Source organism: Micromonospora sp. NBRC 110038 (assembly GCF_020884815.1).
In the GTDB taxonomy this organism is placed as follows: Bacteria; Actinomycetota; Actinomycetes; order Mycobacteriales; family Micromonosporaceae; genus Micromonospora; species Micromonospora haikouensis.
Genome location: NZ_BBOL01000007.1, coordinates 57672 through 114340 on the forward strand (window position 1 = coordinate 57672; position 56669 = coordinate 114340).

Annotated in this window: 53 protein-coding genes (2 of these 53 cut by a window edge); 22 read left to right on the plus strand and 31 right to left on the minus strand. The window is 73.2% G+C overall.

What is annotated here, in order from left to right; translation table 11 throughout:
* The 5 genes in view from LPU61_RS23145 to LPU61_RS23165 are tightly spaced (at most 50 nt apart) and all read left to right on the plus strand, a layout consistent with a single transcriptional unit that may run on beyond the window.
* Window positions 1–196, plus strand: the end of a protein-coding gene (locus tag LPU61_RS23145; protein WP_043963242.1) for a sugar ABC transporter substrate-binding protein. The gene continues 1076 nt to the left of window position 1, outside the view; only the last 196 of its 1272 coding nucleotides appear in the window; the start codon falls outside the window, past its left edge; its stop codon occupies window positions 194–196.
* A gap of 1 nt (window position 197) precedes the next feature.
* Window positions 198–1190 carry a carbohydrate ABC transporter permease gene (locus LPU61_RS23150; protein ID WP_082106320.1) on the plus strand — a complete coding sequence of 331 codons (993 nt, stop codon included), beginning with the start codon at window positions 198–200 and terminating at the stop codon, window positions 1188–1190.
* 10 nt (window positions 1191–1200) lie between these two features.
* The gene (locus tag LPU61_RS23155; RefSeq protein ID WP_043963241.1) at window positions 1201–2037 is read left to right on the plus strand and encodes a carbohydrate ABC transporter permease; all 837 of its coding nucleotides are present in this window, start codon (window positions 1201–1203) and stop codon (window positions 2035–2037) included.
* Between the two features lie 50 nt (window positions 2038–2087).
* Window positions 2088–3641: a glucoamylase family protein gene (locus LPU61_RS23160; protein WP_229406106.1), complete on the plus strand. Its 1554-nt coding sequence runs from the start codon at window positions 2088–2090 to the stop codon at window positions 3639–3641.
* Window positions 3638–5602, plus strand: a complete 1965-nt coding sequence (locus LPU61_RS23165) for a xylan 1,4-beta-xylosidase (RefSeq protein WP_229406107.1) — start codon at window positions 3638–3640, stop codon at window positions 5600–5602. Before LPU61_RS23160 ends, LPU61_RS23165 begins: the two co-directional genes overlap by 4 nt.
* Before the next feature lie 35 nt (window positions 5603–5637).
* Here the strand turns inward: LPU61_RS23165 and urtE are convergent, their stop codons facing one another.
* The 6 genes from urtE to LPU61_RS23195 form a co-directional block, all read right to left on the minus strand.
* On the minus strand, window positions 5638–6330 hold the full coding sequence (gene urtE / locus LPU61_RS23170) for an urea ABC transporter ATP-binding subunit UrtE (RefSeq protein ID WP_043963239.1): 693 nt from the start codon (window positions 6328–6330) through the stop codon (window positions 5638–5640).
* On the minus strand, window positions 6330–7091 hold the full coding sequence (gene urtD / locus LPU61_RS23175; protein ID WP_229406109.1) for an urea ABC transporter ATP-binding protein UrtD: 762 nt from the start codon (window positions 7089–7091) through the stop codon (window positions 6330–6332). The genes urtE and urtD overlap by 1 nt, the downstream gene beginning before the upstream one ends.
* Window positions 7088–8272 (minus strand): urea ABC transporter permease subunit UrtC, encoded by a 1185-nt coding sequence (gene urtC, locus LPU61_RS23180; protein WP_229406110.1) that lies wholly within the window; start codon window positions 8270–8272, stop codon window positions 7088–7090. The genes urtD and urtC overlap by 4 nt, the downstream gene beginning before the upstream one ends.
* Window positions 8269–9156 (minus strand): urea ABC transporter permease subunit UrtB, encoded by an 888-nt coding sequence (gene urtB / locus LPU61_RS23185; RefSeq protein ID WP_091282101.1) that lies wholly within the window; start codon window positions 9154–9156, stop codon window positions 8269–8271. Before urtB ends, urtC begins: the two co-directional genes overlap by 4 nt.
* Before the next feature lie 56 nt (window positions 9157–9212).
* Window positions 9213–10457: an urea ABC transporter substrate-binding protein gene (gene urtA / locus LPU61_RS23190; RefSeq protein ID WP_229406112.1), complete on the minus strand. Its 1245-nt coding sequence runs from the start codon at window positions 10455–10457 to the stop codon at window positions 9213–9215.
* Between the two features lie 442 nt (window positions 10458–10899).
* The gene (locus tag LPU61_RS23195; RefSeq protein WP_043963235.1) at window positions 10900–12036 is read right to left on the minus strand and encodes a substrate-binding domain-containing protein; all 1137 of its coding nucleotides are present in this window, start codon (window positions 12034–12036) and stop codon (window positions 10900–10902) included.
* A 97-nt stretch (window positions 12037–12133) separates the two neighbouring features.
* Here LPU61_RS23195 and LPU61_RS23200 point away from each other — a divergent pair, with 97 nt between their 5' ends.
* Window positions 12134–12592, plus strand: a complete 459-nt coding sequence (locus LPU61_RS23200; RefSeq protein ID WP_043963234.1) for a MarR family winged helix-turn-helix transcriptional regulator — start codon at window positions 12134–12136, stop codon at window positions 12590–12592.
* A 60-nt stretch (window positions 12593–12652) separates the two neighbouring features.
* On the opposite strand, the gene LPU61_RS23205 is transcribed toward LPU61_RS23200, so the two are convergent.
* From LPU61_RS23205 to LPU61_RS23235, 7 genes are all read right to left on the minus strand, one after another.
* The gene (locus LPU61_RS23205) at window positions 12653–13429 is read right to left on the minus strand and encodes an urease accessory protein UreD (RefSeq protein ID WP_043963233.1); all 777 of its coding nucleotides are present in this window, start codon (window positions 13427–13429) and stop codon (window positions 12653–12655) included.
* The gene (ureG, locus tag LPU61_RS23210) at window positions 13429–14154 is read right to left on the minus strand and encodes an urease accessory protein UreG (protein ID WP_043963232.1); all 726 of its coding nucleotides are present in this window, start codon (window positions 14152–14154) and stop codon (window positions 13429–13431) included. The genes LPU61_RS23205 and ureG overlap by 1 nt, the downstream gene beginning before the upstream one ends.
* Window positions 14144–14821, minus strand: coding sequence for an urease accessory protein UreF (locus LPU61_RS23215; protein WP_229406113.1), 678 nt, complete (start codon window positions 14819–14821; stop codon window positions 14144–14146). The genes ureG and LPU61_RS23215 overlap by 11 nt, the downstream gene beginning before the upstream one ends.
* 5 nt (window positions 14822–14826) lie before the next feature.
* Window positions 14827–16530 (minus strand): urease subunit alpha, encoded by a 1704-nt coding sequence (locus LPU61_RS23220; RefSeq protein WP_229406114.1) that lies wholly within the window; start codon window positions 16528–16530, stop codon window positions 14827–14829.
* A complete protein-coding gene (locus LPU61_RS23225; protein ID WP_043963229.1) occupies window positions 16527–16880 on the minus strand; it encodes an urease subunit beta in 354 nt (117 codons plus the stop codon). The genes LPU61_RS23220 and LPU61_RS23225 overlap by 4 nt, the downstream gene beginning before the upstream one ends.
* Complete coding sequence (locus LPU61_RS23230; protein ID WP_043963228.1) at window positions 16877–17179, minus strand: urease subunit gamma; 303 nt, start codon at window positions 17177–17179, stop codon at window positions 16877–16879. Before LPU61_RS23230 ends, LPU61_RS23225 begins: the two co-directional genes overlap by 4 nt.
* Window positions 17180–17559: 380 nt before the next feature.
* Window positions 17560–20796, minus strand: a complete 3237-nt coding sequence (locus tag LPU61_RS23235; protein ID WP_229406115.1) for an Ig-like domain-containing protein — start codon at window positions 20794–20796, stop codon at window positions 17560–17562.
* 224 nt (window positions 20797–21020) lie between these two features.
* Between LPU61_RS23235 and LPU61_RS23240 the strand changes: the two genes are divergently transcribed.
* Window positions 21021–22094 carry a LacI family DNA-binding transcriptional regulator gene (locus LPU61_RS23240; RefSeq protein ID WP_082106316.1) on the plus strand — a complete coding sequence of 358 codons (1074 nt, stop codon included), beginning with the start codon at window positions 21021–21023 and terminating at the stop codon, window positions 22092–22094.
* Between the two features lie 37 nt (window positions 22095–22131).
* On the opposite strand, the gene LPU61_RS23245 is transcribed toward LPU61_RS23240, so the two are convergent.
* Together LPU61_RS23245 and LPU61_RS23250 are read right to left on the minus strand one after the other, a co-directional pair.
* Window positions 22132–23052 (minus strand): RNA polymerase sigma-70 factor, encoded by a 921-nt coding sequence (locus LPU61_RS23245; RefSeq protein ID WP_082106315.1) that lies wholly within the window; start codon window positions 23050–23052, stop codon window positions 22132–22134.
* On the minus strand, window positions 23049–23810 hold the full coding sequence (locus LPU61_RS23250) for an SDR family oxidoreductase (RefSeq protein WP_043963226.1): 762 nt from the start codon (window positions 23808–23810) through the stop codon (window positions 23049–23051). The genes LPU61_RS23245 and LPU61_RS23250 overlap by 4 nt, the downstream gene beginning before the upstream one ends.
* 185 nt (window positions 23811–23995) lie before the next feature.
* Between LPU61_RS23250 and LPU61_RS23255 the strand changes: the two genes are divergently transcribed.
* The 7 genes from LPU61_RS23255 to LPU61_RS23285 all read left to right on the plus strand — a co-directional run bounded on the left by LPU61_RS23255 (window position 23996) and on the right by LPU61_RS23285 (window position 27589).
* Window positions 23996–24397, plus strand: a complete 402-nt coding sequence (locus LPU61_RS23255; protein ID WP_229406116.1) for a YbaB/EbfC family nucleoid-associated protein — start codon at window positions 23996–23998, stop codon at window positions 24395–24397.
* Complete coding sequence (locus tag LPU61_RS23260; RefSeq protein WP_229406117.1) at window positions 24384–24704, plus strand: type VII secretion target; 321 nt, start codon at window positions 24384–24386, stop codon at window positions 24702–24704. The genes LPU61_RS23255 and LPU61_RS23260 overlap by 14 nt, the downstream gene beginning before the upstream one ends.
* On the plus strand, window positions 24701–26017 hold the full coding sequence (locus tag LPU61_RS23265) for a WXG100 family type VII secretion target (protein ID WP_229406118.1): 1317 nt from the start codon (window positions 24701–24703) through the stop codon (window positions 26015–26017). Before LPU61_RS23260 ends, LPU61_RS23265 begins: the two co-directional genes overlap by 4 nt.
* Window positions 26014–26430 (plus strand): hypothetical protein, encoded by a 417-nt coding sequence (locus LPU61_RS23270; RefSeq protein WP_229406119.1) that lies wholly within the window; start codon window positions 26014–26016, stop codon window positions 26428–26430. Before LPU61_RS23265 ends, LPU61_RS23270 begins: the two co-directional genes overlap by 4 nt.
* Before the next feature lie 120 nt (window positions 26431–26550).
* The gene (locus tag LPU61_RS23275) at window positions 26551–26781 is read left to right on the plus strand and encodes a hypothetical protein (RefSeq protein ID WP_229406120.1); all 231 of its coding nucleotides are present in this window, start codon (window positions 26551–26553) and stop codon (window positions 26779–26781) included.
* Window positions 26782–26795: 14 nt separating this feature from the next.
* Window positions 26796–27257 (plus strand): hypothetical protein, encoded by a 462-nt coding sequence (locus tag LPU61_RS23280; RefSeq protein WP_229406122.1) that lies wholly within the window; start codon window positions 26796–26798, stop codon window positions 27255–27257.
* A gap of 8 nt (window positions 27258–27265) precedes the next feature.
* On the plus strand, window positions 27266–27589 hold the full coding sequence (locus LPU61_RS23285) for a hypothetical protein (RefSeq protein WP_229406123.1): 324 nt from the start codon (window positions 27266–27268) through the stop codon (window positions 27587–27589).
* A 461-nt stretch (window positions 27590–28050) separates the two neighbouring features.
* Here LPU61_RS23285 and LPU61_RS23290 read toward each other — a convergent pair whose 3' ends face one another.
* Genes LPU61_RS23290 through LPU61_RS23300 form a run of 3 tightly spaced genes read right to left on the minus strand, consistent with a single transcriptional unit; the run spans window position 28051 to window position 33764 of the window.
* Entirely contained in the window at window positions 28051–29031 is a 981-nt protein-coding gene (locus LPU61_RS23290; RefSeq protein WP_229406124.1) for a phosphotransferase, read from the minus strand.
* Window positions 29028–31169 carry a UvrD-helicase domain-containing protein gene (locus tag LPU61_RS23295; RefSeq protein ID WP_229406125.1) on the minus strand — a complete coding sequence of 714 codons (2142 nt, stop codon included), beginning with the start codon at window positions 31167–31169 and terminating at the stop codon, window positions 29028–29030. The genes LPU61_RS23290 and LPU61_RS23295 overlap by 4 nt, the downstream gene beginning before the upstream one ends.
* Window positions 31170–31211: 42 nt before the next feature.
* Window positions 31212–33764, minus strand: coding sequence for a DUF262 domain-containing protein (locus tag LPU61_RS23300; protein WP_229406126.1), 2553 nt, complete (start codon window positions 33762–33764; stop codon window positions 31212–31214).
* 257 nt (window positions 33765–34021) lie between these two features.
* Here LPU61_RS23300 and LPU61_RS23305 point away from each other — a divergent pair, with 257 nt between their 5' ends.
* The 6 genes from LPU61_RS23305 to LPU61_RS23330 all read left to right on the plus strand — a co-directional run bounded on the left by LPU61_RS23305 (window position 34022) and on the right by LPU61_RS23330 (window position 40320).
* Window positions 34022–35053, plus strand: coding sequence for a hypothetical protein (locus tag LPU61_RS23305; protein ID WP_229406127.1), 1032 nt, complete (start codon window positions 34022–34024; stop codon window positions 35051–35053).
* Window positions 35054–35058: 5 nt separating this feature from the next.
* A complete protein-coding gene (locus tag LPU61_RS23310; protein ID WP_229406128.1) occupies window positions 35059–35709 on the plus strand; it encodes an NUDIX domain-containing protein in 651 nt (216 codons plus the stop codon).
* A 13-nt stretch (window positions 35710–35722) separates the two neighbouring features.
* Window positions 35723–37102, plus strand: a complete 1380-nt coding sequence (locus tag LPU61_RS23315; RefSeq protein ID WP_229406130.1) for an alpha/beta fold hydrolase — start codon at window positions 35723–35725, stop codon at window positions 37100–37102.
* Entirely contained in the window at window positions 37092–37682 is a 591-nt protein-coding gene (locus LPU61_RS23320) for a hypothetical protein (RefSeq protein ID WP_229406131.1), read from the plus strand. Before LPU61_RS23315 ends, LPU61_RS23320 begins: the two co-directional genes overlap by 11 nt.
* A gap of 271 nt (window positions 37683–37953) precedes the next feature.
* Complete coding sequence (locus tag LPU61_RS23325) at window positions 37954–39213, plus strand: acyltransferase (protein ID WP_229406132.1); 1260 nt, start codon at window positions 37954–37956, stop codon at window positions 39211–39213.
* Window positions 39214–39381: 168 nt separating this feature from the next.
* Window positions 39382–40320, plus strand: coding sequence for an alpha/beta hydrolase (locus LPU61_RS23330; protein WP_043963222.1), 939 nt, complete (start codon window positions 39382–39384; stop codon window positions 40318–40320).
* Between the two features lie 150 nt (window positions 40321–40470).
* On the opposite strand, the gene LPU61_RS23335 is transcribed toward LPU61_RS23330, so the two are convergent.
* Both LPU61_RS23335 and LPU61_RS23340 read right to left on the minus strand, forming a co-directional pair.
* On the minus strand, window positions 40471–41370 hold the full coding sequence (locus LPU61_RS23335) for a hypothetical protein (protein WP_043963221.1): 900 nt from the start codon (window positions 41368–41370) through the stop codon (window positions 40471–40473).
* Between the two features lie 446 nt (window positions 41371–41816).
* Entirely contained in the window at window positions 41817–42188 is a 372-nt protein-coding gene (locus tag LPU61_RS23340) for a nuclear transport factor 2 family protein (RefSeq protein WP_043963220.1), read from the minus strand.
* 184 nt (window positions 42189–42372) lie between these two features.
* Between LPU61_RS23340 and LPU61_RS23345 the strand changes: the two genes are divergently transcribed.
* On the plus strand, window positions 42373–43722 hold the full coding sequence (locus tag LPU61_RS23345; RefSeq protein WP_052503768.1) for a cytochrome P450: 1350 nt from the start codon (window positions 42373–42375) through the stop codon (window positions 43720–43722).
* On the opposite strand, the gene LPU61_RS23350 is transcribed toward LPU61_RS23345, so the two are convergent.
* Entirely contained in the window at window positions 43706–45154 is a 1449-nt protein-coding gene (locus LPU61_RS23350; protein ID WP_229406133.1) for an MFS transporter, read from the minus strand. The genes LPU61_RS23345 and LPU61_RS23350 overlap by 17 nt on opposite strands.
* A gap of 245 nt (window positions 45155–45399) precedes the next feature.
* Here LPU61_RS23350 and LPU61_RS23355 point away from each other — a divergent pair, with 245 nt between their 5' ends.
* A complete protein-coding gene (locus LPU61_RS23355) occupies window positions 45400–46026 on the plus strand; it encodes an ATP-dependent Clp protease proteolytic subunit (protein WP_043963218.1) in 627 nt (208 codons plus the stop codon).
* 168 nt (window positions 46027–46194) lie between these two features.
* On the opposite strand, the gene LPU61_RS23360 is transcribed toward LPU61_RS23355, so the two are convergent.
* The 10 genes in view from LPU61_RS23360 to LPU61_RS23405 are tightly spaced (at most 35 nt apart) and all read right to left on the minus strand, a layout consistent with a single transcriptional unit that may run on beyond the window.
* Complete coding sequence (locus tag LPU61_RS23360; protein WP_229406134.1) at window positions 46195–47754, minus strand: LLM class flavin-dependent oxidoreductase; 1560 nt, start codon at window positions 47752–47754, stop codon at window positions 46195–46197.
* Window positions 47754–48569, minus strand: coding sequence for an alpha/beta fold hydrolase (locus tag LPU61_RS23365; protein ID WP_229406135.1), 816 nt, complete (start codon window positions 48567–48569; stop codon window positions 47754–47756). The genes LPU61_RS23360 and LPU61_RS23365 overlap by 1 nt, the downstream gene beginning before the upstream one ends.
* A 5-nt stretch (window positions 48570–48574) precedes the next feature.
* Window positions 48575–50005, minus strand: coding sequence for a cytochrome P450 (locus tag LPU61_RS23370; protein ID WP_229406136.1), 1431 nt, complete (start codon window positions 50003–50005; stop codon window positions 48575–48577).
* 35 nt (window positions 50006–50040) lie between these two features.
* Window positions 50041–50613, minus strand: a complete 573-nt coding sequence (locus tag LPU61_RS23375; RefSeq protein ID WP_052503766.1) for a cupin domain-containing protein — start codon at window positions 50611–50613, stop codon at window positions 50041–50043.
* Window positions 50534–52126 (minus strand): FAD-dependent monooxygenase, encoded by a 1593-nt coding sequence (locus tag LPU61_RS23380; protein ID WP_229406137.1) that lies wholly within the window; start codon window positions 52124–52126, stop codon window positions 50534–50536. The genes LPU61_RS23375 and LPU61_RS23380 overlap by 80 nt, the downstream gene beginning before the upstream one ends.
* Complete coding sequence (locus tag LPU61_RS23385; RefSeq protein WP_043963214.1) at window positions 52126–52578, minus strand: DUF3237 domain-containing protein; 453 nt, start codon at window positions 52576–52578, stop codon at window positions 52126–52128. The genes LPU61_RS23380 and LPU61_RS23385 overlap by 1 nt, the downstream gene beginning before the upstream one ends.
* Before the next feature lie 2 nt (window positions 52579–52580).
* Window positions 52581–53825: a beta-ketoacyl-ACP synthase II gene (gene fabF, locus LPU61_RS23390; protein ID WP_229406138.1), complete on the minus strand. Its 1245-nt coding sequence runs from the start codon at window positions 53823–53825 to the stop codon at window positions 52581–52583.
* On the minus strand, window positions 53822–54307 hold the full coding sequence (locus LPU61_RS23395; protein ID WP_043963212.1) for an SCP2 sterol-binding domain-containing protein: 486 nt from the start codon (window positions 54305–54307) through the stop codon (window positions 53822–53824). The genes fabF and LPU61_RS23395 overlap by 4 nt, the downstream gene beginning before the upstream one ends.
* Window positions 54304–56043: an FAD-dependent oxidoreductase gene (locus LPU61_RS23400; protein ID WP_229406139.1), complete on the minus strand. Its 1740-nt coding sequence runs from the start codon at window positions 56041–56043 to the stop codon at window positions 54304–54306. The genes LPU61_RS23395 and LPU61_RS23400 overlap by 4 nt, the downstream gene beginning before the upstream one ends.
* Window positions 56040–56669: the 3' portion of a hypothetical protein gene (locus LPU61_RS23405; RefSeq protein ID WP_229406141.1), read on the minus strand. 324 nt of this gene lie beyond the right edge of the window; the window shows 630 of its 954 coding nt (coding positions 325–954); its start codon lies beyond the right edge, outside the window; the stop codon is at window positions 56040–56042. Before LPU61_RS23405 ends, LPU61_RS23400 begins: the two co-directional genes overlap by 4 nt.

Genomic DNA, 56669 nt, shown 5'->3' on the forward strand with positions numbered 1-56669 from the left:
CGCCGACGACCCGCTGCTCAAGGCGTTCGGCGCGCAGCTCGCCGACGCCAAGTCGCCGCCGGCGATGGCCACCTGGGAGCAGGTCGCCGACGTCATCGACGACGGCATCGAGCGGGTGGTGCGGGGCGTGACCGACCCGGCCACCGCCACCCGGGAGATGCAGGCCAAGGCGTCGGCCATCGGCACCGGGAGCTGAGGTGGCGTCCGCCCCCGCGCGGCGGGCCGCCCCCACCGGCGGCGCGCCGCCCGAGCGGCCCGCCCCCGGGCGGCCGGGCCCGCGCGGCAGCACCGGCAGGCGCCCCGGCCGGCGCGGCGTCACCCGCCGCCAGCGGGTCGCGGGGTGGGGCCTGGCGCTGCCGTTCCTGCTGATCTTCGCCGTGTTCATGGCGGGCCCCGTGCTGGCCTCGGCCGCCATGAGCTTCACCGACCTGCGCAGCGCCGACCTGCGGGACCCGCTCGCGGTCGACCCGGTGGGCGTGGACAACTACGTGCGGCTGCTCGGCGACGAGACGCTGCGGCGGGCCGCCGCCAACACCGCGTGGTTCGTGCTGCTCGGCGTGCCGCTGACGATGGTGCTGGGGCTGGCCGCGGCCGTCGCCCTCGACGCGGGGATCAGCCGGTTCCGCACGTTCTTCCGGGTCGGCTACTACCTGCCGGTGGTCACCAGCATCGTCGCCGTGGCCGTGGTCTGGCGGTTCCTGCTCGAACCGGACAGCGGGCTCGTCAACACGCTGCTCGCCCGCCTCGGCGTCGACGGTCCGGCGTGGCTGTCCGACACCCGCACGGCGCTGCCGTCGCTGGTGGTGATGGCGGCCTGGCGGAACATGGGCTTCCTGATGGTGGTCTTCCTCGCCGGCCTCCAGGCGATCCCCGGCGAGCTGCACGAGGCGGCGGCCATCGACGGCTGCGGGGCCTGGGCGCGGTTCCGGCACGTCACCCTGCCCCTGCTGCGCCCCACGCTGCTCTTCGGCGGGGTGGTGACCGGCATCGGCTACCTGCAGTTCTTCGAGGAGCCGTTCGTGATGACGGGCGGCGGGCCGCTGGACAGCACCCTGTCGGTGGCCTTCTACATCTACCAGCAGTTCGGCTTCGGCAACTACAGCTACGCGGCGGCGATCGCGTACGTGCTGTTCGTCGCCGTCGTCGGGCTCACCGCCGCGCAGTTCCGGCTGATGCGGTCGAAGACGTGAGGAGGGTGCCGTGACGACGACCGCGAAGAAACGGGAGCGGGGCCAACCCTGGGTGTACGTGGTGCTGGCCGGCGGCCTCGTGGTCCTGGTGGGCCCGTTCGTGTGGATGCTGCTCGGCTCGGTCAAGCCGGACGCGGAGATCCGCCGGGTGCCGCCGACCTGGCTGCCGGAGGCGCCCACGCTCGACAACTACCGCCACCTGTTCACCGAGCTGGACTTCCCGGCGTTCTTCCTCAACAGCGTGCTGGTGGCCGGCGCCGTCACCGTGGGCAACCTCGTGTTCTGCTCGATGCTCGGCTACGCCCTGGCGAAGCTGGAGTTCCCCGGCCGGCGCGTGGTGTTCGCGCTGGTGCTCGGGATGCTGATGGTGCCGGGCATGGTCACCTTCGTGCCGCTGTTCATGCTCGTGAGCCGGCTCGGGCTGGTGGACAGCTACGCCGGGCTGATCCTGCCGTGGCTGGCCAGCCCGTTCGGGGTGTTCCTGATGCGCCAGTTCATGACCGGGCTGCCCGACGACCTGATCCAGGCCGCCCGGGTCGACGGCGCGGGTGAGCTGCGGATCTTCGCCCGGGTCGTGCTGCCGCTGTGCGGGCCGGCCCTGGCCACCCTCGGCATCCTGACGTTCCTGTCGTCGTGGAACAACTTCCTCTGGCCGCTGGTCGTCGCGCAGTCGGAGGACCGGTACACCCTGCCGGTGGCGCTGGCCCTGTACGCGATCGGCGAGAACAACACCCGCTACGGCCTGCTGATGGCGGGCTCGGTGGCCGTCATCGTGCCGGTCCTGCTGGTGTTCGTCGCGCTGCAGCGGCACTTCGTCCAGGGCATCGCCACGACCGGCCTGAAGTGACCTCAGGCCACCTCGACTGACCTGACCGGCCCCAAGTGAGGAGTGTCCTCGTGCGATCCAGGTCCCATCCGTTCCGCACCGCGGCGGTGCTGCTGGCCCTCGGGCTGACCGCTACCGTCGCCCCGCCGGCCGCGGCCGCGCCGCCGACAGCCGCGCCCGCCGGGTCACCGGCCGCCGCGCTGCGGCAGTACGCCGCCGACACCTGGCGGTCGATGGCCGCCATGGTCGACCCGGGCACCGGGCTGGCGGCCGACAACGTCGGCGGCGACCTCGACCCGGCCGACCGCGCCGGCTACACGTCGCCGACCAACGTCGGCGCGTACCTGTGGAGCACCGTGGCGGCCCGGGAGAGCGGCCTGGTCAGCGCCGGCCAGGCCCGCGACCGCATCGCCCGCACCCTCGCCACGCTGGGCCGGCTGGAGGTCCACGAGCCGTCCGGCATGTACTACAACTGGTACGACCCGGCGACCGGCGCGAAGCTGACCACCTGGCCCGTCGACGGCAGCGCCGTGCACCCGTTCCTGTCCAGCGTGGACAACGGCTGGCTCGCCACGGCGCTGACGGTGGTGCGGCAGGCGGTGCCGGAGCTGGCGGGCCGCGCCGACGCGCTGCTGCGCCGGATGGACTTCGGCTACTACTACGACCCGGCGCAGCGGCAGATCCGCGGCGGCTTCTGGGTCGAGCCGCCGCCGGGCTGCTCGCTGGCCGGCAACTACCGCACCGGGCCGGACGTGTTCTACACCTGCCACCACTACGGCGCGTTCAACACCGAGCCGCGCATCGCCAGCTACCTCGGCATCGCCGCCGGGCAGATCCCGCCGGAGCACTACTTCGGCACCTACCGCACGTTCGACCCGGAGGGCTGCGACTGGGCGTGGACGGAGCAGCGGGCCGTCGGTCAGTGGCGCACGTACCTGGGCGTGCGGGTGTTCGAGGGCGCCTACCGCTACCGGGGGTTGCAGCTCGTGCCGAGCTGGGGCGGGTCGATGTTCGAGGCGCTGATGGTGCCGCTGTTCGTGCCCGAGGACCGGTGGGGCCCACGCAGCTGGGCGGTCAACCACCCGACGTACGTGCGGGCGCAGATCGAGCACGGGCTGCGGGAGGCCGGCTACGGCTACTGGGGCTTCTCCCCCGCCAACGACCCCGACGGCGGCTACCGGGAGTACGGCGTGGACCAGCTCGGCATGGACGGGCCGGGCTACACCTCCGACCAGGAGCGCACCTCGGTCGACCCCGGTTACGGCGAGTGCCGCCCCGCCCAGCCGCCGCCGTCGGGCTACGGCCGGGGCGTGGTCACCCCGCACGCGTCCTTCCTGGCGCTGCGCTACGCGCCCGACGACGCCCTGCGCAACCTGGCGAACCTGCGACGGGACTTCGACGCGTACGGGCCGGGCGGGTTCTACGACTCCGTCGACGTGACCACCGGCCGGGTGTCGAAGCGCTACCTCGCGCTGGACCAGGGCATGGCGATGGCGGCGCTGGGCAACGCCCTGGCCCACGACGTGCTGCGCCGGCCGTTCGAGCAGGGGCCGATGCAGCAGCGGGTCGCACCGCTGATGCGGATGGAGGAGTTCTCCCTCCCGCACGGCGGGGGGCAGCGATGACGGGCCGCCACGAGGCCGCGGGCCACCTCGCCGGGGGCCACGAGGCGGGCGGCGGGGGCCACGACGCGGGCACGGGCTCGGCCGCCCGCACCGACGCCCGGGGCGACTGGACGCGGCGCATCGCGCTGCGCAGCGACGAGCGCGGGGCGGCGGGCGGCACCCCGGACCTGCCGCCGCCGGCCGGGCTGGCGGCGGTCGCCGGGGTGGGCCACGTGCGGCTGTCCTGGTCGCCGGTGCCCGACGCCGTCGGCTACCTGGTGCACCGGGCCCCGCTGCGCGACGGGCGGCCCGCCGGCCCGTTCGCCCCGGTCGACCACCAGGGCGGCGATGTGCTCGCCGTGCCCGACACCTGGTACGTCGACACCACCGGCGAGCCCGGCCGGTCCTACGCGTACGCCGTGGCCGCCGTGCCCGAGGTGACCGTCACCGGTGAGCTGGGTGACCCGGTCGTCGCCGCCGCGCTGCCGGCCGCCGACGGCCCGCCGCCGACGGTGGACGTGCGCGTCGACGCCGCCGCGCCGGGCACGCCGCTGCACCGACCCTGGCAGCCGATGATCGGCAGCGAGCGGCTGTCGCAGCTGCTGTGCGCCGACACCAGCGGCGGCCGGGAGATCGGGGCGGAACTGCTGGCGGCCCTGCGCCGCGTCCGCGCGGAGGTGGGCGTCGAGGCCGTGCGGGCGCACGCGATCCTGCACGACGACCTGGGCGTCTACCGGGAGGTCGACGGCCGGCCGGTGCACGACTTCACCCGCGTGGACCGCGTCTACGACCTGCTGTGCTCGGCCGGGCTGCGGCCGGTCGTGGAGATCGGCTTCATGCCCCGCGACCTGGCCCGCGACCCGGAGCGGACGGTGTTCGCCTACCGGGGGGTCATCTCGCCGCCGAAGGACTGGGACCGCTGGGCGGAGCTGGTCCGCGCGCTCGTCGCGCACCTGCTCGACCGGTACGGCGAGGCGGTCCTCGGCTGGGACTTCGAGGTGTGGAACGAGGCCAACCTGGAGGTGTTCTGGGCCGGCACCCGCGAGGAGTGGATGCGGCTGTACGAGGTCACCGCCCGCGCGGTCAAGGACGTCGACCCCCGCATCGCCGTGGGCGGGCCGTCGTCGGCCGCCGCCGGCTGGGTCGACGCCCTGCTGGAACACGCCGCGCGTACGGGCACACCGGTCGACTTCGTCTCCACCCACACGTACGGCAGCCCGCCGCTGGACCTGCGGCCCACGCTGCGCCGGCTCGGTTTCCCGCACGCCCGGCTGTTGTGGACGGAGTGGGGCGTCACGCCCACCCACTTCCACCCGGTCAACGACGGCGCGTCGGCGGCGACGTTCCTGCTCGGCGGCATGCGGTCGGCCGCCGGGCGGGTCGACGCCCTGTCCTACTGGGTGGCCAGCGACCACTTCGAGGAGCTGGGCCGGCCGCCCCGGCTGCTGCACGGCGGGTTCGGCCTGATCACCGTCGGCGGCATCGCCAAGCCCCGCTACCACGCCCTGCGGATGCTCGCCCGCCTCGGCGACACGGAGCTGCCGGTGCGGGCGTCCGGCGACGGCGCGGACGGCCTGGTGCAGGCGTGGGCGAGCCGGCACGCCGACGGCGGTCTCGCCGTGCTGGTCTGGGTGTCGACGCTCGACCAGTCGAAGCGCGACGGCGATCCGGCGCTGGCCCGCCGGGTCCGGTTGGGCGTGGCCGGCGGGCCCGGCGGCGGCGTGACGGTGACCCGGCTCGACCGCGAGCACGGCGACGTCACCACCCTCGCGGGCCGGCTCGGCGTCGGGGACTGGCCGACCGGCGGGCAGTGGGACGCGCTGCGGGCCGCCGACGCGCTGCCGGCGGAGCCCGTCGAGCCGGACGTGGCCGGCGGGGTGGCGACGGTGGAGCTGCTGGTGCCCCAGCCGGGCGCCGTGCTCGTCGAGTTCGCGCCGCCGGAGCCGGCGGGTCGAGCCACCGGGCCGGCGACGGCGGGCTGAGGCTGGCCGAGCCGGCGGCTCGGGGCGGGGCGGGGTCACACGGCGAGCGCGGCCCGGACGGCGTGCTCGGCGGTGGCCCCGCCGTCGCCGGTCGAGGTGACCCGGCCCGACTCCAGCACGTAGTAGCGCTGGGCGACCCGCAGGGCGAAGCCGAGGTGCTGCTCCACGAGGAGCACCTGGATGCCGGCGCGGGCGGTCAGCTCGACGACGCGGTCCTGGATCTCGGCGACCACCGAGGGCTGGATGCCCTCGGTGGGCTCGTCGAGCAGCAGCAGCTTCGGCCGGGTGACCAGCGCCCGGGCGATGGCGAGCTGCTGGCGCTGGCCGCCGGAGAGCAGCCCGGCCCGGCGGCGCAGCAGCGGGCGCAGCGCCGGGAACAGGTCGAGCGCCTCGGCGGTGGCCGCCGCGCCGTCGCGCCGGCCGTCGGCGACCAGCCGCAGGTTCTCCCCCGCCGTCAGGTGCGGGAAGCACTGCTGGCCCTGCGGCACGTACGCCATGCCCCGGGCGACCCGCTGGTGCGGGGCGAGCCGGGTGACGTCCTCCCCGGCCAGCTCGACGGTGCCGGCGCGGGGCCGCAGCAGGCCCACCGCGACCCGCAGCAGGGTGCTCTTGCCGGCCCCGTTGTGGCCCAGCACGGCGGCGACGCCGTCGGCGGGGACGGCGAGGTCCACGCCGTGCAGCACCTCGCTGCGTCCGTACCCGGCGTGCACGCCGCGCAGTGTCAACATCACGCCTCCGTGGGAGCGTCGACGGGGTGGCCGAGGTAGACCTCCTGCACCCGGGGGTCGGCCTGGACCTGGGCGACGGTGCCCTCGCTGAGCACGCGCCCGGCGTGCAGCACGGTCACGGTGCGGGCGAAGCGGCGCAGGAAGTCCATGTCGTGTTCGATGACGACGACGGTGCGGTCCCGGCTGACGGTCTCCAGCAGGGCGCCGGTGGCGTCGCGCTCGTCGTGGCTCATCCCGGCGACCGGCTCGTCGAGCAGCAGCAGCCGGGCGTCGGAGACGAGCAGCATGCCGATCTCCAGCCACTGTTTCTGCCCGTGGGCGAGGGTGCCGGCGAGGTGGTCGGCCCGGTCGACGAGGCCGATGGTGTCCAGGGCGGCGACGACCTCGTCGGGCAGGAGCCGTCGGCGGCGGGCCAGCGTCCACCAGCTCCGCCCGGCGCCGGCGGCGATGTCGAGGTTCTGCGCGACGGTCAGCTCCTCGAACACGGCGGCGGTCTGGAAGGTGCGGCCGACGCCGAGGCGGGCGATGCGGTGCACGTCCCGGCCGAGCAGTTCCCGGTCGCCGAAGTGGACCGAGCCGGTGGCCCGGACCAGCCCGGTGACGGCGTCGACGAGGGTGGTCTTGCCCGCGCCGTTGGGCCCGATGAGGAAGCGCAGGTCGCCGGCGGGCACGTCCAGGTCGACGCCGTCGACGGCGGTGAAGCCGTCGAAGCTGACCCGCAGGCCCCGCACGCGCAGGCCATCGCTCTGTGCGTCGGTCATGCCGCCGGCACCTCCGTCCGGGTCCGGCCGCTGCGGGCGGGCGGGATGCGCCGCCACCAGGGCGGCCGGTCGGGCGTCGCGCGCCGGGTGCGCCGCAGCGCCCACAGCGACGCCAGGCCGCCGGGGAGGAACGCGACCACCAGCACGAACAGCAACCCCTGCAGGTACGTCCAGGTGCCCGGGAACCGCTCGGACAAGGCGGTACGCGCCCAGGCGACCGCGACCGCGCCGAGCACCGGGCCGAGCAGGGTGGCCCGCCCGCCGACGGCGACGCCGATGACGAACTCGATGGACGGCACGATGCCGATCAGGGCGGGCGAGATGATGCCGACGGCGGGGACGAACAGCGCCCCGGCGAGGCCGGCCATGCCGGCGGCGACCACGTACGCGACGACCTTGACGGTGGCCGGGTCGTAGCCGAGGAACCGGACCCGCTCCTCGCCGTCGCGCACGGCCACCAGCAGCTCGCCGTAGCGGCTGTGGATGAGCTGGCGGGCCAGGGCGAGCAGCCCCAGCAGGGCGGCGGCGATCAGGAAGTAGACGGTGCGCTGGTTGACCGGGTCGTCGAGGTCGTAGCCGAAGAAGCCCTGGATGTCGGTCAGGCCGTTGGTGCCGCCGGTGGTGCCCTGCTGGCCGACCAGCAGGATCACCATGGCGGCGGCGAGGGCCTGGCTGAGGATGGCGAAGTAGGCGCCCCGCACGCGGCGGCGGAAGACCAGCGAGCCGAGCCCGAAGGCGACGGCCATGGGCAGCAGCACGGTGGCGGGCAGGGCGAACCAGGGGCTGGCGAACGGCCGCCACCACCACGGCAGCTCGTCGAGTTGCCCGTACAGCTGCATGAAGTCGGGCAGCGCGCCGGGGCCCGCGTCGGCGAGCTTGAGGTGCATGGCCATCGCGTAGCCGCCGAGGCCGAAGAAGACGCCCTGGCCGAGGGTGAGCATGCCGCCGCGCCCCCAGGCGATGCCGATGCCGACGGCGACCATCGCGACGCAGAGGTACTTGGCCAGCAGCGCCAGCCGGAAGTCCGACAGCACCAGGGGGGCCGCGCCGAACAGCAGCGCCGCGCCGGCGGCGAAGCCGAGCGCCGCGCGGGCCCGGCCGCCGGTGCGGCGCGCGGGCGGCGGCGGTGGCGGCGCGGCGGGCTCGTCGGTGGCGGTGGCCGGGCCGGTGACGGTGGTCATGCGAGGCTCCTGGTACGCAGGGTGAACAGGCCCTGTGGCCGCCACTGGAGGAACGCGACGATCGCCACGAAGACGATCACCTTGGCGACGCTGAGGGTGGTGAGGTATTCACCGGTGGCCTGGAGCACGCCGAGGGCGAAGGCGACGATCACGCTGCCCTTGAGCTGGCCGATGCCGCCGACCACGACCACCAGGAAGGCGTCGATGATGAGGTTGGTGCCCATCGTCGGGCCGATCGGCCCGAGCAGGGTCAGCGCGACCCCGGCGACGCCGGCCAGGCCGGAGCCGACGAAGAAGGTGGTGCGGTCGACCCGGGCGGTGGCGATGCCGGAGACGGCGGCGAGGTCGCGGTTCTGCACCACGGCGCGGATGCGGCGGCCCAGCGGGGTGAGCCGCAGCGCGAGGGTCAGCGCCACCACGGCCGCCACGGCGAGGCCGAGGATGAACAGCCGGTTGTTGGCGACGGTGATGCCGCCGGGCAGCGCCACGTTGCCGGTGAGCAGCGCGGGCGCGCGGGTCTGCACGTTGGGGCTGCCGAAGATGTCCCGGGCCGCCTGCTGGAGCATCAGCGACACGCCCCAGGTGACGAGCAGGGTGTCCAGGGGCCGGGCGTAGAGGCGGCGGATGAGCAGCACCTCCAGCAGCACCCCGAGCGCGCCGGCCACCGCGAAGGCGACGGGCAGGGCGACCAGCAGCGACCAGCCGGCCGAGGTGATCGTCTGCTGGAGCACGTAGGTGGTGTAGGCGCCGGCCATGATGAACTCGCCGTGGGCCATGTTGATGACGTTCATCTGGCCGAAGGTGAGCGCGAGCCCGAGCGCGACGAGCAGCAGGACCGCGCCGATGCTGACGCCGGTGAAGAGCTGTCCGAACAGGACTGTCACGGTTGCTCCGAGGAGGGGTGGGGCCCGGGCGGCGCGGGTCCGCCCGGGCCGGGTGGTCAGCTCAGGCCGGTCGCCCAGGGGTAGCTCTTGAGGTACGGGTCGGGCTTGATCGGCTGGCCGGAGTTCCACACCTCGGTGATCAGCCCGTCCGCGCCGACCTTGCCGATCCGGGCGGTCTTGGCGATGTGCTGGGTCGGGCCGTCCACGGTGACCAGGCCCTCGGGTGCCTCGTAGGTGATGCCGTCGGCGGCGGCGCGGACCTTCTCCACGTCGAAGGAGCCGGCCTTGGTGACCATCTCCTTCCACAGGTACACGGCGACGTACGCGGCCTCCATCGGGTCGCTGGTCGGCTTGTCCGCGCCGTACTTCGCCTTGTACGCGGCGACGAACTTCGCGTTCGCCCCGCCCGGGGTGGTCTGGTAGTAGTTCCAGGCGGTCAGCTGGTCCTTGAGATATTGCGTGCCGATGCCCTTGACCTCCTCCTCGGCGATCGACACGGACACCACGGGCATGCTGGTCGCGTTGAGCCCGGCGGATGTGTATTCCTTGAAGAACGCCACGTTGCTGTCGCCGTTGAGGGTGTTGAACACGGCGTCGGCCTTGGCCGACTTCACCTTGTTGACGATGGTGCCGAACTCGGTGGAGCCGAGCGGGGCGTAGTCCTCGCCGAGGACGGTCATCCCGTTGGCCTTCGCGTACGCCTTGATGATCTTGTTGGCCGTGCGGGGGAAGACGTAGTCGCTGCCCACGAGGTAGATCGACTTCTTGCCCTGCGCCTTGAGGTAGTCCAGGCCGGGGACGATCTGCTGGTTGGTCGTCGCGCCGGTGTAGAAGATGTAGGGCGACTGTTCCAGGCCCTCGTACTGCACCGGGTAGAACAGCAGCGCCTTGTTCTTCTCGAACACCGGCTTGACGGCCTTGCGGCTGGCCGAGGTCCAGCAGCCGAAGACGGCGGCGACGCGGTCCTCGGAGATGAGCTTCTCGGCCTTCTCGGCGAAGGTCGGCCAGTCCGAGGCGCCGTCCTCGCCGACCGGCACGATCTTCTTGCCGAGGACGCCGCCGGCCGCGTTGATCTCCTCCACGGCGAGCATGATCGAGTCGCGGACGGTGACCTCGCTGATGGCCATGGTGCCGGAGAGCGAGTTGAGCAGGCCCACCTTGACGGTGTCGCCCGAGACGTCGGCGCTGACGCCCGTTCCCGACGTGCTGTCGGAGGTCTTGCTGCCGCACGCGGCCAGCGCGGACGCGACGACGAAGGCCATGGTGCCGGCCAGGATGCGGCGGCCCCGGAACAGTGACATGCAATCTCCCCTGCGGTGAGCGTGGAGCGACGACCACCGGCCCTGCCGGGCCGGGCTGCATTGCCATTGGTGATTGGTGAAGCGGTGCGGTCACGGGTGTTGCGTCGGGCGGAAAGGCCGGCCTGCGGGTGGGACGCCGGTCGACCATCCGCAGTGGACGTCGGGCTGGGCAAAGCCTCGGCTCGATTCATTGCGGCCACGTTTCCCGGCCCTTAATTGCCTGTTTCCCGAACGGCCGGTAAGGCCAGCTCAGGGGCCGGAAAGCAGCAAAGGCCGCCACCATCTCCGGGGAACTCACGGAGAACGGGGACGGCCCACATCAGACAATCGGAAGAACGGTCGCCCGCGCGCCGGAATCGCATTTCGACGGAACGGCCGGCGAGCCAGTTACTTCCTGCGTGAAGGATTTTAGCGGGGTCCCCCGGCCGGCTGTCAAGCGCCCCTACAGCTCCGCCAGCACCGCGAAGTCGAGCCCGTCGGCCTCGGCCAGGTAGATCCGCTGGCGCACGTGCCGCCCCCGCAGCCGCAGCTCCCCCCGCGGCCCCTGGTAGGACACCGCGTCGGCGGCGGCCCCGATCGCCCGCACGTCCAGCGTGCGGGCCCGGGCGATCAGCGCCGCCAGCAGCATCACGCCCTCGTAGCAGGACTCCCCCAGGCTGCCCAGCGGCGGCGCCTCCACCCCGAACCGGCGGGCGAACGCCCCGTGGAAGTCGAGGTTCTCCCGGGTGACCAGGCCGGCGAAGAACCCGGCCGTGCTGTACAACCGGCGGGTCGCGCCCGCCCCGCTGGCCAGCAGCATGTTCTCGTCCATCAGCGTGCTCAGCCGCAGGCAGCGCTGGTCCAGCCCGCCGCGGGCGAACGCCCGGTTGAACCGCACCGCGTCCGCGCCGACCAGCAGCATCAGCACCCCGTCCGCCTCGGACTGCTCGACGGCGCGCAGGACGGGGCCGAAGTCGTGGGTGCCCAGCGGCAGGAACCGCTGCCCGCACACCCGCGCCCCGCTGCGCAGCGCGTACCGCTGGGCGGCGCGGGCCGTGCGGCGCGGCCACACGTAGTCGTTGCCCACCACGTACCACCGGCGCACGCCCTGCTCACGGGCCAGCAGCCGCATCGCCGGCCAGAGCTGCGCGTCGGGCGTCTCGCTGGTCAGGAAGACCCCCTCGGTGCGCTCGCCGCCCTCGTAGAGCGCCGTGTAGACGTACGGCACCCGGTGCGCGACGCGCGGGGCCACCGCCTGCCGCACCGACGAGATGTGCCAGCCGGTCACCCCCTGCACCGCGCCGGTCGACACCAGCGCCTCCACCTCGGCGGCCACCTCGGCCGGCGGGGCGCCGCCGTCGACGGGCACCAGCCGCAGCTCGCGGCCGAGCACCCCGCCGGCGCGGTTGATCTCCTCCACCGCGAGCTGGGCGCAGAGCTCGCAGGTCGGGCCGAACATTCCGGCGGGCCCCCGCATCGGGTAGACCAGCGCGACGCTGACCACCGACCGGTCCACGGTGAGCCAGGGCGCGGGAAGGTGGAGCGTCTGCCCCGGCTGGGGATGCGGCGCACCAGCCGGACGCCCTGCCGGCACGGACATGACGCCATGATTGCCGCCGGCCGGTGCCCACACCAGACCCGGTCAGGATGCGGGACCTTTTCGGTACGATGACAGCCCCACCGAACGGGGGAGAGTCATGCCCGAGGTGCCCGCGACGCCCGTCGACCTGCTGCGTGCGCTGACCCGTGCCGAGCGGCTGCTCGCCCGGCGGGTCGGCGGTGTCCTGGCCGCCGAGGGCCTCACCGTGGAGGCCTGGCGGGTGCTGTGCCTGCTCGCCGACGGGCAGGGGCACCCGATGAGCGAGGTCGCCGCCGAGGAGTCCCTGCCGCCGGGGACGCTGACCAAGCTGGTCGACCAGCTCGTCGACCAGAACCTGGTCTACCGGCGGATCGACCCGCAGGACCGGCGGCGCATCCGCGCGTACCTGACCGCCCGGGGCCGCCGCGAGCAGGAACGCGTCGATGCCCTGGTCCGGGCGGACCTGGCCGACCTGACCACCGACGACCTCGCGCTGGCCGGGGCGCTGGCCGCGCTGGTCGACCGGCTGGGTGCCGGCCGCCCGGTCGGCGCGGCGGTCGGGGCCCGCGCCCGCTGACCCCCGCCGCTGACGCCCGCAGCCGCCGCCCCGGGCCGGCCACATCCCGCGCCGGTCCGCTCAGGCCGGGGTGAGCCGCTCGCGCAGGGTGTGCGCGTCGGCGGCGGTGGCGGTGAGCAGCGCCGCCGGGCCGCCGGCCAGCGCCAGCCAGGCCACCGCGCCGCCGTCGCCGGTCACCGGCCGCGCCCGGGGGACGGGCAGGCCGCCGGGCTCGCCCCTGGGGCGGGGCGGCCCGGGCGGGACGTCCGGCCCCACCACCAGCAGCGAGCCGGTCGCCGGGGCCCCGCCGAGCACGGCCGGGCCCGCCCAGCCGGGCGCGGACGGGCCGACCGCCGTCGACTGACGCAGCAGCGGCCGGCCGCCGTGGTCGACCGACGTGCGGACGACGGCGTCGCCCGGTGACTCGCCGTACCGACCGCAGATCAGCTCGTCGCGCCAGGTCAGCCGGGCCCCGGCGGCCAGCTCGACCCGCGACTCGGCGACGTGGTCGCAGCCGGCCGCCGCGACGAGCTGCTCCGGCACCCAGTGCAGGGTGCCCCCGTCGTGCACCACCGCGTGCACCCGCATCCGGGACGCCGCCGCCCCGGGCCGGCCGGGCAGGGCCACCGAGGCGGCCACGCTGCCGACGCGCAGCGCCGCCCCGGGGCCCACCTCCACCTCCAGCAGCAGGTCGTCGCCGCCGAGCGGGCCCGCCGCGCCGCCCACCACGTACACCGTGGCGACCCCACCCTCGGCGGCGGTGGACCGCAGCAGCAGCGGCGACTCGCCGCGCAGCTCCGTGAGGCGGGTCCCGCCGCGACCGTCGGCCCGCGCCACCACCCGGGCCCGCGCGCGCATCAGGCGACGGCCACGGCGGCCCGGTGGTGGGCCAGCTCGTGCCGGATCCACCCGGCCACCCGGGTCGCCTCCGGGTCGCCGACGATGGACAGGAAGACCGTCGGCAGGTCGCCGCGCCGGGCCCGCGCGTCGCGGTCCATCACGTCGAGGTCCGCGCCGACCATCGGCGCGAGGTCCGTCTTGTTGATCACCAGGAGGTCGGCGGCGGTGACGCCGGGCCCGCCCTTGCGCGGCACCTTGTCGCCGCCGGCCACGTCGACCACGAAGATCTGCCGGTCGATCAGGCCCCGGCTGAACGTGGCGGTCAGGTTGTCCCCGCCGCTCTCCACGAGCACCAGGTCCAGCGGGCCGACCGCCTCGCACAGCTCGTCGATCGCGTCGAGGTTCGCGCCGATGTCGTCGCGGATCGCCGTGTGCGGGCAGCAGCCCGTCTCCACCGCCCGGATCCGGGCCGGGTCGAGCACCCCGGCCCGGCGCAGGAAGTCCGCGTCCTCGGTGGTGTAGATGTCGTTGGTGACCACGCCGAGACGCAGCTCGGTGGCGAACGCCCGGCACAGCGCGGCCACCAGGGCGGTCTTGCCCGAGCCGACCGGCCCGCCGATGCCGATGCGCAGCGGCCGGGCCGCCGGCGGCAGCGGGGCGTGCGGGTCGACCCCGGGCTCGGGGTGGGTGTGGGGGACGTCCTCGTCGTGCGACGAGGTCAGGGCAACGGATTCAGGACGCAAAGAGACGCACCTCCCAGGTGGTGTGGACTTCGGCATGGATGTCGGTGAGGGGGGCCGAGCCGGCCGGCAGCCACTCCGGCGGCCCGTCGGCGGCGGCCACCGCCCGCGCCGCCGTGGCGTCGACGTCGGCCGTCAGGGCGGCGAGCAGCCCGTGCACGCGGTACGGGTCGAGGCCGAGCAGCCGCACCGCCGCGCTCGCCGGGCCGGTCACCGACCCGTACGCGGCGGCGGTCGCCAGCTCGGCCGGGTCGAGGCCGGCGGCCGCCCCGACCAGCCCGAGCACCAGCGGCTGGTGCGGCCCGGTCGGGTCGGCGGGCAGGGCGGCGAACGGCCCACCCGGCCACAGCGCCCGCCCGGCGCGCAGCAGGGCCCGGCCCTGCCGCCGGGAGACCGCGCGCAGCGCCGGGGCGGCCGTGCGGGCGTCCAGCTCGGCGTCGAGCCGGGCCAGCGCGGGGCCGGGGTCACCGGCCGCCGCCGCCCGGTGCGCCGCCACCGCGAACGCGGCGGCGACCAGCCCGCCGGTGGCCAGCCGGCCGACCAGGAAGCCGCGCAGCGACGCCAGGTCGGTGACCAGCCCCGCGGCGACGGCGGCCTCCAGCCCGCCGGAGTGGGCGTGCGCGCCGGCCGGGAACCGCCCGTCGGCGAGCAGGAGCAGCATGCTCGTCATCGTCGTCAGAACAGGTGGTAGAGCTGGGCCATCGGCAGCTCCGCCACCGGGTCCGGCTCGACCACCTCACCGTCGATGCGGACGGTGAAGGTGTCCGGGTCGACCTCGATGCGCGGCATGGCCCCGTTCTCGGGCAGGTCGGCCTTGCCCCGCGACCGCACGTCGGCGACGGGGACCAGCGGCCGGCGCACGTCGAGGCGGAGGCCCGCCTCCAGCGCCGCCGGGGCCACGAACGCGAGGCTGGTCGCCGCCGGCACCACGCCGTGCGCGCCGAACATCGGCCGGGGCAGCACCGGCTGCGGCGTCGGGATCGACGCGTTCGCGTCGCCCATCTGCGCGTACGCGATCATGCCGCCCTTGAGCACCAGGTGCGGGCGTACGCCGAAGAACGCCGGGTCCCACAGCACCAGGTCGGCGAGCTTGCCCGGCTCCACCGAGCCGACCTCGCGTTCCAGGCCGTTGGCCATCGCCGCGCAGATGGTGTACTTCGCGACGTAGCGGCGGGCCCGGCGGTTGTCGGCGCGCCCGTCGCCGGGCAGCGCGCCCACCCGCCGCTTCATCACGTGGGCGCTCTGCCAGGTGCGGGTGATCACCTCGCCGATGCGCCCCATCGCCTGCGAATCGGAGCCGATGATGGAGATCGCGCCGAGGTCGTGCAGCAGGTCCTCGGCGGCCATCGTCGACGGGCGGATCCGGCTCTCCGCGAACGCCAGGTCCTCCGGCACCGCCGGGTTGAGGTGGTGGCAGACCATCAGCATGTCGAGGTGCTCGGCGAGGGTGTTGCGGGTGTACGGGCGGGTCGGGTTCGTCGACGACGGCAGCACGTTCGGCTCGCTGGCGACGGTGATGATGTCCGGCGCGTGGCCGCCGCCCGCCCCCTCCGTGTGGTAGGAGTGGATGGCCCGGCCGGCGATCGCGCGCAGCGTGTCGGCGACGAACCCGGCCTCGTTGAGGGTGTCGGTGTGGATGGAGACCTGCACGCCGGAGGCGTCGGCCACCCGCAGGCAGGCGTCGATGGCCGCCGGGGTGGTCCCCCAGTCCTCGTGCAGCTTGAACCCGCCCGCGCCGGCCCGCAGCTGCTCCCACAGCGCCTCCTCGGAGACGGTGTTGCCCTTGCCGAGCAGCAGCACGTTCACCGGGAACGCGTCCAACGCCTCGTGCATCCGGGCCAGGTGCCAGGCGTTCGGGGTGACCGTGGTGGCGCGGGTGCCCTCGGCCGGGCCGGTGCCCCCGCCCACGAGCGTGGTGATGCCGCTGGTCAGCGCCTCGTGCACGAGCTGCGGGCAGATGAAGTGCACGTGGGTGTCGACCGCCCCGGCGGTGAGGATGCGCCCGTTGCCGGCGATCACCTCGGTCGCCGGGCCGATCACCAGGTCCGGGTGGACGCCCGGCATCGTGTCGGGGTTGCCGGCCCGGCCGAGCGCGACGATCCGGCCGTCGCGCAGCCCGACGTCGGCCTTGACCACACCCCAGTGGTCGAGCACCACCGCGCCGGTGATCACCGTGTCGAGGGCGCCCTCGGCGCGGGTGGCCCGGGACTGGCCCATCGACTCCCGGATCACCTTGCCGCCGCCGAAGACCATCTCGTCGCCGCCGACGCAGTGGTCGACCTCCACCTCGATGAGCAGGTCGGTGTCGGCGAGCCGGATCCGGTCGCCCGTGGTGGGCCCGTACAGGTCGAGGTAGCGCCGCCGGTCGAGTTCGCTCACCGGTCCGACCCCCCGTCCGGCCGGTCGACGACGGCCGGGCCCGCGTCCAGCGGGCCGGCGACCTCGCCGCGCAGGCCGGCGACGATCCGGGCCCCGCCCAGCGGCACCAGCTCCACCTGGCGGCTGACCCCCGGCTCGAACCGCACGGACGTGCCGGCGGGCACGGCGAGCCGCTGGCCGTAGGCGGCGGCGCGGTCGAAGCGCAGGCCGGGGTTGGCCTCGGCGAAGTGGTAGTGCGAGCCGACCTGGACCGGCCGGTCGGCGGTGTTGACCACTAGCAGGGTGGTCACCGGCAGGCCGGCGTTGATCTCGACCGGGCCGTCGCCGGGCAGCACCTCCCCGGGGATCACGGGATCGGGTGGTGCACCGTCACCAACTTGGTGCCGTCCGGGAACGTCGCCTCCACCTGCACCTCCTTCAGCAGCTCGGGGACACCGTCGAGCACGTCGTCGCGGCCGAGCACGCCGCGACCGGCCGACATCAGGTCCACGACCGACCGCCCGTCGCGCGCGCCCTCCAGCAGGAACGCGGTGATGATGGCGACGGCTTCGGGATAGTTGAGGCGCAGGCCGCGCTCGCGGCGGCGACGGGCGACGTCCGCCGCGACGTGCACGAGCAGGCGATCCTGCTCGTGGGGGCTAAGGAACACGGAAACCTCCGGGCGGTCCGGCGTGCACGCTCCCGCAGTCGCGGCGCGCGTCGACGGGCGCCGGACGAGAGGGGGTCACACGTGACCGCCGCCGGCCGTTGGCGGTTCGCCCCGGGACCCCACCGGCCCCGGCCCGATCCTACGGCCGCGCAGCGGTGTGGGGGCTGGGAACGGACCGCACCGCCAACCGCTGACCAGACCGTAGAGGATCGCCGGGCACGGTCGCAACGGCCGGGGCGACGACATGGCGCGGCTCACCGCCCCACCCCGCCCCACCCCACCCCACCCGCCCGCGCCGGTGATCAAGAGGTTTGCGTCATCGTGGAGATCGACTCTGACGTTTCCTCTTGATCACCGGCGCGAGGCGGAGCCACCGGGCGTCAGCGGCGCAGGCGGATCGTGTAGGTGCGCGACTGCGAGCCGTCCTCGCTGGTCACCGACACGGTCGCCGTGCGGCTGCCGGCCTTCGGCTGGCGCACGACGACGGTGGCGTACGGGTCGGCGGCCACGGCGGTGACGCACGGCAGTTCGCCCCGGCGGGCCACGGTGTAGGACAGCTTCTCCGGATCGAAGCCGGCCAGCGGCACCCCGTCGAGGGCGATGCGGGCGGCGGACGCGTCCGACGACGTCCCGGGCGCGGCGGCGAAGACCTCGATCTCGCTGGCCGTGATGTGCCGGTCCGGGTGGGCCGTGAGCACGATCCGCACCGCGTCCGTGGTGGCGGTCACCGGCACGTCGACGGCGGGGGCGCTCGCCGTGCCCGTCGGGACGTCCACCGACGCGCCGGCGTCGACCCAGCCGCCCTGCGGGTCGCGGACCTGCGCCCGCAGGCTCTGCGGATAGCTGTCGAAGCCGTCGCGGTAGAAGTGGACGACGACCCGGGTGAGGGCCCGGCGCTCCGGCAGGGTGACCGTGAGCGTGTCGGAGGCGTTCTTCGCCCCCGACCGCCAGTTCGACCACGCCTTGTCCGTCAGCACGCCGTTGGCCAGGCCGTCCGGCGAGTAGCCGGGCTCGGTGAAGGTGGCGGCGACGCCGGCCGGGGTGGCCCGCTCCTGCACCGGCGGGGTCACCTGCACCCGCACGCTCGCCGCGAGGGTGCGCCCGTCGCCCGCGTCGGCCTGCCCGGTGAGGGTGACGACGCCGGGGGCCTCGAACGCGCCGGCCGGCGGCGGCTGCCAGCGCACCGGGCGCTGCACCGTCGCACCCCGCCGGGCCACCGCGGTGACCGTGGCCGGCAGCGTCGGTTCGCCGCCGACGGCGGCCTTCGCCCGGGTGGGCCGCGTCGCCACGAGGGTGTCGACCACGACCGTCGCCCGGGCGACGTGGGCGCGCCCGATGGCGTCGGTGGCGCGGCCGGTGATCCGCACGGTGCCGGGCCGCTTCCACTTCGACGCGGCGGGCAGCCGCCAGGTGACCGGCAGCGCCCCCCGGGCGCCGTCGCGGCGGACCGGGACGACGGTGTCCGGCAGCGCCGGGGCGACCCCGGGGACCGTGAACGCGTCGGTGGGCGCGATCCGCAGGACCGTCTCGTCGGTCACCCGCCAGCGCTGGTTGGCCCCCGAGTTGGCCAGCCAGGAGGTGACCGCCGCGCCGTCGCCGGTGGCCTGGCCGCCGACCTCCAGCAGGCGGCGGGAGCCGACGTTGACGAGGGTGTACGTGCCGTCGCCGGTGGTGGACAGGATCCACTGCGCCTGCGGGCCGGGTGCGGCGACGGCGGGGACGAGGGTGACGGCCTGGTCGACGACGGCGACCTGGCGGGTGCCGTCGGCGGTGGCGACGGCGTACCGGGCCCGGTTGCCCGTGCCCCCGGCGAGCCGGGTCAGCCGCCACAGCTGGTCCGCGCTCGCCGGGTCGGTGGTGCGGATGACCGCGCCGGAGCCGGTGCCGCCGGCCGGGGCGAGGGAGCGGCCGCTCTGCACGCCGGTGAGGCGGTAGACGTGGCCGTCGCGCACCAGCGCCGCGCCGGGGGCGACCCCGGAGACGCCGGTGACGAGGAACGTCGTCACCGACTGGGCGGGCACGTCCACCCGGGCGGCGCGGTCGCGCACGGCGACGGGGGCGCCGCGCCGCAGCGCCCCGTCCGCGCTGGTGACGACGGGGGTCACCGTCGCGTTCGCGGCGACGGCGCCGAACGCCGACAGGTCGAGCGCGACGGTACGGGCGGCGGTGCCGTCGTTGACGTGCACGACGGTGGCCCGCCCGCCGGTGGCCACGGCGGCGACGCTGGAGGTGTCGTTCACGGCGACGAGCCGGTCGCCGGGGCGGATGTGGTGGGTGAAGTTGCGGACGGTGTCGAACTTGGTGTTCGTGTAGATCGGGCAGGTCCGCAGGGTGTCGGCGGCGGTGCAGTCGAACGGGAGCTGGATGCTGCCCCAGTTGGAGCCCTGCGGGAACTCGCCGCCGGGTTTCATGTTGTCGTAGTCCTCGACCGGCTGCCAGAACACCCACGCCGACGGTTCCAGCTCGCGCAGGTCGTCGACCATGTGCCGGGCCATCCCGAGGCCGGGGGCCATGCTGGTGAGGCTGTGCCCGTCACCCCAGGAGCCCTCGACCTCGCTCATCCACAGCGGCTTGTCCTCGCCCTTGGCGATGTCGCGGGCGGTGGTGCGCTGGCCCGTGCCGTAGGTGTGCACGTTGAGCTGGTCGACCAGGCCGCGTACGTCGTCGGGGTAGGCGTTCCAGTTCGTGGCGAACGTGCCGGGGTTGGTCTCGTCCATGGCGGACACGCGGGTCCCGCTGCCGGCGGCGCGCAGCTCGGCGGCGACCGCCCGGACGACCTGCTGCTGGAGGCCGGGGCCGGCGTGGGCGCCCTCCTGCCGGCCGCCGACCGGGTTGCCGTCGGCGCCCAGCCGGGTGCTCCAGTAGGTGGTGTTCGGCTCGTTGAGCGGGTCGATCGTGTCGACGGTGATGCCGTGCGCGGCCTCCAGGCGCTGGGTGACCCGCACGAGATAGGTCGCGAAGTCGTCGACCCGGTCGGCGCGGATCTGGTCGGCGGCGGGGTCGAAGCCGCCGGAGACGTACCCGCTGACGGTCTGGAACCACGGCGGCGAGTTGCTGAAGGTCTCCCACCGGGTGACGTCGTTCTTGATCCGGTCGACCCACCAGCGCTGCGCGCGGTCGGCGTCCGGGTTCCAGTGCTGCGGGTTCTCCGGGTCCCACCAGTCGGTGTCGGCGCGGGTGGTGCCGTCGGGGGCCCGCCACCAGCCGGGCACCGCGCCGCCGGGGCGCAGGTAGTCGGGGACGTCGGGGGCGTTGCCGCCGCCGATGTTGTAGCGGGCGATGTTGAGGTTGAGGCCCTGCTCGCCGAAGACGAGGTCGGCCAGGCGCTGCCGGATCTCCTCGGGGTAGCCGCCGGTGGCGTTGGCGAACCAGACGAGGCTGGTGCCCCATCCCTGGAACTCCTGCCCCTGGTAGGACGGGTCGGGGCGGACGGTGACCACCGGTGGCGCGGCCCCGGTGGCCGGCGCGGGGGCGGACGCGTTCGCGGTGCGGCCGGGGGATCCGGCCCCCGGCGCGGCGGAGGCGGGACCGGCGCCGGGCGCGACGGCGACGCCGAGGGTGACGACGGCCGCCGTGATCGCGGCGGCCGGCCCCCGGCGGGACGGGTTTCTGCTCATGTGGACGGTCTCCTCCGACGGGTGGTGGTGAGCCGGTGGATCGCGCCGCGTTCCTGCGGCGGGCGCGCTACCTCGATGTTTACGCAAACATCGAGTGTTGCGATGCTCCCAGTCGACCGGTGACCCGTCAAGCACGGCCGGCATACTGGGCTGCGCCGCGTGAGCACCGCGGCGGAGGTGGCGCGAGGCGCCGGCCGCAGGCGGGGCGAGAGGAGCGAGGCGGGATGAGTCGGTCCGGGCCCGACGGGGCGACCCAGGAGCCCGCCGCCGCGGGCCGCCCCCGCGCCGGCCGGCGGCGGGGCGTCTCGATGGCCGACGTGGCGCGGCTGGCCGGCGTCTCCGCGCAGACCGTCTCCCGCGTCTCCACCGGTCACCCCGGCGTCGTCGACAGCACGCGCGAGCAGGTCCTCGCCGCCATGCGGCAGCTCGGCTACCGCCCCAACAGCGCCGCCCGCGCGCTCAAGTACGGCGAGTTCCGCACCATCGGCGTCATCCTGTTCACCCTGTCCAGCACGGGCAACAGCCGCACCCTGGAGGCGATCGCCACCCACGCCGCCGACGCCGGCTACGTGATCACCCTCATCCCCGTCGGGGCACCCACCCAGGACCGCCTGCTCGGGGCCTTCACCCGGCTCGGCGAACTCGCCGTCGACGCGGTCATCGTCATCATGGAGGTGCACCTGCTGGACGCGGCGACCGTCGCCGTCCCACCCGGCGTGCACGTCGTCGTGGTCGACTCCGACGCCGGCGACCGCTACCGCGTCGTCGACACCGACCAGGCCGACGGGGCCCGCCAGGCCGTGCACCACCTGCTCGACCTCGGGCACCGCACGGTGTGGCACGTCGCGGGGCCCCGGGAGTCGTTCGCCGCGCAGCGGCGCGCGCTGGCCTGGCGTACGACGCTGCAGGAGCACGGCCGCCCGACGCCTCAGGTGCACCGCGGCGACTGGTCGGCGGAGTCCGGCTACCGCGCCGGCCTCGACCTGGCCGGCGACCCCGACTGCACGGCGGTCTTCGTCGCCAACGACCAGATGGCCCTCGGGGTGCTGCGCGCGCTGCACGACCGGGGCCGGTCGGTGCCCCGCGACGTCAGCGTCGTGGGCTTCGACGACATCGCCGACGCGGGAGCGTTCATCCCACCCCTGACCACCGTCCACCAGGACTTCGCGGAGGTCGGCCGCCGCTGCGTCGAGGCGGTGCTGCGCCAGGTCCGCACCGGCGTGCCGGAGACCGGCACGACCCTGGTCTCCACCCGCCTCGTGGTACGCGACAGCACCGCGCCCCCGCCGGGCGACTGAGGACGGCGGGCGGCCCGGCGGGGCTGCTCAGCCGTCCTCAGCGGTCGCCGGCGAACCCCCGCAGCTTGTCCGGGTTCACCACGATGAGCACCCGCTCGATCCCCCGGTCCGAGCAGTCCAGGGCGACGAGGGACTGCGGGCTGCCGTCGGCGTTCGTCACCAGCAGCGCCCCGCCGCCGTTGACCTCGACGAACCGGAACCCCGCCGTGTGCCAGTACTTGCGCAGGACGTTGTCCAGGAACGTCGTCACCCGCTCGACGCCGGCCAGCTCCCGGCGTGCGGCGTTGACCCGGCCGCCGCCGTCGGACCACGCCCGGACGTCCTCGGCCAGCAGCCGCTCCAGGGCGGCCACGTCGCCCTCCCGGGCCGCGCCGAGGAACGCCTCGACCAGCTCGCGCCGCCGCGCCGCCGACACGGGCGACGAGCGCTGCGACGCCAGGTGCCGGCGCGCCCTGCTGACCAGCTGCCGGGCGTTGACCTCGGAGGTGTCGAGCACCTCGCCGACCTGCTGGTGGGAGTAGTCGAACGCCTCGCGCAGCACGTACGCGGCCCGCTCGGTCGGCGTGAGCCGCTCCAGCAGCAGCAGGACCGCCAGGTCCAGCGCCTCGGCCCGCTCGGCGCCCAGCGCCGGATCCGCGCTGGTGTCCACCGGCTCGGGCAGCCACGGGCCCACGTACCGCTCGCGGACGGCGCGCGCCGACGTGGCGGCGTTGATGGCCAGCCGGGTCGTCGTCGTGGTGAGGAACGCCGCCGGGTTGCGCACCGCCCCGCGTTCGGCCGACTGCCAGCGCAACCACGCGTCCTGCACCACGTCCTCGGCCTCGGCGACGCTGCCCAGCATCCGGTAGGCGATGCCGAACAGGCGCGGGCGCACCGCCACGAACTCGGCCAACCCGTCCCCGGCCCCCGCCCCGGAGGGGGCGGCCGTCGCCGCGCCGCGCGCATCGTCGACCGTCACGAGGCCAATCTAGCCGCCTGCGACGCGCGCCAGTCCCCGAGGGACACCGCACCCGTCCTGGCGTCCCCGAGCGGCACCAGCGAGCGCTCCGCCAGCGCCGCGCCGAAGTACGTCGCACCCGGATCGGTCACCACCTCGCGGTCCTCGCCGCTCGCGGCGAGGACCGAACGGCCCAGCTCGTCGAGGCGGAACCGTTCGGGGCCGGCGACCTCCACGACGCCGTTCACCGGCGCGCCGAGGGTCACCTCCAGGAGGGTCGCGACCACGTCGTCGGCGGCCAGGGGCTGGATGGACACCGGCGCGAGGCGCACGACGTCGCCGTCTCCACCGGCGTCGACGATGGCGCGGACGAACTCGAAGAACTGCGTCGCGCGCAGAATCGAGTACGGGAGGCCGGAGGCGACGATCAGTTCCTCCTGGGCGACCTTCGCCCGCATGTAGCCGCTGTCGGGGATCCGGTCGACGCCGACGATGGACAGCGCCACGTGGTGCCGCACGCCGGCCCCGGCCTCGGCGGCGAGGAGGTTGCCGGTCGAGGTCCGGAAGAACTCCAGCACGGGCCCGTCCTCGAACGAGGGCGAGTTCGACACGTCGACCACGACGTCCGCGCCGTCGAGCGCCGCGGCCAGCCCCTCTCCGGTCAGGGTGTTCACCCCCGTCCCCGGGGACGCGGCGACGGCCTCGTGGCCCCGCCGGTCGAGCGCGGCCACGAGCCGGGAGCCGATGAGCCCGGTACCGCCGACGACGACGATCTTCATGATCGGTCACTTCCCTTCGCGTACGCGGCGCGGCGCGCCGCCCTGTCCCCCGTACGACCGGACAGGTCCCCGAACCGTGACACCCGCCCCGGGCCGCCGGGGCGCGTGACCGGCCGGCGGCGGTGCGTGACGGGTTGCTACGGTGTGCGGGACGGTCACCGGTGTGTCCCCTGGGGAGGGTCGGCATGTGGGCGGACGAGGCCGCGCTGGACGCGGCGACCCGCCGGCTCGACGAGTGGGAGTCGTCGATCGCCGACCGGGCCGCCCGCGCGCGGGCGCTGTCGGCGCGGGCGCGGGCCCTGACCGGAACCGCCCAGAGTCCCGACCGCACGGTCGAGGTCACCGTCGACGCCACGGGCCTGCTGGTCGACCTGCGGCTCGACGAGCAGACCCGGCAGCACCCCGCGGCACACACCGCCCGGCAGATCGTCGCCACCACCCGGGCCGCGCACGCCGACCTGCTGCGGCAGCTCACCGAGGCGACCACGCAGACCCTCGGCGACGACGACCCGGCCGGGCGGGCGATCATCGACGGCCACCGGCGGCGGCTCGACCCCGGCCAGGGCCCGCCCGATGGCCGCCGGTGACGGCATCCGGGTCGACCCCGGCGACCTGACCACCCACGCCGCCCACCTGGAACGCTGCGCCGACAGCCTCGACACCGCCCGGCAGGCCGGGCAGCACGTCCGGTTGGGCACCGACGCGTACGGCCAGCTGTGCGCGATCATGCCGGTGCTGCTCGACGGCCTCCAGCAGACCCTGGTCGGCGGCGTCGACGCCGCAGCCCGGTCGGTGCGCGACACCGCCGCTCGGGTGCGCTCCGGCGCCGAGGGCTACCGGGCCGCCGACGCCCGGGCCGAGCAACGGCTCCAGCGCGTACGCGACGCGCGGTGACCGGCAACCCGCTCGTCGCCGCCCCGGCGGGCGACGCGCCCAGCGCGTGGGCCGGCATCTGGATCTGCGAGGACATCGAGCTCATCGCGCAGGGCGTCCGCGACGGCAGCTGGATCGACGGCAGCCTCGGCGTGGTCAGCGCCGGCCTCGACGCCCTCGCCTTCGTCTCCGACCCGGTCGGCGCCCTGCTGCAGTACGGCATCGCCTGGCTCATCGAGCACGTCAAGCCGCTCAGCGAGGCGCTGGACTGGCTGGCCGGCGACCCGGCGCAGATCACCGCGCACGCCCAGACCTGGCGCAACGTCGCCGCGTCGCTGCGCGACGACGCCGCCGAGCTGACCCACGCCGCACGCACCGAGGTCGCCGGCTGGGGCGGCGACGCCGGCCCCGCCTACCGCGCCTGGGCCGCCGGGCAACACCAGGCGATCGGCGGCCTCGCCCAGGCCGCCGACACCCTGGCCGCCATCACCGAAGGCGCGGCCGGCCTCGTCGCCGCCGTCCGGCTCCTGGTCCGCGACGCCATCGCCACCTGCGTCTCCCGCCTCATCGTGTACGCGGGAGAACTCGTCGCCACCGCCGGCCTCGCCACACCGGTGGTCGTGGAGCAGGTCACCACCACGGTGGCGTCGTGGGCGGCGCGGATCGCACGGCTGCTACGCGGGCTGCTGGCCAGCCTGCGGCGGCTGATGCCGCAGATCCGCCGCCTCGGCGAGCTGATCGAGAAGCTGAAGCAGGCCCTCAATCGCCTCGCTCGGATCGGCCCGACCGACCGCATGGGCAGACGTCGGGACTGGGCTGATCCACGAGCGCGGCCGATGTCACCCAAGGAACGGCCGGACTCCCACCTCCCTGCCGGTGATCCGGTCTACTACACCGACCACTCCACGGTCGTCGGATACGACGCCCGCACGATGCGGAACATGGAAAAATCTATGCCTCTCGACGGGTACCACGATGTCGTCGTCCATGGCACCGACAAGGGCTACTTCATTCCCGGTAAAGTCTCGGCCGAGGGGGCGGACATGGACGGCAGCCCGACCAGCGCAGCACAGATCGCGGCGGCACTCAGGGAGAACCCAGCCTATGACGGGGGACCCGTCCGACTCGTCTCCTGCTACTCGGGGACGATAGATCCACACGTGATCAACGGTGTGCCGCTCGGGCAACAAGTTGCTGACGAACTTGGCGTCACCGTAATCGCCCCGACCAAGAGAGTAGGCACGGAACGATGGGCAACGGAGCCCGAGCCACCCGCCGTCGACGCCGGGGGCACATGGAAGATCTTCAGTCCGCGACCAGAAGGACACCGATGAAGACGGTGGGTTTCTTCCAAGAACTCGGACCGGACCCGGTCGAGGTCTACGCCGAGAGCATCCATTCTCACCGGGCCCCGGACCCACTTCCCGATGCCGATCGCGTGACCGACTACCTGCGCGACGGGCACGGTCTGATCGACGTGATGGGTGCGGAACTGGACGTCCTCGGCAGCGGCCGACACCTCGTCGGCGGCGCCTCGGTCATGACCGACGGCGAATGGCTCTGGCGCGACGACCTACGGTTCTACGTGACCACCTACCACGTGCGCCTTCCGGAGGACTTCCTAACCTCCATCCGCGCAAACGACTATCGCGTCCCTGACCTTCGGATCGAGGAGCTTCGCGCGGCAGGCAAGGAAGCGATGCGCCTTCTTGGCTACCACCGGCCTCCGGCCCCATCGCTCCACTGACCGACTCCGGCCCATGTCGGCTGGCGGTCACCAGGCGACGAAGCGCGTCGCCCAGGCCGCCGAACTGCCAACCGGGACGGCAGCTGGCGTCCGACCACTCAGGGTTCGGAGAATTGCGTCATGGGCATGATGATCGTCGCGCGTCGGGTCGAGGCACCCGGCGAGAAGGTGCGTTACGAATTCGGGTTCGAGGACAGGTATGACTGGGTGCTCACGATCGATCCACGCACCTTGGAGGTACACATCGAGGACGGCGACTTCAACCCGGCCGCCAGCGACGTAGCTGCAAAGATCGTCAATGCATGGCGTTCCGTCGGCCACTTCCCGGAGCGAATGATGTTCGCGAGTTAGGAGTCGGGCGAACAATGTCTAGCTTTGAGCATGCGCTCATCCGCACCCAACTGGGAGCGGCCGAGCTCTGCCCACTCCTCGGCCTCGAACTCACTTGGGACGATGTGGGCAGCGTCTACCTCAGCAGGCCGGCCTCCGACGGACGGCCCGGCATCGTCGGCGGAAAGCTGTACCGCAAGCGCTACGGATATCCGCTCAACGATCCAGAGGAAGAGTCACTCATCGACGGATACGACCTCGTCTGGGACATCGGTTACAGCCCCCGCGACAAGGAGATGCAGCTCGACGAGGCGCAGCGATTGTTCAGGGAGATCACCTCGACGGGCCGGTGGCCGGCTATCCTACTGCGGGGGATGGATCTCCCCCTCGCCTGCTGGGACATTCGCTGCGGCTACCGGGAGTTCCCGCCGGGGACGCCCTCCGACGTCGACCATCGGGCTCTGTGGGCACCTTATCGCCAGCCTCCGCGGATCTGACGTCACAGATGGCTGGCCTCATCGTGCTGAAGCCTGGCGTCAACTGGATGGCAACCGGCGGCCTGTTCAACTGGGCGCTGGAGTTTCTCATCTCAAGGCTATCCGACAGGCAGACTGCCGACCGCCTACAGGAGATCGTAGACAACGAACTCGGCTCGGTCTGGATCCACGAGCTACCACCCGAGGCTCAGGTGGAGATCGTCAGGCACTGGCGGCAGCGCCTGGTTGCCGCCGGAGAGCAGGAACTACCTGAGAGTGAGCACAAGGCCGACGCGATCCGCCACCTTCAGGAACTGGTGGACGCCACCTACTCCGCCGCCTATGACGGGTGAGATGACTGGACGCGTATGACGTTGTCCACCGCACCCTGCCAGCGATATCGGGCCTGCACTGCCCAGACACTGCTCACCGGACGCTTCGCCTCGTCTTCACCGCGCCCCCGGAACTGGATAAGCTCCCACCTCCCCACCAACACCGCACCGCCTGGCGGGGTGACGCCCTCCCATGAATAGGGAGCTGAGTCAAATACGACATCACCGTGCTCGCCACGCTCTCGGCGAGGCGAGCACGCAGGCCAAGAACGACGTATCCGCCTGATCGGCCCGACAAACCGGCCCGGCCTGGACCCGACCGGCCCGGCCCAGACCGGCCCGGTGATCAAGAGAAAAGCGTCAGAGTTGATCTCGACGATGACGCAAACTTCTTGATCACCGAGGCAAGCCTGGATCGGGGGGCGGCAGGGTGGCCGGTGATGACGTATATGACTCAGCTCCATAGGTGCCGTTCCATCGCATCAACCGTCACGGCTCACGGAGCCGAGTCCTCCGGCGAACGGCCCCGACCGCCACTGGTCGAGCATGCCGCCGAGGGCGTCCGCCAGCATCGGCAACTGGGGGGCCAGTGCGAGGCAGGCGACGCCCCGCAGCATCCCCACTGCCGTCACGAAGCGCAGCACGTCCTCGTCGAGCTGCCGCATGTTCCGGCGCTGCGCCTCACGTCCGTAGGCGGCCTCGCCGTCCGGGCCGACGCCGACGATGTCCCACTCGACGGGCCCCAGCGTCACCATCTCGAAGTCGGCGTAGCGATGCCCGTCCACCCCGGCAACGATGTTCACGACCGGAGAATCGCCGTGGACGGGCTGAAGGTCGACCCCCGGGAACGTCTCCTCGAACAGCTCCCGGGAGCGCACGAGTGGTTCCAGCACCTGCCATTCGCGGCGGGCGCGGTGCAGGTCCGCCCGATCGATGAGCTCGGGCCGGCCGTCGAGCACGGTGAGGCCGTCCTCGATGAACTGCGGTTCGGCCGCGGACAGGAAGGACAGCTCGCCCGGATAGTCGCGCAGGGCCGCGTGCAGTTCGGGGATGAGACCGCAGTTCGCCACATAGTCGGGTTCCTCGGCCGGGGCCAGCTCGATCAACTGCCAGAACGTCATCGAGAAGCTGTCCTGCCGAACGGGTTTCCGGGGCGTGAGAGGGCTGGGCGGGATGACGGGCACCCGGTCCGCGAGCCACGCCGTCACGTCCAGCTCCGCCCGCTGCCGGGCGGCGAGGCTGTCAAGGTCCGCATGACGCGGCAGCACCGTGGGCACCCGGGCCACGACCGGCGACGGCGCAAGGTGTACGACGACGGAGAAGGACTCGTAGAGCACGTGAGCGTCGGTCACAGCGAGCCCGTGCGCGCGCCCGGCGTGGACGGCCGCGTCGACGGCCCGCCGGGTCCGGTGGGCGATTTGCTCCGGAGTCATGAAGCCGCTCATATCCTCATCAATCCTCACTGGGCCAACGGCAGGAACGGGCTGGGTGACCCGCTCCACGACACGTGCAGGGCTTCCCTGGCGCGGGTGGCCGCGACGAAGAGCAGGCAGCGTTCCCGCAGCAGGTCGCTGTCGTGCTGCGCCTGGTCGACCTCGCTGGGCGTGACCTCCTTGGTGAAGGGGACCGCCTTCGCCGTTACCCCCACCACCGCGACGCAGCGGAACTCGAGGCCCTTCATCGCGTGCAGCGTGGCGAGGCGCACGCCGTCGGCGTCCGCGCCGGGCTGGTCGCGTACCCGGACGGCGGGGATGCCGGCGGCCGTCAGCTCGTCGTACACGGTGTTGAGCAGCAGGTTGAACCGCGCGCAGACGGCGACCTCGCCGGGCTGCACGCCCTGGTCGAGCCACTTGCCCACCCGCTTCACCAGCGCCGCGACCTCGGCCTGCTGCGTGTCGTGGCCCTGCGCGTGCGGCCGGGTGCCGTGCAGCAGCGACCGGTAGCCGGCGAGGCTGTCCTCGCCCTCGCCTCCGAGGTCGTCGACCCGCGACCCGACCAGCACGCCGGTGGCCCAGGTCAGGATCTCCTCGGTGTTGCGGTAGTTGATGCGCAGCCGGCTGCTGCGCCCGGCGACGGAGATGCCGAGGGCGCTGAGCGACACCCGGGAGTCGTAGATCCGCTGGTGCGGGTCGCCGGTGATGAACAGGTCGTCCGGCCCGGGCGCGACGGCGGCGCGCAGCACCCGCCACTGCGCGGGGTGCAGGTCCTGGGCCTCGTCGACCACCACGTGGTCGAACCCGTGGACGCTCAGGTCGGCACCGTCGAGCAGTTGCGCCGCCCGCGCGCACACCTGCAGGTGCGTCAGGTTGCCGGCGGCCGACAGCTCGGCCAGGAACATCTCGACGGCGTCCCACATCTGGTCGCGTTGCCGGGCACCCAGCACCGTCCCGCGGCCCCGCCGGCTGGCCGCGCGGTAGTCGTCGCGGCTGCGCACGTCCTGAGCGAGGACGACGTGCCGGAACTCCTGGGTGAGGAACTGCTCGGGCCAGGGCAGGTCGAGCCGCCGGCAGACCCGCCGCCACACCTGCCGTTCGTCGGCGTCCCCGATCGGTGCCGCGACCCGGCCGGCGAGCGCGCGCACGCTGCGGCTGGCGAAGGCGTTCACGGTGGTCACCTCGACGCGCGCCAACTGTCCGTCGTCGCCGAGGAGCAGCGCCAGGTGCTCCCGCAGGGTCGCGGCCAGGGCATTGGTGTACGTGGTGAGCAGCACGCGGCTGTCGGACGTACGGGAGAGGAGGTGTTTGACCCGGTGCAGCGCGACCACCGTCTTGCCGGTGCCCGGCCCGCCCGTCACCTGCGCCGGCCCCTTGTACGACACCCGGTAGGCGACGCGCCGCTGCGACGGGTGCAGGAACACCCGCCAGGCGGCGAACGGCTTGTCGAGGATCTCGGCCAGCTCGTCGGGCCGGGTCACCAGCGTGATCCGGCTGGCGGTGTTGGCGATCGCCATCGCCAGGCTCTCGGTGGGCTCGGTCGGGGCGTCGGCGGGCCGGCGTTCGACGACCAGGTCCCGGTAGACCTCGTCGGGCGAGAAGCCCTCGGCGAGATATTGCAGCACCTCGAACTGGTCCTCGGGCAGCAGCGTGCCGAACGCCTCCAACTGCGGCTTGTCGACGATGGTCCGGACGGTCCGCAGCACCTGGTCGTCGATGCCGAGGTCCCGCAGCACGGTGTCGGAGTGCCGGGCGAACAGCAGGGACGGGGCTGCGGCCGCCGCCTTTTCCAGCGCCGGGGTCAGCTGCTCGATGGCGGTGACGTTGCGGACCTCCAGTGCCCGCGTCGCCGTGTTGACGGTGTAGAGGCGCTTCGCCGCCCAGGTGTACGCGTCGTCGTGCGGCACGACGTTGAGCAGCAGGAACGTGTCGCTGCCGTCGTCGGGGGCGAGCACGACCCCGCGCCAGAAGTCGTTGATCCGGATCGTACGCATGCGCGGGTCCCGGACGTTGTGCACCGACTCCAGGTGCAGGCCCTTGTCGGCGTGCAGCTCGGCGATGGTGAGCTGCTGGAACTTCTCCATCGCCTTGCGTACGCCGGCCTTGACCGGCTTCTCCAGGACGTCGAAGCTGTGCCAGAAGCTGTTGGCGAAGGCGAGCTGCGGCACGGACGGGACCTCCGGGGCGGCGGATCGGGGCAGGCGGATCGGCTAGGCGAGGGCGGCTTCGTCGGGGGTGTCGAGCTGCGCCTGGTCGTAGAACCAGCGCAGGTGGTCGAGCAGCGCCTCCCGGGCGTCGGCGTCGGCGAGGACCGTCAGCGGGAAGCCCGGCCGCAGGGCGAGCTTGGCGGTGGGGATGTTCACCCCCGGCAGTTGGTTGAGCCGCTGCCGCAGCTCCTCCCGCAGCGCGATGTCGTTGTACGGCGTGCGGACGCTGAGGTGCTGGAAAACCACCTCAAACTTTCCGCCCGGGTAGATCACGGCCGGCCAGATGCTGCCCAGCTCGTGTTCCCTGCGCCGGGCCATCAGGAAGCAGGAGGTCTCCCCGCCGGTGCCGTAGGACAGGGTCCCGCCCAGCGTGGTCCATTCCTCGAGCAGCACGAGTACGGCGGTGGTCACCGCCGAGCTCTGCCGGGCGGTGAGCTGCTCGACGAACCGGTCGGCGTAGGTGCCGCCCTGGCCCGGCCGGGGTCGGGGGACCCGCTCGGGCAGTTCCTCCGGGGTGATGCCGGCGAGCTGCGCCAGTTCCTCGGTGCCGATGCGCTGCGCCTGGTCGGCGCGGTTGCCGTCGAACGTCACGCCCTCGGACCGGAGCACCTCGTACGGGTCGTCGGTGCGGCCCGGTTCGAGCCAGCGGAAGCCGGGCGACACTGTCCCCTCGACCTGCAACACCCGGTGCGCGTTCGGGACGGGGTGGTTGGCCAGCCGGACGCCGACCGGCTGGGGCGCGGTGCCGATGAGGGCGGCCAGGTCGCCGTACGTCGTCCAAGAGCCGGTAGGCAGCTCGGACAGCGCCCTGGCCATGAGGTCCCAGGGCACCTCGGACTGGTTTCCGGCCTGCTCGGTCGGGCCGGGCCAGATGGTGACGACCCGCTCGGCGAGGGCGTCGGCGCGGGCGTGGATCTCCGGACGCCCCCACCGTTGCCCCGCCGTGATATCCCGGCTCAGCCTGATTCCGCTCTTCTCCAGTTCGGCGCGCTTCGCCGCGAAGGGCTTGTTGCCCATCTCGGAGTTGTAGCCGGTGAGGGTCAGGTTGCCCAGGGTGTGCAGCAGCGCCTCGTGCATCTCGTCGAGATTCTCGTCCGGCCCGAGGTCGGCGGCGAGCATCTGCCGCCACTCGTCGGTGAGCGTCTGCGGCAGCACGTGCTCAATGGTCGCCTTCTCCAGCGACACCGGTTCCTTGCTGCCGTACGACTCCTCCAGCCAGCGCAGCACCAGGCTGCGTTGGGGCGCGCGGCCGTGCAGGTAGAACGGGATGGACCGCACGGCGTTGCGCACGGCGGCGTCGGTGGCGTAGTGCTTGCGCCCGGTCGACAGGTACGCCCGGACCGCCTCGTCCACCGGCAGGTCCTTGTTCATCTCGGTGACGACGGAGAGCAGGATCCGGTTGATGTTCATCGTGCTCCGCCCGATGATCAGGCGGCGGACGAAGAAGCTCTCCACGTGGAGCAGCGCCGAGGCGACCTGTTCGGAGGTGGCGGTGCCGTCTTCCCGCCGGTCGAGCAGGTGCAGCGCCAGCGGATAGACGGTGGTGGTGCCCCACGCGCTCAGCCGCTCCAGCCGCAGGCGTACCCCGGGGTCCTTCTCCTCGTCGGGTTCGAGGATGGCCCGCAGCAGCGCGCCCAGGCGGGTGAACCGCCGCACTTCGGCCTCGATCTCGGCTTCGGTGCGGACGCGTTCGAGCCGGGCCTGCTGGGCCGAGTAGATATCGGTCTGCTTGACCCGCGGATCCCGGTGCACCAGATCGAGCCAGAAGAGCAGCTCCAACCTGTTGGCGCGGTCCAGCGGATCCGACTTGAGTTGGCGCTGCAACGGCAGCCAGAGGGACTTGTAGACGACGTCGCCCCGGGTGGGCAACCGCATGAAGAGATAGTTGCGCAGCAGGTCGGCCTGGGTGAGCCGCAGCCCGGTGTTGTTCAGCGACTCGAAGATCCGGTAGACGTTGTCGCCGGGTTGGGCAGTGACCGCCACCAGCCTCAGCCCGGTGATGACGGCGTTCTGGACCCCTTCGATGTCCAGCGGGCGCTCCGGGTCATCGACGGTCAGCGCGTCGGCGAAAAAACGGTAGGCCACGCTCACCGGGTCGTTGCCGGCGGCGTACGGGGTCGACTTGACGCAGGCCACGTAGGCGTCGCGGTCCTCCTGAGTGGGGACGAGCTTGAGCCAGCGCTCTTCCTCAAAGGGATTGGTCAGGTACTTCTGGTCGAGCATGAGGCGGTGCTTCGGTCCCTCGTGCGTCGCGCGGTGGTCGCGGATCGCGCAGAGCAGGATCGTCAGGGTGGTGAGCCGCTGTTGCCCGTCCACCACCAGATATTCGGCGACGCCGACGGGGCTGATCGTCGGGCTGGGCGCGAGCACGAGCGAGCCGATGAAGTGCGTGGCGCTCGGGTTGTCCACCTGGTCCTCGGCGAGCTTGCGCACGTCCTCCCAGAGCCGTGCGAGCTGCACCTTGTTCCACGAATAGGTCCGCTGGTAGAGCGGCACAAGGTATTGCTTCGTGCCCTCCAGCAGACCCTGCAACGTGGTTTCCTGCGCCGCGACCATCTCGCCACCGTCTCTTTCGGACCCACCCCTGAGCCGGCAAGACAATCAGATCAATCCACTCGGGGGCAACCCGCACGAAAGGTCGTCGCGTCGGATAGTCGACAGCCAGCCGGGCGGTCAGGTGCGCAGCTCAATAGGCTTCGATCTTTTCTCACGGCACGCTGGACGGCATCCGGCAGGCGGCGGGTCTGCCGGAAGCTGGCATCAGCCGGTAACGTCGGCGGCCCGTTCACGAGGACCTGCCGGGAGATGGTGTCGTGGGTCTGCGACGTGCGTTCACCGGCACCGGCGCCGTCAGCGGGTTCGTGGTCGGCACGGCGCTGGCCCTTGCCACCTTCGCCTTTCAGACGACACAGGAGTGGGTGGACGAGGGCGAACATGGTGCGGCCTACCGCTGGCTGCTGCCGTCGGCCGTGGCGCTCGTGGTGATCTCTCTGGCCGCCGTCGGCGAATGCGTCTACCTGCTGGCCCGGCCGCAGGCCGAGCTGCCTCCGGTCGACGCCTACCACCAGTACGCCGCCGGTGTCATCGCCTACGGCAACGTGCTGCACGAACAGAAGCGGGACCCGGCCCTGCTGCGGCACCGCGAGAACGTCACACTCACCCTGCACGTGCTCGGGTTTCACGAGCAGCGGGCGCAGCTCGGCGAATGGGCTCTGGAGTCCGCGCAGTTCGTCGACGACAAGCTCGCGATCATCGCCATTCTCATCGACGACATCGGTTGGGCCAACTATCTTCTCGGGCGTGACGTGGCCGTCGTCAACATCGAACGGGGGATCCGCTACGGGGAACAGCTTCCCACCGGTTTCGGAGAACCCCGCCGAAGTCTGCTCCTGGCGAAGGCCCACCGGCACCTCGGAGTGATCCGGACGGCGCGTGAAGGCCGGCTGGCCGAGTTCGACTTCGACCGGGCCGGGGAGTTGTTGGCCGGTGTGGCCGCGTCGGCTCCGGCGGAGGTACGCGTGGACGTGGCGCACGTCGATCATGCGCGCGCTCTGGCGATCACCACGATGCTGGGAGTGAACAACGCCGGCACCATCCGATCGAGCGATGCCGAGGGCACGGCCGCGTTGCGGCGGGCACTCGACCTGGTCCGCCGGGCCCGGGACGCGTTCCAGGTCGAATCGGATCAGGGACGTTACGCCAAGTCGTTGGTCCTGGAGATACGGATCCTCGAGGCCCTGCACGAAGATGTGGAGGCACGTCAGTTGGCTCCGTTGCGTGATCGGGCGGTGGCGGCGTCCGTCTGGTCCCGCCCGGCCGGCGCCGCGTTCATCACGGGAAGGTGATTCAGTTGGCGGAACGGATCGACATCTACAACGCGAACCTCGAGCCGATCGGTGTCATGGACCGGATCGAGGCGCACATCCGGGGCGAGTGGCACCGGACCTTCCACTGCTGGATCGTCTCGGGCGATGACGGTGGTCAGCTCCTGCTCCAGAAGCGGGCAGACAGCATGCGCAACTTTCCCGGCCTGCTCGACGTGAGCGCCGCCGGCCACCTGGAGGCCGGCGAGCAGGTCCTGGACGGGCTACGCGAGGTGAGTGAGGAGCTCGGTCTGACCGTCGACCCCGACGGCCTGCACCACCTCGGGGAACGGGTCGAGGTCGCCGATCAGTCGAACGGCCAACGGAACCGCGAATACCAGTCCGTCTACCTCTATCGGTGCGACGAGCCGCTGGCGAGTTACCGCGTCGCACCCGACGAGGTGGCCGCCCTGGTCTGGCTGCCGATCGCGGCGGGCATGGACCTCTTCGTCGGCCGGACCGACAGCCTCAGCCTGCGGGGGCGCACCTTCGAGGAATCGGACGGAGCCCGCTGGGAGGAGTTCTCCCTCGAAGTCACCCGGGAGTCGTTCCTGCCGAGAATCCAGCGGTACTACCTCACCACCCTGATCATGGCGGAGCGGCTGTTGTCCGGCGCGGGTCCGTTGGCGATCTCATAACGGCCGGTGGCAGATGGCAGTGATCGTGCTCGCCCGTCACGTCGAGACCGAGAAGAACCGCCGGGACATCCACGGCACGTGCGCGCTCGACACCGTCACGTCTCGGGGGCACCGCCAGGTCGAGCGACTGGCCGCAGCCATCCACGACCACGCGATCGGCGTGCGAGGCGTCCTCGCCACGCCGACGCCTCAGGCGATCGTGTCGGCCCAGCTGATCGCGACGGAGCTGGGCTTGCCATACGAGGGGGAGCTGGCGTTGCCCGCCGTCGATCTGGGCGTGGCCGCGGGGCGGTCCACCGCCGAGCTGCGGGCCGTGCACCCGCAGGCGCACCGGGCGCTGGACCTGTTCCGGGCTCGGGTGACCAGCGCCGCCGATCTCCACCTGCCCGGCGGCGAGACCGCTGGGCATCTGCAACGACGGCTGATCGCCTGGTGGCGGGGCGAGGGGCGGGAGCGGTGCCGCGACCGGCTGGTGGTGGGCAGCAACTCGACCGTACTGATGATCGCCCACCTGTTGAACGGCGTCCTGCCCACGGACCCGCGCTACCGGTACCTGGCCGTTCCCCACGGCACCGCCCGGCTCTGGCGCGGGGCCGGCGACGCCTGGACGGGCTCGCCCGGCTTTCCGAGCGACTCGTGGCCGGACGTGGAACAGCTGCGGTTGCCCTCGCCGGACGGCGCGGTGGCCGTGACGAGGCACGCTCCGAGCTGGGTGACGAGCGATCGCAGCATCATCGTCGTGCCCGGCTACTTCGGCAGTTCCCGGCACGGGCCGTACGGGCTCTACAACCGGTTGGCCCGCGCCTGGGCGTGGCAGGGCTTCGAGACGTTGACCATCGATCCGCTCGGTTCGGGCGATTCGAGCGCGGTGTTCCGGGACTTCACCTCCGAGGTGCGCTCCGTCGAGATCGTCGCCGAGTGGGCCGTCCGACGCTCCGCGTCGTTGCTGCTGGTCGGGCACTCGATGGGCGGGGCGACCGCGCTGCGCGCCCGGGATCGTGTCGGTGCCCCCGACTGGCGGGTCTGGTGCCTCGCGCCGCTGTGCCGGCTGGTCGACCTGGCCCGGGTCTTCCTGTCCGCCGGGCAGCTCGACGAGCTGCGCGTGACCGGCCGGACGTACCGACACGGCCTGGAACTGCGCCGGGACATGATCGACGAGTCGGGGGACGCGTGGGAGGTGCACTGCGGGGACGTGGACGGGGTGTGGGTCGCCGGAGCGGACCGGTACACCTCCGGAATGGATCTCACCCCGGTCCCGGCCGACCGGATACGCGTGATCGAGGGCGCCGACCACAACTTCTCGGCCGACGACAGCCTCCCCCGGTTGCTGGCGTCGACGGGTCCGCTGCTCGCCGCCCTGTCGTCGCCGATGCCAGGCGCCGATGTCGGCTGAGCTGGCGCAGCAGGTGCACGCGGTGTGGTCCGGTCGCTTCCAGCCGCTGCACGTCGGGCACCTCGCGGTGCTGCGGCACAGCCTGACCGTCCTGCCCCTTCCGCATGTCGCGGTCCTGACGACGTACTTCGGCTGGCGGGCCGAGGGCGACTACGGCGCGGCGGCCGACGACGCCTACGCCCCCGCCCGTAATCCGCTGACCGTCTGGGAACGGTTCTCCCTGATGCGGTTGGCCCTGGCCGGGGAAGGCATGGCCGATCGCGTGGCACTGATCGTCGCGCCCCGGCACGACCTGGACTGGCCGACGGTGGCGCAGTTCTATCCGCCCCGGCGCGTGATCTGCCTGACCGCGAAGGACGCCTTCGAGGCGGCGAAGGAGACGGTGTGGCGTTCCCGGGGCGAACGGGTGCACGTCTTCGCCGAGCTGGGCCCGCACGAGGTGCTCACCACCTCGACGATCCGGGGCGAGGTGGCGGCCGGCGCGGACTGGCGCGCCTTCCTTCCGGCGGCGTGTCACTCGTACTTCGCGGAGATCGACGGGCCCCGGCGGGTCTTCGGCGTCGGGCGGAACGCCCGATGACCGCAAGGGAATAGGCGGAAAGGAACACCGACGGGCGTTCCGGCACATCCCGCAGAATGCATTCAATTAGCTCGAATGAATTATGTATCCGACCATTGCCGCAACCATCGCGACCCCGGGGCGCGCGGGCATCCATTCACGACATGTCGCACCATTGACGACGCCGCACGTCTCAACAACGAAACGATTCCGTGGCGAATATGGCGGCGAATGCATCCGGCCTCGTATTCATAGATCCAGATCAGGATACTGAATGCTCCGAGGAGGAACGATGTCCACTGAAGCCGACGCGGCGCATTCAGCGCCCGCCCGACCCGCCGACCCAAGACGGCCGGCGGCACCGCCGCCCGCCGGCGAGCCGGGCCACGCCGGCCCGCCCGACCGGCCGCGTACCAGATTCCGTGGCGACATCGAGGGAATCCGGGCCGTCGCCGTGGTGACGGTGATGCTGTTCCACGCCGGCGTGCCGGCGCTCTCCGGGGGCTTCGTCGGCGTCGACGTCTTCTTCGTCATCTCGGGCTATCTCATCACCACCCAACTGCTGTCCGAACACAACCGGACCGGCGGGGTCGCGCTGATGGACTTCTACGCTCGCCGGGCCAGGAGACTGCTGCCGGCGGCCAACGTGGTGCTGCTGGCGGCAGCGGTGTTCGTGTTCCTGATGGTGCCCCGTGGCAGGTGGGGTCAGATCGGCGGCGACCTCGTCGCCGGGGCGTCCTACCTGCTGAACTGGCGGCTCGCCGAACGATTCGCGAACCCCGACCCGACGATGCCACCGTCCCCCGTACAGCATTTCTGGTCGCTTGCCGTCGAAGAGCAGTACTACCTGATCTGGCCGTTGCTGATCATGCTGGCGGTGGCGTTGGCCAAGGTGTCCGGCGCCCGGGTGAAGCCGGTGCTGGCGACGGCGCTGGGCCTGCTGGCCGCCGGCTCGCTGGCCTGGTCGGTGACCACCACCGTCGGCGCGCAGTCCCCGGCGTTCTTCCAGACCACCACCCGGATCTGGGAGCTGGCCGTCGGCGCGGGCGTCGCCATGTCGGTCGGGGCCCTGGCCCGGCTGCCCAGGCCGGTCGCCGTCGTGCTGGGCTGGGCCGGGCTGGCAGCGGTGCTGGTGGCCTGCCTGTCCTTCACCCCGATGATGGACTTCCCCGGCTACACGGCCGCCCTGCCGGTGCTGGGCACCGCGGCGGTCATCGCGGCCGGCTCCGCCGCTCCGGCCCGGGGCGGGGTGGGGTCCGTGCTCGGGATCGCGCCACTGCGCTGGATCGGCGCGCTGTCGTACGCGCTGTATCTGTGGCACTGGCCGATGCTCGCGATAGCGGCCACCTACTGGGGACCGCTGTCGACGTCCACCGGGCTGCTGGTGATCGCGCTGTCGACCGTCCCGGCCTGGTCGACCTTCCACTTCGTCGAGAACCGCATCAGATACTCCCGGCGGGTCGCGCAGTCGCCACGGCTCGCCCTGGGCATCGGGGCCGGCTTCTCCGCGCTGGGCGCGCTGGCCGGCGTCGCGCTGCTGCTGGCGAGCTGACCGGGTCCGGCGCCGACCGCCCACGCGGTCGGCGCCGGGTCGACGGCCGCGACGTCAGACCGACGGAAAATGGTACGGCTCAGAATGTCTGATCCCTGCCCGGTCGCTCGTCGGTAGGACGAATGCCGCTCGGCGGCCTGTCGAGCGGCTCCGGCCAGGGAGGTTCTCATGACATACGCCTTTGACGCGGAGCTGGCACCGTGGGTCCCGACGCTGCCCGTCCTCGACCTGCGCGACCCGGCCGCCGCGCGCGAGGTCGGACGGGCCATCGCGGCCCAGCTCCCCCCGCCCGACCTGACCGGCCTCACCGTGCTGGACCGGACGGTGCCCGGCCCGGCCGGCGCTCCCGCCGTCCCGGTGCGGATCTACACCCCGCAGCCGGCGGCGGCACCGGCACCGGCCGTCCTGCACCTGCACGGCGGCGGCTTCGTGCTCGGCGACCTGGCGCTCGAACACGCCGACGCCGCCGCGTTCGCCACCGGCATCGGGGCCGTGGTGATCGCCGTCGACTACCGCCTCGCGCCCGAGGCGCCCTTCCCGGCGGCGCTGGAGGACTGCTACGCGGTGCTGTGCTGGCTGGCCGGCAACTGCGACGAACTCGGCGTGGACTCCACCCGCCTGGCCCTCTACGGCCGCAGCGCCGGTGGCGGGCTCGCCGCCGGCCTCACCCTGCTGGCCCGCGACCGTGGCGGCCCGCGGCTGGCCATGCAGTATCTCGACGTCCCGGTGCTCGACGACCGGCTCGACAGCGTGTCCATGCTCGCCTACGTCGACACCCCGATCTGGAATCGCCCCAGCGCCGAGCTGGGCTGGGCCCACTACCTCGGGGACGGCGTCAAGCCCGGCGAGCCGGGCGTGTCGCCGTACGCCGCCCCGGCCCGCGCGGAGGATCTCGCCGGGCTGCCACCGGCGTTCGTCTCAAGCTGCCAGTTCGATCCGGTACGCGACGAGGGGATGCACTATGCGCAGCGGCTGGCCCAGGCCGGCGTGCCGACCGAGGCGCACCTCTACCCGGCCACGTTCCACGGTTCGGCGCTGGTGACCGAGGCGGCGGTGTCCCGGCGGATGCGGCAGGACGCGGTGGCCGCCTTCCGCCGACTGCTCTGACCGCCGCCGGCACGCGGCGGACTCCAGGCCGCCAGGTCGAACCATTCGGGTACGGGATCAGGGCACGTCAGCGGAAGCAGGCTCACGGGCGCCCGCCAACAGAACGGGGAGGGACGATGCCGCGTCCCTCCCCGTTTCGCCCGGACCGCCTCAGGACAGGAACTTGTCCAGGGCCGCCTCGATGGTGCCGCTGTCCGGCGAGGCGTACGACTTCATGGTGATCTTGTTGTACGAGATGAAGCTCGGGCACCGGTTGGCCGGGGCGTTCACGGTGCCGCCGTCGCCGATCTTCTCCGCGGTCTTCGCCGCGTAGAAGGTCATCGTGTAGCGCGACGAGATGTAGGAGATCGTGACCTGCTTGCCGGAGTTGTCCTTGTAGTCGCACTTCTTGGGCGTGCCCTCGCTGCCCTCGTCGACCTTCAGGCAGGCGACCACCGACACCGACGTGAAGTCGGCCGACTTCGCGTAGTACGGCTTCGCCGAACTGACCGACTTTGTCGACCAGAACGTGGGCCGCTCGATGGAGTTCGCGAAGGTGTACGCCTTCGCGCCGGACGGGCCGCTGTAGGTCGCCGCGTTCAGGATCGGGCTGCCGTCGCAGACCCCGGACAGGTCGCTGGAGTAGCGCGCCGTCAGCGCGTTGTTGTTGTTCGGCTGTTCCTGGGACTCGGCCGGCTCGGGGGTGGCCGAAGTCTCCGTGCCGGGCTGGGGGTTGCCGTTGCTCGGGGCCGCCGTCGCGGGGCCGGACGCGATCGGGGTGGGGTCTTCGTCGTCGCCGACGAGGGCGAGCCCGATGCCGGCGCCGCAGATCGCGAGGACGACGACCACGGCACCGGCGGCCAGGCCGATGATCAGGCCCCGGTTCGACTTCTGCGGCGGGGGCATGGGGGCACCGAACTGCGGGGGCCCCGGCTGGCCGTAGGCGGGCTGGCCGTAGCCCGGCTGGCCGTACGCGGGATACCCGGCGGGCTGGGCAGGGGCGGGCGGCCCGCTCCACGGGGTGACGTTCGGATCCGGCTGCCCTCCGTACGGAGGGTGATTGCTGCTCATCTGAAGCCCTTATCGCTATCGGCGGGTGCCACGGCACGGGATCATGAAACAGGGTAGTGAGCGGCGCAAATTGTCGCCCCGCCGATCGGGGCGGGTGACCGACGTCGATCACGCCACGTCAGGAGTCATGACTTTCCGTGTGGGATGGGCTGCGCTGGCGATTCTCCCCCGACGGGGGAATGGACCCTTTGGCGGCCGGTTGCGGTTTTCGGGAAAGAGGTCCCGCTGCAGGTGGACGACAGGAGTGGTCCCGCCGACCGAACGGTTCAATGTGTGACGCAGATTACTCAATCCGGTGTCAGGGCGGGCCTGCGGTGACCCACCGGGACAGCCGTCGGCAGGGGGCGGACACGGGGCCGGGCACCGCCGGCGGGTCGGTGCCCTTCGACGGTGCCCGGCTGGGCCAGCCCTGGTGCGGGCTTACTGGAGGTGGACGTGGGCGCGGGTCAGGACACCGGCTCCCGGACGTCCATGCGTTCCACCAGGCCGTCCCGAATGGTGTAGAGGTGGTGCACCACCTGGTCGGCCAGCACCTCCCCGTCGAGGGTCCTGACGACCTGGTGGACCTCGACGCAGATCCGTCCGTCGGGTTCCGGGGTGATGGCGCGCGGTTCGACCCGGGGGTCGATCGAGTCGAACTGACGCCGCCAGTACTCGCTCACCGCCACCGGCCCGGTGGCGCGGACACCGTCGATCATGTTGGGCCAGTCGACCGCCGGGCTGAGAACGGTGACGATGTCGTCGATGTCGCGGGCGTTGAACGAGGCGTAGAGGCGGCGGAGCAGTTCCGTCACCTCCGGTTCCAGATTGGTCGTCATGCCCCGAGTGTGGGCAGCCATGTCGGGCAGATCAGGTGAATCACATTATTCGGTGATTTCACATCTTCGGCGCTGCCTTCGGGGTCGGGGAGCGGGGTTCACCCGATACTTCGGCCGGTGCCGGGCCGGCACGCTCAGTAGGTCCCCGCGACCACGGCGGGCGAACGCCGTCGAAGGAGTGGATGTGTCGAGTCCGACCGCCGGCACGGCCGGCATCCCCACGGTGCCGGGAAAGCTGCCGGGCATCGGTCACGTGCCCCGGCTGCTCAGGAACCCCCTCGCTTTCATGCGTTCGCTGCGCGACACCGGCGACCTCGCCTGGGTGCACCTCGGGCCGCAACGGGTCCTGTCGGTGAACTCCCCGGAGCTGGTGCACCGGATGCTGGTGACCGACGGCCGCAAGTACGACCAGGGCAAGTACTTCGACAAGATCCGCCAAGAGTTCGGCAACGGTCTTCCGGTGTCCAACGGGGCCTTCCACACCCGGCAGCGCCGGCTCATCCAGCCCGCCTTCCACCGCGAGCGCATCGAGGGCTACTTCCGCGTGATGGCCGACTCCGCCGCCGCCCTGACGTCGCGCTGGCAGCCGGGCGAGGTCGTGCCGCTGAAGGCCCAGGCCCTCCAGCTCATGCTGGGGATGGTGGCGAAGACGCTCTTCTCGGCGGACGTCAGCGGCCGGGTCAACGACGAGGTGCAGCGGTCGTGGACGACCATCGTCAAGGGAGTGGCCTGGCGGACCATGTCACCGGTGGAGTTCCTGGAGAAGGTGCCCACGCCGGGCAACCGGCGCTACGTCCAGGCCAGCCGCCGCATGCGCGCCGCGGTCCGGGAGGCGGTCGTCGAGCAACGCAGGACCGGCGCCGACGACGCCAGCCTGCTCACCATGCTCCTGGCCGCGCGGGACGCCGAGACCGGCGAGAGGATGAGCGACGAGCAGATCATCGCGGAGATCTTCCTGATCCTGTTCGCCGGCACCGAGACGGCGGCCTTCATGACGGTCTGGCTCTTCCACGAGCTGGCCCGCGAGCCTGCGGTGGCCAAGCAGTTGTACGAGGAGGTCGACTCGGTGCTGGGCGACGGGCCGCCGACGTTCGAGGCCATCGGCAGGCTGACCTACACCCGCCGGGTGCTGACCGAGTGCCTGCGGCTCTACCACCCGGGCTGGATGTTCATGCGCCGGACCAACACCACGGTCGAGCTCGGCGGCCGGGAGCTGCCGCCGGGCACGGAGACCCTCTTCAGCATCTACGCCCAGCACCGCGACCCGCGGTCCTTCCCCGAGCCGCTGCGCTTCGACCCGGACCGCTGGCTGCCCGGGGCGCCGCAGCCGCCCGACGACGCGTACATCCCGTTCCTGGCCGGCAAGCGGCAGTGCATCGGCGACGGTTACGCGTGGGCGCAGATGGTGACGACGATCGCCACCATCGTGTCCCGCTGGCGCCTCGAACCGGTGCCCGGGCATCCGGTGAAGGAGCTGCCCCAGGCGCTGATGGCGCCGAGTGAGCTGCCGGTGGTGGTCAGGCCGCGGCCTTGACCTGGTCGGGGACGGCCCGCCGGACCCGGCGCTGGGCCAGCAGGATGAGCACGAAGGCGGCGAGGTAGAGGGCGCTCTCCCAGCCGAACACCACCCGGTAGCCGTGCATCGTGGCCGCCGCCCCCTCGCTCGGCCTGGTCAGCAGGTAACCCGCGACGGATCCCGCGAACAGGGTGTTCAGCAGGGCCGTCACCATCGAGGCGCCCATCTGCTGGGTGGTGCTCACGACCGCGCTGGCCACCCCCGCGTCCTTCGGGTCGATGCCCAGCAGGACGACGTTGTTCAGTGGGAACAGCGACATGGCCACGCCCACCCCGATCAGCACCAGGGGGATCAGCACGGCCGTCGGGTAGGGCGAGTCCACGCCGAGTCGGGTGAGGGTGAACAGCCCGGCCGCGCCGGTCAGGGCGCCGACGGACATCACCGGCAGGGGCCCGAACCGCACCACGGCGGGCGCGCTGAACTGGGCGGTGGTGATGATGGCGAGGGCGAACGGCAGGAAGGCCAGGCCGGTCTGGACGGCCCCGTAGCCCCTGGTGTTCTGGAAGTAGAAGGTGAGGAAGAGGAACATCGACAGCTGCGCCCCGTTGGCCAGCACCGCCGCGAGGTAGAGCAGGGCCCGGTGCGGCTCGCTGACGATGCGCAGGGGCAGCAGGGGCTGCCTGCTGCGCGCCTCCACGAGGACGAAGACCCCGAGCAGGAGGACGCCGGCGGCCAGCGAGCCAAGGGTGACCACCGAGATCCACCCGTTGGCCTCGGCGAGGGTGAGGCCGTTGGCCAGGCACACCAGTCCGAGGGTGGCGGTCAGCGCCCCGGCGAGGTCGTAGCGGCGTCCCTTGACCGCCGGCGGGTCCGGCCGCAGCGTGGCGACGGCCAGCACGACGGTGACGAGCACGATGGGGACGTTGACGAGCAGGCACCAGCGCCAGGAGGCGTACTGGGTGAGGACGCCGCCGAGCAGGAGCCCGACCGCGGCGCCGCTCCCGGAGACCATGCCGTAGACGGCGAAGGCGCGGGCGCGGTCGGCCTGCTCGGTGAAGGTGACCGAGATGAGCGAGAGCACCGCGGGCGCCACGACGGCAGCGAAGGCGCCCTGCAGGGCCCGGGCCGCGAACAGCTGGACGCCGTTGTCGGCCAGACCGCCGAGCGCGGAGGCGACGGCGAAGCCGACGAGCGCGGCCAGGAACATCCGCTTCTGCCCGAGATAGTCGACCAGTCGGCCGCCGAGGAGCAGCAGCCCGCCGAAGGCGATGGCGTAGCCGGAGACGACCCACTGCCGGTCGGCCAGAGAGATCGACAGGTCGGTCTGCATCTGCGGCAGCGCGACGAACACGACCGCGAGGTCGAGCACGATCATGAGTTGCGCGGTGGCGACGACCCCGAGGGCCAGCCAGCGGCGCGAATCGGCTGGAGAAAGATCCTTCGAAGACATGGCAACCTCTCACGCCGCGCGATTGGGAGGGCAGGATGTCCGTCAATTCGCTATCGCGCCGCAACGGTGAACCAGACAAGCATCCGAAGTGGATCGGTGTCAAGATAGAGAATTCGTTATGCCGTCGGCAGAATGACATCTCACGGGGTTTCGACCAATGGAGATCACAGTAGAATGGCTTCGGTATCGTCGTAGCTTCGACCGGAGGTAGCCAGATGACCCGCTCGCCCGAGCGCCTGGGAGCGATGTCACCAGACGCACCACTCGGAATCATCGCTCGCGCCGGCGAGAGCAACCTCAGCTTCGACGGCAACCTCTTCAACCGGCTGCTCGAGGAGCGCATTATCTTCCTCGGCTCGGAAGTGAACGCGGAGGTGGCGAATCGCGTCTGCGGGCAGCTCCTGCTGCTGGCCGCCGCAGATCCGGTCCGCGACGTCCACCTCTACATCAACTCCCCCGGCGGTTCGGTGGACGCCGGATTGGCGATCTGCGACACGATGGACTTCATCGAGAACGACGTGTCGACGCTGGTCGTCGGGCTCGCCGCGTCGATGGGTCAGGTTCTCTCGTCGGCGGGCACCAAGGGCAAGCGGTTCGCCCTGCCCCACTCGCGGATCATGATGCACCAGCCCCTCGGTGGCATCCAGGGCGTCGCGTCCGACGTGGCCATCCAGGCCGAGCAGATGCTCTACGTCAAGCGGGTGCTGCGCGAGGAGACGGCTCGCCACACGGGCAAGTCGGTGGACGAGATCGAGGCCGACGCCGACCGCGACCGGTGGTTCACCGCCGACGAGGCGGTCAACTACGGGCTGATCGACCGGGTCGTGTCCCGCGCGACGCACGTTCCGGACGGGGCCGGCACGCGGGGCTGAGCGATCCCGGGGTTGAGCATCCCCGGCAGTCAGCGAATGGCCGCCGCCGGTCGTCCGACCGGCGGCGGCCATTCCTCTGCGGAGCGAGGTGGCTCCCCTGCGGGGACTCTCCCCCACCCCTCGTGCAGGCACCCGGCCGGCGCCGGCGCCTCAGGGCCCGGCGGCCAGTCAGGATCCGTCGGCCAGGGCCTCCAGCGCGGCGTCGCAGCAGGCGACGTCCTGCTCACCGGCTCCGCCGGTGACCCCCAGCGCGCCCACCACCACTCCCTCCCGCAGGACGGGCACTCCCCCGGGCAGGAACGTCAGGCCCGGCTCGGCCGCCAGCAGGGCCGTCCTGACCGGCTCGGGGAACGCCTCGACGGCGACGTGGGTCGGCACGCGGAAGTTCAGCGCCCCGTACGCCTTCTTGCGCGCCAGCACCCCCGCGCTCGGGAAGCAACCGTCCATCCGCTGGGCGGCCACGGTGGTGCCGGAGGCGTCGACGACCTCGGCCGCGACGACCGCGCCGACCTTCCCGGCGTGGTCGACCACCGCCCTGAGCAGGGTGAGGGCCTGGTCGAGGGAGATGTCTGGCATGGTGGACTCCTTGTCCGTCGGGGGCCCGGCGGGCCCATGGCTGATCGGCGCGGGTCGGTGCCGGGAGAGCTGGCGGAGCCGGGGGACCACCCGCCGGGCGAAGATCGTCATGCTCCGCCGGAGGAGCGGCGTCGGCATCGCGTCCAGGATGCCCCCGCCGCCGACGTGGACGGCCGCGCCCGTGTCCCGGAGGTGTTCGTAGAGCCGGTCGCGGACGGTGCCGGGCGAGCCGACGAGGACGTGGCCCTGCGCGACGAGGTCGTCGTAGGACGGCGGCGGGAAACCCGGCGGGTCTCCCGCCCACGGCGTGCCGTCGGGCCCGGGGCCGCCCGGCACGGGCGGCGGGACGGGCGGCGGGACGGGCGGCGGTGACGCGGTCGCGCGAAGGAGGCGTTCGTACTGCTCCCGTGCCTGCTCGTGGGCGGTCCCGTCGTGCTCGGCGAGGTGGACCGGCACGCAGGTCACGACGCCCCCGGGGGCGCGTCCGGCCGCCGCTGCCGCCTGCCGGTACCGCCGGCAGACGTCGACGGCCCAGGACCGGGGGCCGGTGGGCACCACGAGCGAGTGCCCCCGTCGGCCGGTCTCGACGACGGTCGGCCGACCGGCCTCGGTCAGCAGCCAGACCGGTGGGCTCGGCGACTGCCGGGGCCGCACCGGGGCGTCGACCCGGGGTCGGTAGTGGTGCCGGCCGTCCCAGCGGAAGGGCCGGTCCTCCGCCCACGACCGCACGATCAGGTCGAGCCCCTCCCAGAACCGCTCCTCCGCGGTGGTCGGGTCCAGCCGCGACGAGTGGAGATCGGCCCAGGTGCCCCGCACGAAACCGGCGTCGAGGCGTCCCGCCGACACGAGGTCGAGCGTCGCCAGTGTCCGCGCCAACAGCAACGGGTCGTCGTGCAGCGGCAGCGCGTTGCCGACGACGGCGATCCTGATCCGGGTGGTCCGCGCGGCGACGACGGCGGCCAGGACGTTCGGGTCGCCGACCCGGGCGTGTGACGCGGGGTGGTGGGCGCCCAGGCAGACGCCGTCGAACCCGAGCGCCTCGGCCGTGACGGCCTCGTCGACGTACGCGGGGAGCAGGTCGCGGCCCGCGCCGAGGTCCGTGCGCCCGGGTGGCGGACCGGCCGGCCCCGTGACGAGGTGGTAGAAGCGCATCACCGGCTGCCGATCCCGTCGAGGAAGCCGCCGACCAGGTCGGCGACGGCGTCGGGCCGCTCGACCACGAGCGCGTGGCCCGCCGCCTCGACCACGGCCAGTCGCGAGTCGGGCAGCAGCCGGTGGTAGCGGCGCGGCACCTCGACCGGCACGTACCGGTCGGCGCCGCCCACCACGACGAGAGCCGGCGCGGTCACCCGCCGCAGCAGGCGGGGCAACCGCCGGCTGTACGGCCGGCGCCAGGACAGCCGCGCGTAGGCAGCCTGGTCGGCGTGCAGGCCACGCCGCCGGGCGGCGTGGGGCAGCGCGCCCACGGCGGGCAGATCGTTCATGGTCAGCTCGATCAGTTCCCGGTCCGTGGCGGCGAAGGGGTCGACGGCGACGGGCGGCCCGTCGGGCGGGGCCAGGCCGACCGGCGCGATCAGCACGAGCGCGCGCACCAGGTGGGGGTACGTCACCGCGAACTCCGCCGCCACCCAGCCGCCGAAGGAGTATCCGACGAGGTCGAACGGCCGGTGGAGGCCGAGCGTGCGGCGCAGGTCGTCGTAGTGCGTGACCAGGTCGTCGAAGCCGTGCAGCCAGTCCGGCATGGGCGTGTCCCCGCAGCCGAGCTGGTCGGGCGCGACGACGTCGGCGCGTCGTGCCAGCAGCTCGTGGAACCGCAGCCAGCGACCGGCGAGGCCCGCCCCGTGCAGGAACAGCAGCGCGGGCCCGGCGCCGCGGCGGCGGACCGCCACCGGTGTGCCGTGCACGTCGATGAGGTCGGGCCGCACCGGCGGGGGCAGGCGCAGCCGCCGGTGCGTGGGGATGACCATCCCGTTCAGCTCCCGGCCCGCCGCCGCAGCACCCGCATCCGCAGTCCCGGCCGGGGCCGCACGATGATCCGCGCCTGGGGCTGCACCCGCTGTCCGCCGAGTGGTGCGAAGTGCCAGCTCTGGCAGATCGTGGCCAGGGCGATGACCGCCTCCATCTGGGCGAAGACGTTGCCGATGCACTGCCGGGGGCCACCACCGAACGGGAAGTACGCGAACTTGGGACGGTCCTGGCCGAGGGCGGTCCCGGTGAGCTGGTCGTCCTCGCCGGTGGGTTCCAGCCAGCGCTGCGGGGCGAACCGCTCGGGGTCGGCCCAGAGCCCGGGGTCGCGGTGCACGACCCAGGGGCTCATCATGACCATCGCATCCGGGGGCAGGCGGTAGCCGCTGAGGACGCGCTCCTGCAAGGGGCGACGCCCCACGGTCCACACCGGCGGGAAGATCCGCAACGCCTCCTGGAACACGGCCGTGGTCCACTTCAGCCGGGGCAGGTCCTCCAGGGTGGCCCGGCGGCCGTCGAGCACCTCGTCGACCTCCCGGTGCAGCCGGGCCAGCGCGGCGGGTTCCCCGACGAGCAGGTGCAGCGCCCACGCCAGGGCGTTGGCGGTGGTGTCGTGCCCGGCCATCAGCAGCGTCAGCGCCTCGTCGCGGACCTGACGGTCGTCCATCGGCTCGCCGGTGTCGGCGTCGCGCGTCTGCAGCAGCAGCGACAGCAGGTCCGCGCCGTCCGCGCCCTCGTCCCGGCGGCGGGCGATCAGCTCGAACACCACCGAGTCGAGCGCGGCGCGGCCCCGCCAGAACCGGATGTTCGACGGCGAGGGCAGCCGGGCCAGCAGGCCGCCCATCGGCATCAGGGCGTACCGCAGGGGCCCGTCGTTGCGCGGCATCGCGGTGCGGATGGTCTCCGCCTCCCGGCTGCCGAGGGCGACGTCGAAGACCGTGCGGGCCACGATGGACAGGGTCAGGGTGACCATCTCCCGGAGCATGTCCACCTCGCCCCCGTCCGGCCAGTCCCGCACGTGGCGTTCCGACAGCGCCGCGAAGTCCTCCGCGTACCCGGCGATGCGCTGCCGGTGGAACAGGGGCTGGATCAGCCGTCGCTGCCTGCGGTGCAGGTCGCCGTCGCTGGTCAGCAGGCCCTGGCCGAGCAGCATCGTCAGGGGCGTCTCCCGGCGGCCGGTGGCGGCGCTGCGCAGGATGTCGTTGCCGTAGAAGCGGTTCGCCGTGACGAGCACCTCCTGGATGGCGTGCGGGTCGCTGACCAGGTAGATGGGTCGCTGCGGCAGGGGCAGGCGGACGAACGGCCCGTGCCGGTCGCGCATCTCGGCGAAGAACAGCGGCGGCTGGTTGGCCAGGGTGCGCAGCGCGCTCAGCGGGATCCGCTTCGGGCCCGGCATCGGCTGGGCCGCGTCGACGCGCGGTGAGGTGGTTCCGGTCATGGTCGCCTCTTCCGATCGCTGTTTGACAGGCGTGGTCAGTCGACGGGGCGACGGACCGGTGCGGTGCGCGACTCGTACACCCCGCGGTAGCCGAGGGCGCGGCCGAGCGGGGCGAGGGTCCGGAAGACCAGGTCCTGCAGCCACAGCGGCGGCCCGGCGAGGTAGAGCTCCCCCCGGAAGTGCGCGCCGCTGACCGCCGCCTGGAGGATGCCGGGGATGCCGCGTCGGTTGGTGCGGCCGTCGGAGGCGAGCGCCCACATCGTCTGCAGGAGTTCGTCGGAGAGCATCGCCGGCCGCAGGGTGCTGTAGAGATGCGCCGAGGCCGAGGTGTGGTTGACGATCCGGTGGGCGACCCCCGGGGGCACGACGTACGTCCGGCCGGGCTCGGCGAGGATCTCCCGGCCCCCGATGCGGATCCGGACCTTGCCCTCCAGGACCTCGAAGGTCTCCTCCTGGCGGGGGTGGACGTGCGCCGCCGCCACGTACCCGCCGGCGGTGAGGTGGTAGTCCGCTTCCAGCAGCTTGCCGTCAGTCTCGTGACGGGTCGAGCGGAACACCGCCCGCTCCCCGGTCATCGTGTTCTCGATCATGTCGCCGGCCCGGGGCATCGGGCACCTCCTCGATGGTGTCGACGTACCTGGTGATGGCAGCGGTCCGGTCGGCGGGGCAGAGCAGGGCGACGTAGCGGTCCGGGCGGACCACGACCGCCGTCGGCCGCCGCACCCGCAGCGCCTGCGCCACCTCAGGCTGCGGCAGCCGCAGCACCGGCAACGCGGCCGGAAGCCCGTGCAGGGCTGGCCCGGCCGGGCCGACGAGGAGCATGCAGAAGCCGTCGGGGAGCAGGTCCCACAGCCGGGCGTCGCCGACCGTCACGTTCGGCAGGCGCCCGCCGGGGCCGGGCGCGAAGGGCAGGAGGGGGCGGCGTCCCGGGCTGACCGCCGATCTCCGGTAGCGCTGCGTCAACCCGGCCATCGCCGGCGCCGCGTACCGGTCGACCACGCCCAGCCGCATCGCCGCCCGCCACAGCCCGTCGCGGGCAACGACGGCCACCGGGGACCGCAGGGTCCCGGCCCGGGTCGCCCGGTCGGTCGCCGCGACGACGGCCGCCGCGGCGGGCCTGCGCTCCACGTCGTAGCTGTTCAGCAGCTCGGCGGAGCTGCTGCCCCGGCACACCCTGGCGAGCTTCCAGCCGAGGTTGGCGGCGTCCTGCAGCCCCGAGTTGATGCCCTGCGCCCCGGCGGGGCTGTGCACGTGGGCGGCGTCGCCGGCGACCAGGACCCGGCCCAGCCGGAACCGGGTGGCGAGTCCCTGGCGCACCCGGAAGCCGGTCACCCACTCCGTCTCGTGCACCCGGACGGGGACCGCGGCGCGGCGCGCGGCCTCCGCCGCGAGGCGCTCCAGCGGCCAGTCGGCGGGGTCGGGCCGGGTCTTCCCGACGTTCATCGTGATGCGCCACGTCGGGGTGCCGCCGCCCGCGCGCAGCGGCACGACGTGCAGCACCTCCCCGGCGGAGAGGAAGTAGTTGACCCGCGTCGGTTCGAGTGCGGTGCTCAGCCGCACGTCCGCGCCGATCCACCCCTCCGGCTCCAGCCGCTGGCGCATGGCGATGCCGGCGGCGGCCCGGACGACGCTGTCGGAGCCGTCGCAGCCGACGACCCAGCCGAACCGGCGTTCCTCGGTGCCGCCGGGATGCCGCAGGACGACGGTGACGCCGAGCGGGTCGGCGCGCACCGCCACGCAGGCGACGCCGCGTTCGACCTCGCCGCCGAGCGCGGCGAGCCGGCGCTCCAGGATCTCCTCGGTCTCGTACTGCGGCAGCACCAGGCCGAACGGGAAGCGGCTGGGCAGGTCGTGGAGGCCGAAGGAGAGCGTCGGGCGGCCGTGCGACCAGGCCGTGGCGCCGGCGAGCCGGATGCCCCGGTCGACCGCCTCGTCGGCGGCGCCGAGGTCGGCCAGGATCTCCAGGACGCGGGGCCAGATCGCGATCGCCTTGCTCCGGTCGCCCCGCCGGACGCGGGCCTCCACCACCGCGCAGGGCACGCCGCGTCGGCGCAGCTCGCAGGCGAGCGCGAGGCCGGTGGGCCCGGCGCCGACCACGAGCACGGAGTCGTCGCCGGCCATCAGACGATCCGGTAGATCTCGTACTCGAGGCCGAGTCCGGGCAGGAACCGGCCCTGGCCGACGAAGAGGGCCTGGTTGACCCACTCGTATCCCTCGCCGCCCGTCTCCAGGCGGGGGGTGATGCGGAAGTAGTGGTCGGTGAACTCGGTGGGGGTGCCCTCCGCGAGCGCCCGGACGGTGGCGTCGTTCATCTCGATCAGGCCGTGGTACTGCGCGTAGAGGACGGCCCCGTCCTCCGTCTCGAACTGGGCGCGGACGTCCATCCGGGCCCAGTTGTCCGAGCCGACCAAGACCCAGTCGGCCCCCGCGCCGACCACCCTGGCCTTGATCCGGGGCCCGCTGAGCTCGCCCTCGACCACCTGGAAGACCATCCTGATCCCCATCGGGCCGGCGCCCACCATGAGGGGCGACTTGAGCTGGGCGGTGCAGCGTGCTTCGAATTCGAGATCCATGCTCACTCCTCGGGTTGGTGGCGGCGGAACACGAGCGAGGCGTTGTGGCCACCGAAGGCGAACGAGTTCGACAGGGCGGCGCGGACCTGCCGGGAGCGGCCGACGTTGGGCACGTAGTCCAGGTCGCACTCGGGGTCGGGGACCTGGTGGTTGACCGTGGGCGGGATCCACTGGTGCCGCAGGGCCAGCGCGCAGATCGCGGCCTCCAGGGCCCCGGCGGCACCGAGCAGGTGGCCTGTCATCGACTTGGTCGAGCTGACCGGCAGCGCTGCGGCGTGTGCGCCGAACGCCCGCCGGATGGCCACGGTCTCGGCGATGTCGGCCATCTTCGTCGACGTCGCGTGGGCGTTGACGTAGTCGACGTGGTCGGCGGGGAGGCCGGCGTCGGCCAGCGCCGCGGTCATGGCGGCCGCGGCGCCCCGGCCGGTGGGATCGGGGGCCGTCATGTGGTGCGCGTCGTTGCTCTGCCCGAACCCGGTGACCTCGGCGTAGACGCGCGCGCCCCGGCGCAGGGCCGCCTCGACCGGTTCGAGCACCAGCATCGCCGCGCCCTCGGCGAGCACGAAGCCGTCCCGGCGGGCGTCGAACGGCCGCGAGGCCCCCGTGGGGTCGTCGTTGCGTACGGACAGGGCGCGCATGTTCGCGAAGCCGGCGACGATCGGCGACACGAGGCAGGACTCGGCGCCGCCGGCCACCGCGGCGTCGGCGTACCCGTCGCGGACCAGCCGCATCGCCTGCCCGACCGCGTCGGTCGACGCCGCGCACGCGGTGACCGGCGCCGAACTGGGCCCGCGCAGGCCGAACCGGTGGGCGACGAAAGCGGCCGGCATGTTCGCGATCGAGTTCGGCACGAAGAAGGGCGACACCATCCGGGGCCGGTCGATGTCGACGTGCACGCCCCGCTCGATGCTCGCGGCCCCGCCGATCGCGCTGCCCACGACGGTGGCCGTGCTGTCCGGGTCCGCGAGGCCGCCCGCGTCGTCGACGGCCTGCTGGGCCGCCGCCAGCGCGAAGTGCAGCACCCGGTCCAGGCGGATGCAGTCCTTGCGGGACACCCAGTCGTGCGGGTCGAAGTCGACGACCTCACCGGCGATCCGCACGGGAAGCCGGGTCGCGTCGAACCGCGAGATGGGCCGGATCCCGGACGAGCCGCGCCGCAGCCCGTCCCACACCGCGTCCACGCCGACGCCGAGTGGGGTGACCAGGCCGATCCCGGTGACCGCCACCCGGCGACGGGTCGGCGTCATCGCGGCCCGTCGCCGTCGAGGCCGAACATGCGTTCCATCCGCATGGCGAGCTGCACGTCGCCCTGCACCCGCAGCTGCCCGTGCAGCATCAGGTCGACGCCGCGCCGGGCGCCGCTGGCCATCTCGACGAAGGCGGCGCTGTCGAAGACGAGCGTCACCGCGGCGGGACGGTCGGCGGCGACGGGCCGCACCTCGCACCCGTGCGGCCCGAGGGCGAGATCGTACTCGATCGGTTCGGCCGGCGGCCGGCGCACCCGCCAGCGGGCCACGGTCTCCTCGCCGAGGAGGTTGCGGACGAAGAAGTCCGGCATCCGCCGGAACGCGTCGTGCAGCACCTCCGCGCCCGCCGGGGTGCGCAGCCAGGCCACGAGCTGGGCACGGGTCAGGTCGGCCAGGGCGGCGCGGACCGCCGCCCGTTCCCCGGAGCGCAGGCCGGCCTCGGTCGCTGGCGCCAGGGCCTCCGGGCGCTCGGTATCGGTCATCGGATTCCCGCCCTTCCGACGGTCGTCGCCGACAGTCCCGCCGCGGCCGTCAACGCCGCCGCCAGTTCCCGCTCCGGGTCCTCGCCGGGCAGCCGGTCGGCCACGTGCCCGTCGGGCCGGACCAGCACCGCCTCCCGTGGGGCCAGCCGGTAGGCGTCGGCGAAGGCCCCGGTGGTGTCGACGACGGTGTCCGCCGACGCCGGTGAGTCGGCATCCGTCACGGCGACGAGCACCACCGGCACGGGGCCCGACCAGGCCCGTACGGCGTCCTGCCACCGGTCGGCGGGACCGGCCGTGAACAGCGCGAAGCCGTTCGCCGTCCAGTCCTCCACGGCAGCGCGGCGCGTGGCGGAGTCGAGCCAGGCGTGCGGCGCGCGCGCCCCGGGCACGGCCTCCGGCTGGTAGCGCACGACGTCGCGCACCACCTCGGCGGGGGCGTCGGCGGCCCGGGTCGCCGCCGGCGGGTACCGGAAGCCGAGGGCCTGCCCGGCGAAGTCGAAGTGGGGCCGGTGCTGTTCCAGCATCGGCGCGAGCGCCGCGACGGCGTCCCGGGCGTCGTCGCCGGCACGGGCCAGGGCCGTGGCGTAGGACGCGGCGTCGTGCTCCAGGAAGTCCCGCATGAGCAGCGCGTTGTGCTCGCTCTGCCGGGCGTTGAAGTCGGCCACGGGGCGGCGCTCCCGCTCGTAGTCGTCGAGCAGTGCCGTCCCGCCCCAGCCCCGCAGCACCGCCGCCAGCCGCCAGGCCAGGTGGTGGGCGTCCTGGATGCCGGTGTTCATGCCGAAGCCGCCGGTGGGCGGGAAGGTGTGGGCCGCGTCCCCGGCGACGAACACCCGCCCGGAACCGTCCCGCCACCGGTGCGCGGCGGTGGTGCCCATGGTCCAGGTCCGGACCGAGCGGACCTCGACCCGGACCGACGCGCCGACCGCCTCGGCGACGAGGGCCGCGTGGTCCCGGTCGGGGGCGAACAGCGTCTCGTCGGCGTCGTCGCCGAGCGCGGGCACCTCCAGCAGCCACTCGCTGCGCTGCGGGTCCACGGCGATGATCACCCCGTTCACCCGGGGGTTGACGATCCAGTACAGGGCGCTCTCCCGGCCCCGGATCCAGGGGGTGAGGTCGCCGATGAAGTGCACGTCCAGCAGGCGGCCCAGCGGCGGCTGGTGCCGCACCTCCAGCCCGGCCCGGCTGCGGATCCGGCCATGCAGGCCCTCGGCGAGCACGGCGTACCGGGCCTCGACGTGCCCGACCACGCCGTCGGGGCCGCGGTGGGTGAGGCGGACGCCGACGTCCGGGTCGGCGACGAGGTCGGTCACCGTCGTGCCCGTCCTGAGCTCCACGTCGGGGTTCGCGCGCAGCGCGTCGGCGAGGATCCGTTCGAGCCGGTGCTGCGGGCAGATGGTCGGCAGCACGGGGCTCTGCGCCATCATCCGCATCAGCGTGGCGGCGTCGGGGACCAGCTCGATCGAGCCGAGGTGGACGCCCGCGAGGGAGCGGACGAACGACACCCGGGGCATGTCCTCGATGGGCACCCCGGCCTGCCGGACGGCCTCCGCGAGCCCGAACCGGCGCAGGATCTCCATCGTCCGGGCGTTGACCATGGTGGCCCGCGGGTGCCGGGCGGGGGTGGCGCGCGCCTCGACGACCGTCGAGCGGATGCCGTGGGCCGCCAGGGCGTGTGCGGTGGCGAGGCCGACGGGGCCGCCGCCGACGATCGCCACCTCGGTACGGGAGTCCGTCACCGTGGGCCTGCCGACATGGTCGGTCCGGCGGCGGCGGCGAGCGCTGGCGCCAGGCGGCGGTGCACCGCCCTGGACAGCGCCCCCCGGTTCACGGCGTGGGCCGCGGCGAGCGCCGGCAGGCCGAGCAGGATCGCCCCGGCGAGGGTGCCGACGAAGGCGCCGGTCAGCAGCGCCCGCCCGCCGGCGGTCCGGCGCTGTCGGATCCGGCGGCCCCACCACCCGAACGCGGCCCCGGCGAGCAGGTCCCCGGCGGCGATCGGCACCTCCACCGGTGCCGCGTCCCGGCGGTGCAGCAGGTCGCCGACGCGGTGGGCGAGGGGCGCGGCGGCCGGCGTGGTGAGCACGGCGGCGAGTTCCTCGCCCAGGTCGCGCACCCGCGTCAGCTCCCGCTCGTTCACGCCGGCTGCGGGGAACCGCCAGAAGGGGCCCCGGCGGCCGGCCAGCAGCCACCGCAGCGTGGTGACGAAGGTGACCCCGGCCGGCGCGGTGTCGATGGCGGCCACGGTGCCCACCAGCCGGCCGCCCGCCGCCTCCACCAGCCGACGGAACTCCAGCGCCGCCGAATACCACATGTTGCGGCACGCGACCACGCCGAGCACGTCCCGCCCGGCGAGGTGACCGCTGTC

Coding starts and splice junctions, on each gene's coding strand:
- urtC (WP_229406110.1), bottom strand. CDS start 8,272: ATGACCACCGTCACCGGCCCGGCCACCGCCACCGACGAGCCCGCCGCG.
- LPU61_RS23255 (WP_229406116.1), top strand. CDS start 23,996: ATGTGGGCGGACGAGGCCGCGCTGGACGCGGCGACCCGCCGGCTCGAC.
- LPU61_RS23330 (WP_043963222.1), top strand. CDS start 39,382: ATGACATACGCCTTTGACGCGGAGCTGGCACCGTGGGTCCCGACGCTG.
- LPU61_RS23360 (WP_229406134.1), bottom strand. CDS start 47,754: ATGCGCTTCTACCACCTCGTCACGGGGCCGGCCGGTCCGCCACCCGGG.
- fabF (WP_229406138.1), bottom strand. CDS start 53,825: ATGACGCCGACCCGTCGCCGGGTGGCGGTCACCGGGATCGGCCTGGTC.
- urtE (WP_043963239.1), bottom strand. CDS start 6,330: ATGTTGACACTGCGCGGCGTGCACGCCGGGTACGGACGCAGCGAGGTG.
- LPU61_RS23355 (WP_043963218.1), top strand. CDS start 45,400: ATGTCACCAGACGCACCACTCGGAATCATCGCTCGCGCCGGCGAGAGC.
- LPU61_RS23320 (WP_229406131.1), top strand. CDS start 37,092: ATGTCGGCTGAGCTGGCGCAGCAGGTGCACGCGGTGTGGTCCGGTCGC.
- LPU61_RS23395 (WP_043963212.1), bottom strand. CDS start 54,307: ATGACCGATACCGAGCGCCCGGAGGCCCTGGCGCCAGCGACCGAGGCC.
- LPU61_RS23215 (WP_229406113.1), bottom strand. CDS start 14,821: ATGACGAGCATGCTGCTCCTGCTCGCCGACGGGCGGTTCCCGGCCGGC.
- LPU61_RS23165 (WP_229406107.1), top strand. CDS start 3,638: ATGACGGGCCGCCACGAGGCCGCGGGCCACCTCGCCGGGGGCCACGAG.
- LPU61_RS23285 (WP_229406123.1), top strand. CDS start 27,266: ATGGCTGGCCTCATCGTGCTGAAGCCTGGCGTCAACTGGATGGCAACC.
- LPU61_RS23335 (WP_043963221.1), bottom strand. CDS start 41,370: ATGAGCAGCAATCACCCTCCGTACGGAGGGCAGCCGGATCCGAACGTC.
- LPU61_RS23380 (WP_229406137.1), bottom strand. CDS start 52,126: ATGGCCGGCGACGACTCCGTGCTCGTGGTCGGCGCCGGGCCCACCGGC.
- LPU61_RS23200 (WP_043963234.1), top strand. CDS start 12,134: ATGCCCGAGGTGCCCGCGACGCCCGTCGACCTGCTGCGTGCGCTGACC.
- LPU61_RS23275 (WP_229406120.1), top strand. CDS start 26,551: ATGGGCATGATGATCGTCGCGCGTCGGGTCGAGGCACCCGGCGAGAAG.
- LPU61_RS23250 (WP_043963226.1), bottom strand. CDS start 23,810: ATGAAGATCGTCGTCGTCGGCGGTACCGGGCTCATCGGCTCCCGGCTC.
- urtA (WP_229406112.1), bottom strand. CDS start 10,457: ATGTCACTGTTCCGGGGCCGCCGCATCCTGGCCGGCACCATGGCCTTC.
- LPU61_RS23235 (WP_229406115.1), bottom strand. CDS start 20,796: ATGAGCAGAAACCCGTCCCGCCGGGGGCCGGCCGCCGCGATCACGGCG.
- LPU61_RS23375 (WP_052503766.1), bottom strand. CDS start 50,613: ATGCCCCGGGCCGGCGACATGATCGAGAACACGATGACCGGGGAGCGG.
- LPU61_RS23280 (WP_229406122.1), top strand. CDS start 26,796: ATGTCTAGCTTTGAGCATGCGCTCATCCGCACCCAACTGGGAGCGGCC.
- urtD (WP_229406109.1), bottom strand. CDS start 7,091: ATGACCGACGCACAGAGCGATGGCCTGCGCGTGCGGGGCCTGCGGGTC.
- LPU61_RS23205 (WP_043963233.1), bottom strand. CDS start 13,429: ATGCGCGCGCGGGCCCGGGTGGTGGCGCGGGCCGACGGTCGCGGCGGG.
- LPU61_RS23365 (WP_229406135.1), bottom strand. CDS start 48,569: ATGGTCATCCCCACGCACCGGCGGCTGCGCCTGCCCCCGCCGGTGCGG.
- LPU61_RS23385 (WP_043963214.1), bottom strand. CDS start 52,578: ATGGATCTCGAATTCGAAGCACGCTGCACCGCCCAGCTCAAGTCGCCC.
- LPU61_RS23270 (WP_229406119.1), top strand. CDS start 26,014: ATGAAGACGGTGGGTTTCTTCCAAGAACTCGGACCGGACCCGGTCGAG.
- LPU61_RS23350 (WP_229406133.1), bottom strand. CDS start 45,154: ATGTCTTCGAAGGATCTTTCTCCAGCCGATTCGCGCCGCTGGCTGGCC.
- LPU61_RS23260 (WP_229406117.1), top strand. CDS start 24,384: ATGGCCGCCGGTGACGGCATCCGGGTCGACCCCGGCGACCTGACCACC.
- LPU61_RS23370 (WP_229406136.1), bottom strand. CDS start 50,005: ATGACCGGAACCACCTCACCGCGCGTCGACGCGGCCCAGCCGATGCCG.
- LPU61_RS23340 (WP_043963220.1), bottom strand. CDS start 42,188: ATGACGACCAATCTGGAACCGGAGGTGACGGAACTGCTCCGCCGCCTC.
- LPU61_RS23300 (WP_229406126.1), bottom strand. CDS start 33,764: ATGGTCGCGGCGCAGGAAACCACGTTGCAGGGTCTGCTGGAGGGCACG.
- LPU61_RS23240 (WP_082106316.1), top strand. CDS start 21,021: ATGAGTCGGTCCGGGCCCGACGGGGCGACCCAGGAGCCCGCCGCCGCG.
- LPU61_RS23325 (WP_229406132.1), top strand. CDS start 37,954: ATGTCCACTGAAGCCGACGCGGCGCATTCAGCGCCCGCCCGACCCGCC.
- LPU61_RS23195 (WP_043963235.1), bottom strand. CDS start 12,036: ATGTCCGTGCCGGCAGGGCGTCCGGCTGGTGCGCCGCATCCCCAGCCG.
- LPU61_RS23315 (WP_229406130.1), top strand. CDS start 35,723: ATGGCAGTGATCGTGCTCGCCCGTCACGTCGAGACCGAGAAGAACCGC.